Origin of the sequence: Streptomyces sp. HUAS TT7 (assembly GCF_051550175.1) — a bacterium.
Classification (GTDB): domain Bacteria; phylum Actinomycetota; class Actinomycetes; order Streptomycetales; family Streptomycetaceae; genus Streptomyces.
Genome location: NZ_CP196175.1, coordinates 6,576,709 through 6,631,701 on the forward strand (window position 1 = coordinate 6,576,709; position 54,993 = coordinate 6,631,701).

General features: G+C 72.1%; 54 protein-coding genes and 1 riboswitch (1 of these 55 only partly in view). Of the genes, 23 read left to right on the plus strand and 31 right to left on the minus strand.

All coding sequences use genetic code 11. The features are described 5' to 3' along the window. The 3 genes from ACSHXC_RS29570 to ACSHXC_RS29580 all read right to left on the minus strand — a co-directional run. On the minus strand, window positions 1-108 hold the start of the coding sequence (locus tag ACSHXC_RS29570) for a beta-ketoacyl-[acyl-carrier-protein] synthase family protein (protein WP_438294484.1). Its footprint begins 1,113 nt before the window's first position; only the first 108 of its 1,221 coding nucleotides appear in the window; its start codon is at window positions 106-108; its stop codon lies beyond the left edge, outside the window. A 195-nt stretch (window positions 109-303) separates the two neighbouring features. Beyond that, window positions 304-1,506, minus strand: a complete 1,203-nt coding sequence (locus tag ACSHXC_RS29575; RefSeq protein ID WP_438294485.1) for a TerD family protein — start codon at window positions 1,504-1,506, stop codon at window positions 304-306. A gap of 84 nt (window positions 1,507-1,590) precedes the next feature. After that, window positions 1,591-2,403 (minus strand): NAD-dependent epimerase/dehydratase family protein, encoded by an 813-nt coding sequence (locus ACSHXC_RS29580; RefSeq protein WP_438294486.1) that lies wholly within the window; start codon window positions 2,401-2,403, stop codon window positions 1,591-1,593. Between the two features lie 262 nt (window positions 2,404-2,665). On the opposite strand from ACSHXC_RS29580, the gene ACSHXC_RS29585 reads away from it, so the two are divergent. The 3 genes from ACSHXC_RS29585 (at window position 2,666) to ACSHXC_RS29595 (ending at window position 6,088) form a co-directional block, all read left to right on the plus strand. Next, window positions 2,666-3,634: a 5-dehydro-4-deoxyglucarate dehydratase gene (locus ACSHXC_RS29585; protein ID WP_438294487.1), complete on the plus strand. Its 969-nt coding sequence runs from the start codon at window positions 2,666-2,668 to the stop codon at window positions 3,632-3,634. Next, entirely contained in the window at window positions 3,631-4,770 is a 1,140-nt protein-coding gene (locus tag ACSHXC_RS29590) for a hypothetical protein (protein WP_438294488.1), read from the plus strand. The genes ACSHXC_RS29585 and ACSHXC_RS29590 overlap by 4 nt, the downstream gene beginning before the upstream one ends. 529 nt (window positions 4,771-5,299) lie before the next feature. Then, the gene (locus ACSHXC_RS29595; RefSeq protein ID WP_438294489.1) at window positions 5,300-6,088 is read left to right on the plus strand and encodes an HAD family acid phosphatase; all 789 of its coding nucleotides are present in this window, start codon (window positions 5,300-5,302) and stop codon (window positions 6,086-6,088) included. A gap of 70 nt (window positions 6,089-6,158) precedes the next feature. On the opposite strand, the gene ACSHXC_RS29600 is transcribed toward ACSHXC_RS29595, so the two are convergent. The 5 genes from ACSHXC_RS29600 to ACSHXC_RS29620 form a co-directional block, all read right to left on the minus strand. Beyond that, a complete protein-coding gene (locus ACSHXC_RS29600; protein ID WP_438294490.1) occupies window positions 6,159-7,619 on the minus strand; it encodes a peptidoglycan D,D-transpeptidase FtsI family protein in 1,461 nt (486 codons plus the stop codon). A 64-nt stretch (window positions 7,620-7,683) separates the two neighbouring features. Then, the gene (locus tag ACSHXC_RS29605) at window positions 7,684-8,337 is read right to left on the minus strand and encodes a response regulator (RefSeq protein WP_438294491.1); all 654 of its coding nucleotides are present in this window, start codon (window positions 8,335-8,337) and stop codon (window positions 7,684-7,686) included. Continuing rightward, complete coding sequence (locus ACSHXC_RS29610) at window positions 8,334-9,554, minus strand: sensor histidine kinase (protein ID WP_438294492.1); 1,221 nt, start codon at window positions 9,552-9,554, stop codon at window positions 8,334-8,336. The genes ACSHXC_RS29605 and ACSHXC_RS29610 overlap by 4 nt, the downstream gene beginning before the upstream one ends. Then, window positions 9,554-10,537, minus strand: a complete 984-nt coding sequence (locus ACSHXC_RS29615; protein ID WP_438294493.1) for a hypothetical protein — start codon at window positions 10,535-10,537, stop codon at window positions 9,554-9,556. The genes ACSHXC_RS29610 and ACSHXC_RS29615 overlap by 1 nt, the downstream gene beginning before the upstream one ends. 89 nt (window positions 10,538-10,626) lie before the next feature. Next, complete coding sequence (locus tag ACSHXC_RS29620) at window positions 10,627-11,397, minus strand: IclR family transcriptional regulator (protein WP_053729383.1); 771 nt, start codon at window positions 11,395-11,397, stop codon at window positions 10,627-10,629. A 152-nt stretch (window positions 11,398-11,549) separates the two neighbouring features. Between ACSHXC_RS29620 and ACSHXC_RS29625 the strand changes: the two genes are divergently transcribed. Then, window positions 11,550-13,079 carry an aldehyde dehydrogenase (NADP(+)) gene (locus tag ACSHXC_RS29625; RefSeq protein WP_438294494.1) on the plus strand — a complete coding sequence of 510 codons (1,530 nt, stop codon included), beginning with the start codon at window positions 11,550-11,552 and terminating at the stop codon, window positions 13,077-13,079. Between the two features lie 303 nt (window positions 13,080-13,382). Here the strand turns inward: ACSHXC_RS29625 and ACSHXC_RS29630 are convergent, their stop codons facing one another. After that, on the minus strand, window positions 13,383-14,768 hold the full coding sequence (locus ACSHXC_RS29630; RefSeq protein WP_438294495.1) for an MFS transporter: 1,386 nt from the start codon (window positions 14,766-14,768) through the stop codon (window positions 13,383-13,385). A gap of 70 nt (window positions 14,769-14,838) precedes the next feature. Here ACSHXC_RS29630 and ACSHXC_RS29635 point away from each other — a divergent pair, with 70 nt between their 5' ends. The 3 genes from ACSHXC_RS29635 (at window position 14,839) to ACSHXC_RS29645 (ending at window position 17,723) form a co-directional block, all read left to right on the plus strand. Continuing rightward, on the plus strand, window positions 14,839-15,798 hold the full coding sequence (locus ACSHXC_RS29635) for a GlxA family transcriptional regulator (protein WP_438294496.1): 960 nt from the start codon (window positions 14,839-14,841) through the stop codon (window positions 15,796-15,798). 85 nt (window positions 15,799-15,883) lie between these two features. Next, window positions 15,884-16,591 carry a DsbA family oxidoreductase gene (locus ACSHXC_RS29640; RefSeq protein ID WP_438294497.1) on the plus strand — a complete coding sequence of 236 codons (708 nt, stop codon included), beginning with the start codon at window positions 15,884-15,886 and terminating at the stop codon, window positions 16,589-16,591. A gap of 82 nt (window positions 16,592-16,673) precedes the next feature. After that, on the plus strand, window positions 16,674-17,723 hold the full coding sequence (locus ACSHXC_RS29645; RefSeq protein ID WP_438294498.1) for an aminotransferase class V-fold PLP-dependent enzyme: 1,050 nt from the start codon (window positions 16,674-16,676) through the stop codon (window positions 17,721-17,723). A gap of 40 nt (window positions 17,724-17,763) precedes the next feature. On the opposite strand, the gene ACSHXC_RS29650 is transcribed toward ACSHXC_RS29645, so the two are convergent. Beyond that, on the minus strand, window positions 17,764-18,264 hold the full coding sequence (locus tag ACSHXC_RS29650) for a MarR family winged helix-turn-helix transcriptional regulator (protein WP_438294499.1): 501 nt from the start codon (window positions 18,262-18,264) through the stop codon (window positions 17,764-17,766). Window positions 18,265-18,366: 102 nt separating this feature from the next. Between ACSHXC_RS29650 and ACSHXC_RS29655 the strand changes: the two genes are divergently transcribed. Then, the gene (locus ACSHXC_RS29655) at window positions 18,367-19,440 is read left to right on the plus strand and encodes an alkene reductase (protein ID WP_438294500.1); all 1,074 of its coding nucleotides are present in this window, start codon (window positions 18,367-18,369) and stop codon (window positions 19,438-19,440) included. A 49-nt stretch (window positions 19,441-19,489) separates the two neighbouring features. Then, window positions 19,490-20,191 carry a hypothetical protein gene (locus tag ACSHXC_RS29660; protein WP_438296894.1) on the plus strand — a complete coding sequence of 234 codons (702 nt, stop codon included), beginning with the start codon at window positions 19,490-19,492 and terminating at the stop codon, window positions 20,189-20,191. A gap of 26 nt (window positions 20,192-20,217) precedes the next feature. Here the strand turns inward: ACSHXC_RS29660 and ACSHXC_RS29665 are convergent, their stop codons facing one another. The 6 genes from ACSHXC_RS29665 to ACSHXC_RS29690 form a co-directional block, all read right to left on the minus strand. After that, entirely contained in the window at window positions 20,218-20,868 is a 651-nt protein-coding gene (locus ACSHXC_RS29665; protein ID WP_438294501.1) for a hypothetical protein, read from the minus strand. 132 nt (window positions 20,869-21,000) lie between these two features. Beyond that, window positions 21,001-21,861, minus strand: a complete 861-nt coding sequence (thpD, locus tag ACSHXC_RS29670; RefSeq protein WP_438294502.1) for an ectoine hydroxylase — start codon at window positions 21,859-21,861, stop codon at window positions 21,001-21,003. A 2-nt stretch (window positions 21,862-21,863) separates the two neighbouring features. Next, the gene (locus ACSHXC_RS29675) at window positions 21,864-22,268 is read right to left on the minus strand and encodes an ectoine synthase (RefSeq protein ID WP_438294503.1); all 405 of its coding nucleotides are present in this window, start codon (window positions 22,266-22,268) and stop codon (window positions 21,864-21,866) included. 52 nt (window positions 22,269-22,320) lie between these two features. After that, on the minus strand, window positions 22,321-23,589 hold the full coding sequence (ectB, locus tag ACSHXC_RS29680) for a diaminobutyrate--2-oxoglutarate transaminase (RefSeq protein WP_438294504.1): 1,269 nt from the start codon (window positions 23,587-23,589) through the stop codon (window positions 22,321-22,323). Continuing rightward, the gene (ectA, locus tag ACSHXC_RS29685; RefSeq protein WP_438294505.1) at window positions 23,586-24,107 is read right to left on the minus strand and encodes a diaminobutyrate acetyltransferase; all 522 of its coding nucleotides are present in this window, start codon (window positions 24,105-24,107) and stop codon (window positions 23,586-23,588) included. Before ectA ends, ectB begins: the two co-directional genes overlap by 4 nt. A gap of 313 nt (window positions 24,108-24,420) precedes the next feature. After that, the gene (locus ACSHXC_RS29690) at window positions 24,421-25,518 is read right to left on the minus strand and encodes a pyridoxal-phosphate-dependent aminotransferase family protein (protein WP_438294506.1); all 1,098 of its coding nucleotides are present in this window, start codon (window positions 25,516-25,518) and stop codon (window positions 24,421-24,423) included. A 78-nt stretch (window positions 25,519-25,596) separates the two neighbouring features. Here ACSHXC_RS29690 and ACSHXC_RS29695 point away from each other — a divergent pair, with 78 nt between their 5' ends. Continuing rightward, complete coding sequence (locus ACSHXC_RS29695) at window positions 25,597-26,682, plus strand: amidohydrolase family protein (protein ID WP_438294507.1); 1,086 nt, start codon at window positions 25,597-25,599, stop codon at window positions 26,680-26,682. Here the strand turns inward: ACSHXC_RS29695 and ACSHXC_RS29700 are convergent. Beyond that, the gene (locus ACSHXC_RS29700) at window positions 26,660-27,856 is read right to left on the minus strand and encodes an MFS transporter (protein WP_438294508.1); all 1,197 of its coding nucleotides are present in this window, start codon (window positions 27,854-27,856) and stop codon (window positions 26,660-26,662) included. The two genes, ACSHXC_RS29695 and ACSHXC_RS29700, sit on opposite strands and share 23 nt — an antisense overlap. 104 nt (window positions 27,857-27,960) lie before the next feature. After that, window positions 27,961-28,557, minus strand: a complete 597-nt coding sequence (locus ACSHXC_RS29705; RefSeq protein WP_438294509.1) for a TetR/AcrR family transcriptional regulator — start codon at window positions 28,555-28,557, stop codon at window positions 27,961-27,963. A gap of 401 nt (window positions 28,558-28,958) precedes the next feature. Here ACSHXC_RS29705 and ACSHXC_RS29710 point away from each other — a divergent pair, with 401 nt between their 5' ends. Then, complete coding sequence (locus ACSHXC_RS29710; protein ID WP_438296895.1) at window positions 28,959-29,882, plus strand: SCO1860 family LAETG-anchored protein; 924 nt, start codon at window positions 28,959-28,961, stop codon at window positions 29,880-29,882. Between the two features lie 199 nt (window positions 29,883-30,081). Here the strand turns inward: ACSHXC_RS29710 and cobC are convergent, their stop codons facing one another. Further along, a complete protein-coding gene (gene cobC / locus ACSHXC_RS29715) occupies window positions 30,082-31,620 on the minus strand; it encodes an Rv2231c family pyridoxal phosphate-dependent protein CobC (protein ID WP_438294510.1) in 1,539 nt (512 codons plus the stop codon). Between the two features lie 87 nt (window positions 31,621-31,707). On the opposite strand from cobC, the gene ACSHXC_RS29720 reads away from it, so the two are divergent. Beyond that, the gene (locus ACSHXC_RS29720) at window positions 31,708-32,430 is read left to right on the plus strand and encodes a ZIP family metal transporter (protein WP_438294511.1); all 723 of its coding nucleotides are present in this window, start codon (window positions 31,708-31,710) and stop codon (window positions 32,428-32,430) included. Between the two features lie 5 nt (window positions 32,431-32,435). Here the strand turns inward: ACSHXC_RS29720 and ACSHXC_RS29725 are convergent, their stop codons facing one another. From ACSHXC_RS29725 to ACSHXC_RS29760, 8 genes are all read right to left on the minus strand, one after another. Further along, complete coding sequence (locus ACSHXC_RS29725) at window positions 32,436-33,968, minus strand: cobyrinate a,c-diamide synthase (protein ID WP_438294512.1); 1,533 nt, start codon at window positions 33,966-33,968, stop codon at window positions 32,436-32,438. Next, window positions 33,962-34,570, minus strand: a complete 609-nt coding sequence (gene cobO / locus ACSHXC_RS29730) for a cob(I)yrinic acid a,c-diamide adenosyltransferase (protein ID WP_438294513.1) — start codon at window positions 34,568-34,570, stop codon at window positions 33,962-33,964. Before cobO ends, ACSHXC_RS29725 begins: the two co-directional genes overlap by 7 nt. After that, window positions 34,570-36,597 (minus strand): putative cobaltochelatase, encoded by a 2,028-nt coding sequence (locus ACSHXC_RS29735; protein WP_438294514.1) that lies wholly within the window; start codon window positions 36,595-36,597, stop codon window positions 34,570-34,572. The genes cobO and ACSHXC_RS29735 overlap by 1 nt, the downstream gene beginning before the upstream one ends. Window positions 36,598-36,649: 52 nt before the next feature. Next, window positions 36,650-38,218 (minus strand): cobyric acid synthase, encoded by a 1,569-nt coding sequence (locus ACSHXC_RS29740; RefSeq protein ID WP_438294515.1) that lies wholly within the window; start codon window positions 38,216-38,218, stop codon window positions 36,650-36,652. Beyond that, window positions 38,200-39,156 carry a cobalamin biosynthesis protein gene (locus ACSHXC_RS29745; RefSeq protein WP_438294516.1) on the minus strand — a complete coding sequence of 319 codons (957 nt, stop codon included), beginning with the start codon at window positions 39,154-39,156 and terminating at the stop codon, window positions 38,200-38,202. Before ACSHXC_RS29745 ends, ACSHXC_RS29740 begins: the two co-directional genes overlap by 19 nt. A 98-nt stretch (window positions 39,157-39,254) precedes the next feature. Beyond that, window positions 39,255-39,393, minus strand: a riboswitch (cobalamin riboswitch). A 101-nt stretch (window positions 39,394-39,494) separates the two neighbouring features. Further along, window positions 39,495-39,716, minus strand: a complete 222-nt coding sequence (locus ACSHXC_RS29750; protein WP_189961316.1) for a hypothetical protein — start codon at window positions 39,714-39,716, stop codon at window positions 39,495-39,497. A 32-nt stretch (window positions 39,717-39,748) separates the two neighbouring features. Further along, window positions 39,749-41,017 carry an anion permease gene (locus ACSHXC_RS29755; RefSeq protein WP_438294517.1) on the minus strand — a complete coding sequence of 423 codons (1,269 nt, stop codon included), beginning with the start codon at window positions 41,015-41,017 and terminating at the stop codon, window positions 39,749-39,751. 130 nt (window positions 41,018-41,147) lie between these two features. Beyond that, entirely contained in the window at window positions 41,148-41,927 is a 780-nt protein-coding gene (locus ACSHXC_RS29760; protein ID WP_438294518.1) for a lysozyme, read from the minus strand. Between the two features lie 111 nt (window positions 41,928-42,038). On the opposite strand from ACSHXC_RS29760, the gene ACSHXC_RS29765 reads away from it, so the two are divergent. The 3 genes from ACSHXC_RS29765 to ACSHXC_RS29775 all read left to right on the plus strand — a co-directional run bounded on the left by ACSHXC_RS29765 (window position 42,039) and on the right by ACSHXC_RS29775 (window position 45,653). Continuing rightward, on the plus strand, window positions 42,039-42,698 hold the full coding sequence (locus tag ACSHXC_RS29765) for a class II aldolase/adducin family protein (protein ID WP_438294519.1): 660 nt from the start codon (window positions 42,039-42,041) through the stop codon (window positions 42,696-42,698). A 63-nt stretch (window positions 42,699-42,761) separates the two neighbouring features. After that, entirely contained in the window at window positions 42,762-43,889 is a 1,128-nt protein-coding gene (locus ACSHXC_RS29770) for an alpha/beta hydrolase (protein ID WP_438294520.1), read from the plus strand. Window positions 43,890-44,345: 456 nt separating this feature from the next. Further along, window positions 44,346-45,653, plus strand: coding sequence for a hypothetical protein (locus ACSHXC_RS29775; RefSeq protein WP_438294521.1), 1,308 nt, complete (start codon window positions 44,346-44,348; stop codon window positions 45,651-45,653). A gap of 161 nt (window positions 45,654-45,814) precedes the next feature. Here the strand turns inward: ACSHXC_RS29775 and ACSHXC_RS29780 are convergent, their stop codons facing one another. Then, the gene (locus ACSHXC_RS29780) at window positions 45,815-46,204 is read right to left on the minus strand and encodes a VOC family protein (protein WP_438294522.1); all 390 of its coding nucleotides are present in this window, start codon (window positions 46,202-46,204) and stop codon (window positions 45,815-45,817) included. A gap of 90 nt (window positions 46,205-46,294) precedes the next feature. Then, entirely contained in the window at window positions 46,295-47,188 is an 894-nt protein-coding gene (gene ypfJ, locus ACSHXC_RS29785) for a KPN_02809 family neutral zinc metallopeptidase (protein ID WP_438294523.1), read from the minus strand. Window positions 47,189-47,557: 369 nt separating this feature from the next. On the opposite strand from ypfJ, the gene ACSHXC_RS29790 reads away from it, so the two are divergent. The 3 genes from ACSHXC_RS29790 to ACSHXC_RS29800 all read left to right on the plus strand — a co-directional run bounded on the left by ACSHXC_RS29790 (window position 47,558) and on the right by ACSHXC_RS29800 (window position 50,706). Continuing rightward, entirely contained in the window at window positions 47,558-49,156 is a 1,599-nt protein-coding gene (locus ACSHXC_RS29790) for an ABC-F family ATP-binding cassette domain-containing protein (RefSeq protein ID WP_438294524.1), read from the plus strand. 377 nt (window positions 49,157-49,533) lie between these two features. Beyond that, on the plus strand, window positions 49,534-49,755 hold the full coding sequence (locus ACSHXC_RS29795; protein WP_006123601.1) for a helix-turn-helix domain-containing protein: 222 nt from the start codon (window positions 49,534-49,536) through the stop codon (window positions 49,753-49,755). A gap of 150 nt (window positions 49,756-49,905) precedes the next feature. Next, the gene (locus ACSHXC_RS29800) at window positions 49,906-50,706 is read left to right on the plus strand and encodes an enoyl-CoA hydratase/isomerase family protein (RefSeq protein WP_438294525.1); all 801 of its coding nucleotides are present in this window, start codon (window positions 49,906-49,908) and stop codon (window positions 50,704-50,706) included. A gap of 41 nt (window positions 50,707-50,747) precedes the next feature. On the opposite strand, the gene ACSHXC_RS29805 is transcribed toward ACSHXC_RS29800, so the two are convergent. After that, entirely contained in the window at window positions 50,748-51,410 is a 663-nt protein-coding gene (locus tag ACSHXC_RS29805; protein ID WP_438294526.1) for a hypothetical protein, read from the minus strand. 88 nt (window positions 51,411-51,498) lie between these two features. Here ACSHXC_RS29805 and ACSHXC_RS29810 point away from each other — a divergent pair, with 88 nt between their 5' ends. Genes ACSHXC_RS29810 through amaP form a run of 5 tightly spaced genes read left to right on the plus strand, consistent with a single transcriptional unit; the run spans window position 51,499 to window position 53,879 of the window. After that, a complete protein-coding gene (locus ACSHXC_RS29810; protein ID WP_438294527.1) occupies window positions 51,499-51,996 on the plus strand; it encodes an Asp23/Gls24 family envelope stress response protein in 498 nt (165 codons plus the stop codon). Window positions 51,997-52,053: 57 nt separating this feature from the next. Then, window positions 52,054-52,245, plus strand: a complete 192-nt coding sequence (locus ACSHXC_RS29815) for a hypothetical protein (protein WP_399485040.1) — start codon at window positions 52,054-52,056, stop codon at window positions 52,243-52,245. A 3-nt stretch (window positions 52,246-52,248) separates the two neighbouring features. After that, entirely contained in the window at window positions 52,249-52,599 is a 351-nt protein-coding gene (locus ACSHXC_RS29820; RefSeq protein WP_386007516.1) for an iron-sulfur cluster assembly protein, read from the plus strand. Next, a complete protein-coding gene (locus ACSHXC_RS29825) occupies window positions 52,596-53,297 on the plus strand; it encodes a DUF6286 domain-containing protein (RefSeq protein ID WP_438294528.1) in 702 nt (233 codons plus the stop codon). Before ACSHXC_RS29820 ends, ACSHXC_RS29825 begins: the two co-directional genes overlap by 4 nt. A 3-nt stretch (window positions 53,298-53,300) precedes the next feature. Beyond that, window positions 53,301-53,879, plus strand: coding sequence for an alkaline shock response membrane anchor protein AmaP (gene amaP, locus ACSHXC_RS29830; protein WP_438294529.1), 579 nt, complete (start codon window positions 53,301-53,303; stop codon window positions 53,877-53,879). A 358-nt stretch (window positions 53,880-54,237) separates the two neighbouring features. Here amaP and ACSHXC_RS29835 read toward each other — a convergent pair whose 3' ends face one another. Beyond that, entirely contained in the window at window positions 54,238-54,993 is a 756-nt protein-coding gene (locus tag ACSHXC_RS29835; RefSeq protein ID WP_438294530.1) for an SDR family oxidoreductase, read from the minus strand.

Genomic DNA, 54,993 nt, shown 5'->3' on the forward strand with positions numbered 1-54,993 from the left:
CGCGCCGGACGTACCGGCCAGCATCCCGGCCCAGGTGGTCGCGGTGTCGGCGCCGAGCGGAGTGATCGCGCCGAGCCCGGTGACGAGTACTTCTCCAAGATCGCTCATGCTCCGACTCTGCCAGGGGAGGTGGCTTCGCGCGAATGGTAGGGAGGCAGCGATTTGTCCCAGGAGTGTTGTGGGGTTCCAACAGGGGCGGTCGCAGGAGCGGGCGGGGGTGGCCCGGGTGGGCCAGGGGTGGTCGCATGCGTGAGGGCGGCGAGGCCCGTGGCCCCGCCGCCCTCACCTGGCGATCGTGGCGCGCTACAGCACCTCGGCCCCGGGCTTCACCATGCCGCGGGCGGTACGGGACTTCACGAACGAGCCGAGCGCGGTCATCTCCCACTCCCCGGAGAACTGCTTGATCAATTTGGCCATCATGACGCCGGTCTGCGGCTCCGCGCCGGTCAGGTCGAAGCGCACCAGCTCCTCGCCGCTCGCCGCGTCGATCAGGCGGCAGTACGCCTTGGCGACCTCGGTGAACTTCTGGCCGGAGAAGGAGTTGACGGTGAAGACCAGGCCGGTGGCCTCGGCGGGGATGCGGCCGAGGTCGACCACGATCACCTCGTCGTCGCCCGCGCCCTCGCCCGTCAGGTTGTCGCCGGAGTGCTTGATCGCGCCGTTCAGGATGGAGAGCTTGCCGAAGTAGCAACTGTCCAGATGGTTGCGCTGCGGGCCGTACGCGATCACCGACGCGTCCAGGTCGATGTCCTTGCCGCGGAACGCGGGCTCCCAGCCGAGGCCCATCTTGACCTGGGAGAGCAGCGGGCGGCCGCCCTTGACCAGGGAGACCGTCTGGTTCTTCTGGAGGCTGACCCGGCCCTTGTCCAGGTTGATCTTCCCGCTGCTCGCGGGCGCGGCGGCGGGCACGGCCGGTGCCGCGGGGGCCGCCGGGGCCGGGGCGGCGAGACGCGGATCGACCGGCGGGGCGGACGGCATCGGGGGTGCGGCGGGCGGTGCCGCGGGCTCCTCGACCGAGACGCCGAAGTCCGTGGCGATCCCGGCCAGGCCGTTGGCGTACCCCTGGCCCACCGCGCGGGCCTTCCAGGCGCCGCCGCGCAGGTAGATCTCCATGACCACCAGGGCTGTCTCGGTGCCGAGCCGGGGCGGGGTGAAGGTGGCGATCACGCCGCCGTCGTCCCCGTTGCGCAACGTGGCCGTAGGCTCGATGCCCTGGAAGGTCTGGCCCGCCGCGTCCGGACTCGCGGTCACCACGATCTTCTCGATGCCGGGCGGCACGGCAGCGGTGTCCACGACGATCGCGTCGGGCGCGGTGCCGCCGCCGGAGCGGTGGGTGACACCGGGGCCCTGCGGCTGGTTGTAGAAGACGAAGTCGTCGTCCGAGCGCACCTTGCCGTCGGCGGTGAGCAGCAGGCCCGAGACGTCGAGCCGCACGGGGGCGGCGACGTCCACCGTCACGCGGGTGGTCGGGAGCGGAAGGTTCGAGCCGGGGGTCATTGCGGTCATGTCCCGGAAACGAGCGGCGCCGCTTTACGGTTCCTTGAACCTCGCCCGAATGTCGGCGCCGCGTTCTCCCCGCTCCAGGGGGTGTCAGTGCGGCCAGATCGGCGGGTCGGTGGTGAAGTGGCCGCCGAGGCAGGCGTGCTCGGGCAGAACCGGGTCGAGCTCGCCCTCCTCGGCGACGAGCTTCTCCGCGTACTGCTCGGAGTCGTCCCGCGGCTCGTAACCGAGCGCCCGCGCCGACGAAAGGTCCCACCACAGGCGGGTGTTGGCGGACGATCCGTACACCACGCTGTGCCCGACCCGCTCGGCCGTGAGCGCGGCGTGGAAGAGCCGGGCCCCGTCGCCGGGGCTCATCCAGATCGACAGCATCCGTACGGAGGTGGGCTCCGGGAAGCAGGAGCCGATGCGGACCGAGACGGTCTCCAGGCCGTGCTTGTCCCAGTAGAACTGCGCGAGGTCCTCGCCGAAGGCCTTGGAAAGCCCGTAGAAGGTGTCGGGCCGGTGCGCGGTGGCGACCGGAATCAGCGGGTCGCCCGAGCCCTGCGGGCGGGGCGTGAAGCCGACCGCGTGGTTGGAGGAGGCGAATACGATCCGCCGTACGCCCTCCTGGCGCGCGGCCTCGTAGAGGTTGTACGTGCCCTCGATGTTGGCCTTGAGGATCTTGTCGAAGGAGGCTTCGAGGGAGATCCCCGCGAGGTGCAGGACCGCGTCGGCCCCGCGCACCGCCTCGCGCAGCGCGTCCCCGTCGGCGAGGTCGGCGGTGATCGCGTCCGGCGCGCCGGGGACCGGCAGTATGTCCAGGAGCCGCAGCTCGTACCCGTACGCCGGGAGCAGCCCGCGCATCAGGGTGCCGAGCCCGCCGGCGGCGCCGGTGAGCAGGACGGTGCGGGGACGGGGCATGGGCTCTCCTCGGGGTGCGGGGCCGTTCATGGGGGCTGCGGATGGACGGGTTTGCTGCATCCATGGACATGATTCACATGCGTGGACACGCTAGGGAGCGCGGTCGAAGGTCGTCAAGTAGACCGCGAAGGTGTCGAATCCGCCCGCGCGTCAAGGTCGTTCACCTTGACCGCCGCCTGGGGGCGGGCTTAGCGTGGCTGCGTTCAGAAATATAGACGTCAGTCAGAATTGTGCACGACGGTCCTTGTTCAGGGAGCAGCCCGTGACCTCAGCCCCGCTCGCCGCCCGCCTCACTCACGTCAGCGGACCGCTGTTCTTCCCCGTGACCGCGTACGGGCCCGACGGCGGCCTCGACCTCGACATCTTCCGCGTGCACGTGCGCAACGGGATCGAGGCGGGTGCCGCCGCCGTCTTCGCCTGCTGCGGCACGGGGGAGTTCCACGCCCTGACCCCGCGGGAGTTCCGGGCCTGCGTCGCCGCGGCCGTCGAGGAGAGCGCGGGCCGCGTCCCGGTGGTCGCGGGCACCGGATACGGCACGGCCCTCGCCGTCGAGTACGCCCGCCTCGCCGAGGAGGCCGGCGCCGACGGGCTGCTCGCGATGCCGCCCTACCTCGTCGTCGCCGACCAGGCGGGCCTGCTGCGCCACTACACCGAACTGGCCGCGGCGACCTCCCTGGACGTCATCGTCTACCAGCGCGACAACGCGGTCCTCACCCCCGAAACGGCCGTGGCGCTGGCCCGCGTCGACGGCATCATCGGCTTCAAGGACGGCCTGGGCGACCTCGACCTGATGCAGCGGATCGTGAGCGCCGTACGCTCGGCGGGCCTGGACCCGCTGTACTTCAACGGCCTGCCCACCGCCGAACTGACCTGCCTCGCCTACCGCGGCATCGGCATCACCCTGTACTCCTCCGCCGTGTTCTGCTTCGCCCCCGACATCGCGCTGGCCTTCTGCCGGGCCCTCGAATCCGGCGACGACGCCCTGGCCAACCGCCTCCTGGACGGCTTCTTCGTGCCGCTCGTCGAACTGCGCAACCAGGGGCGCGGGTACGCCGTGTCGCTGGTCAAGGCTGGGGTGCGGCTGAGCGGCCTGGAGGTGGGCGAGGTCCGGCCCCCGCTGAGCGAGCCGGACGCGGACCACGTCAAGCAGCTGGCCGCGCTGATCGAGCGGGGACGGGGGCTGCTGGCTCCGGGGGAGGGCGGGGCCGGTGCGTCCGGGGCGTCCGCGTGAAGGCGTCCGCGTTCCTCTATCCGTGGGACGTCCTCGGTGACCCGGACGCCCCCGCCCGTATCGCGGACCTCGGCCTACGCCAGGTGACGCTGGCCTCCGCCTACCACTCGACCCGCGCCCTGACCCCGCGCCACCCGCGGCATCGCATCGTCACGGCCGAGCATGCGGCGGTGCTGTACCCGCCGGACGAACTGTACTGGCGGGGGCGGGAGTTGATGCCGTACGCGGCCGGCTCCTGGGCGCCGGGCGACGCGTACGGCGAAGCCGCCGCGTCGTTGGCGGCGGCCGGTCTCGACGTCCACTCCTGGGTGGTGCTCGCGCACAACTCCCGGCTGGGCGCGGAGCACCCCGAGACGTCGGTGGTCAACGCGTACGGCGACCGCTACCCCTGGGCTCCCTGCATCGCCCAGCCCGGAGTCCGCGCCTATCTCGTCGCCCTGGCGGCGGAGGCGGCGGCGCGCCCCGGGGCCGGCGGCACAGAGCTCGAATCCTGCGGCTGGTACGGCCTCCCGCATCTGCACGCTCACGACAAGATCGCGGGCGTGGCGCTGGACGACATCGCGGAGTATCTGATGTCGCTCTGCTTCTGCGCGTCGTGCGAGCGGGGGTACGGCGAAGTCGGCCTGGATGCCGGTGAGTTGAGGGTCCGGGCACGGGAGGCGCTGGAGCCGGTGTGGCGGGGCGGGCCGGTGGGGGCATCCGGCGCCGAACTACTCGCGGGCACGCTGGAGTTCCGTACGCGCGTTGCACGGGAGCTGCAGGAGGCGGCCGTCGCGGCGGTACGGGAGCGGGGCGGGCCGGGGTTCCAGGTGCTGCTGCACGCGGATCCGCGGCCGGAGCGGTGCGGGGCCAACGCGGGGGTCGACCCCGGGCACGTTCTCGGCGTGGCCGACGGGGTGGTGGTGCCCTGCGCGGGCGGGCCGGACCTTCTCGCGCCGTTTGCCGCGCAGGGCTCTTCGGGGGTGCTCGCGGCGAACCTCACGGTGGTGTCGGGGATGGGGGGCCGCCCAGAGGCGCTGGCGGAGGACGCGGCTCGGGCGGCGGCGCTCGGCGCGACCGAACTCCGCCTCTACCATGCGGGGTTGGCGTCGGGGGCGGACCTTGAGGCGGTGCGGAAGGCGGGGGTGCTGGGGTAGGCGCCTGCGGCGAGATCCCCCCACCCCGCCCCTTCCCGAGACCCTCCGGGGGTTGGAAGGGTGAAGCCGGTTTCCTGGGGCTCCGCCCCAGACCCCGTTCGCGCCTAAAGGGCGCTCGTCCTCAAACGCCGGACAGGCTGAAGATGCCGGTGCGGGCCAGGGTCAACCCAGCTAGGGGCGCGGGGAACTGCGCGACCAGCCACACACAACCCGCACCCGAACCACCGACATACCTCCGGAGGGTCTCGGGAAGGGGCGGGGCGGGGCCTCCCGGGGTCTGGGGCGGAGCCCCAGGAGCCGACCACCGGGCCGCAGCCCGACGGACACCCCCGGAGGCCACGCCGCGGAGCCGCAGAGTGTCACAGCGGGAACGGGCGGGGTGCGGCCCACCGGGGTCTGGGGCGGGGCCCCGGCGCATTCAGTCGGGGCGGCACCCGCCCCGCGGCCCTACCCCCGGTAGGACACAGTGCGGCAAAGATTTCCGCATTTCCCCTGGCGGGACGCCATGTGATGCGCGTAGACAATCCCCATGCGCACTCTCACCAAAGCCGCAGCCACCGCCGCCGCGTTCGCCGTCACCGGCGTCGCCTTCTACGGCGTCGGCGCGGCCTCCGCCGACAACGCCGCGCCGAAGTCGGATCGCGAGATCCCGAACATCACCAAGGTCGAAGACAAGATCAACGCGTACTACGGCGGTACCGCCGACGCCTCCGGGAAGTTCCAGGCGTCGCCCAAGAGCAACTACGCCAAGCAGGTTGCCGACATCGAGGCCCGTGCCAAGCGGCAGATCAAGCACGCCGCCGAGCACCCCGGGCGGGACGGCCGCAAGCCCGCCATCGTGCTCGATGTCGACGACACGACGCTGCTGACGTACGACTACGAGAAGAAGAACGGCTTCGCCTACAGCGCCGCCGCCTTCGACGCCTATGTGCAGAGCGCGCAGTCGATCGCCGTGTTCGGCATGCCGGACCTGGTCAACTACGCGGCCAAGAGCGGCGTCACCGTCTTCTTCCTCACCGGGCGCGACGCCTCCCAGCGCAACGCCAGTGCCGCCAACCTCACCAAGGCCGGCTACAACGTGCCGGTCGACGCCGCGCACTTCTTCCTCAAGGACAAGGCCAACCCGCCGGCCTACCTGAGCTGCGGAAAGCCCACCTGGACCTGCTCGACCGTCGACTACAAGGCCGGCACCCGCAAGCACATCGAGTCGCTCGGCTACAACATCGTGGCCAACCTCGGCGACCAGTACACCGACCTCTCGGGCGGCTACGCCGACAACACGTACAAGATCCCGAACCCGATGTACTTCCTGCCGTAGCCGGTAATCCGGAACGCGTAACACTCCGGTCCGGGGCGCTCGTCCGTCCGCGTGCGCCCCGGACCGGGCCTCACTGCGAGGCCAGTGCGGCCTTCATCATCGCCTGGGCCACCGGGCCCGCCAGGCCGTTGCCGCTGACCTCCGAGCGCTCGGCGTCCGAGTCCTGGATGACCACGGCCACCGCGACCTCCTTGCCGGTCTTCGCGTCCTTGGCGAACGACGTGAACCAGGCGTACGGCTTCTTGGAGTTGTCCACTCCGTGCTGGGCGGTGCCCGTCTTGGCGCCGACCTCCATACCGTCGATCTTCGCGTTGGACCCGGTGCCGTCGGTGACCACCGACACCATCGCGCTGTACATCTGCTGGGCCGTCTTCGACGACATGATGCGCTTGCCGTCCGAGTCCGGGTACGACTGGAGGGTGCTTCCCTTGGAGTCCGTCACCTTGGACACCATGTGCGGCGACGACATCACACCGTCGTTGGCTATGGCGGCCGACACCATCGCCATCTGCATCGGCGTCGCCGTCACATCGAACTGGCCGATGCCGGACAACGCCGTCGACGACGCGTTCATGTTCTTCGGGTACACACTCGCCTCGGCGCGTACGGGCACGTCCAGCTTCGTGTCGTTGAAGCCGAACTTCTCGGCCATCGCCCGCACCTTGTCCTGGCCCAGGTCCACGGCCATCTTGCCGAAGACGTTGTTGCAGGAGTATTCGAGCGCGGTACGGATCGAGGCGTTCTCGCAGGGCGCGGACGCCGACTCGTTGCGCAGATCCGTCGTCGTGCCCGGCATCCGGTACGGGTTGGGGCTCGTCGTCTTCTCGTCGATCGAGGAGTAGAGGCCGTTCTCCAGCGCCGCCGACGCCACCACCAGCTTGAACGTGGAGCCCGGCGCCAGCGGCTGGCGCAGCGCCCGGTTGAGCATCGGCTGGCTCTTGTCCTCGGACAGCTGCTTCCACACGTCGCCGTCGGCGGAGGAGGACCCCGCGATCTTCGACGGGTCGTACGACGGGGTGGAGACCATGCCGAGGATGCGGCCGGTCTTCGGGTCCATCGCGACGGCCGCGCCCTCCTTGTTGCCCAGCGCCTGGAACCCGGCCTTCTGCACCGCCGGGTCGATGGTCGTCAGGACGTCGCCGCCGGGCGCGCGCTGCCGGGTGAGCGCGTCGAAGGGGTTCTGCATGCGCGGGTCGCTGCCGTCGAGGACCTTGGAGTAGATCCCCTCCAGCTGGGTCGATCCGTACACCTGCGAGGCGAAGCCCGTGACCGGCACGTACATCGGCCCGTCCTTGTAGCTGCGCCGGTAGGCGAGGTCGCCGCTCTTGGTCCTTTCCGAGCCGGTGACCGGCGAGCCGGCCACGATGATGTCCCCGAGCGGCTGCGAGTACTCCGCGATGGTGTTCCGCCGGTTCAGCTTGTCGTCCGCGAGGGCCTGGCCTTCGTAGAACTGCACATAGGTGGCTCGTCCGAGGAGGGCGAGCACCATCAGCAGACAGAAGACCGAGGCGCGCCTGATTGTCTTGTTCATCCCGTACGCAAGACGGACGGGCCGGAGCGCGGAGTTCCTGTTGTCCCGGTTTCTCAGGAAACCTTCATCGGGGCCGTACGAAGCCCGACTCGTACGCGGCGATCACCGCCTGGGTGCGGTCGCGGGTGCCCGTCTTGGCCAGGACCGAGGCGACATGGGTCTTCACGGTGGCAGGTCCCACGCCCATCCGCCCGGCGATCTCCGCATTGGTGAGGCCCGTCGTCATCAGGCGGAGCACCTCCGCCTCGCGCTCGGTCAGCCGGGCCGTCCAGGGGGCCGCGGGGCGGGCGGACGAGTGCCGGGCGGCCAGCTCGCGGACCTTCGCGGGGAACAGGAGCGAGTCGCTGCGCGCGACGAGGCGGACCGCCTGGATCAGCTCCTCGGCAGCGGCCCGCTTCAGGAGGAACCCGGAGGCGCCGGCGCGCAGCGCGTCGTACACGTAACTGTCGTTCTCGAAGGTCGTGACCACCACGATCCTCGGCGGCGCGGCCAGCGTGGCCAGGATCTGTTCGGTGGCGCGGATGCCGTCGACCTCGGGCATCCGGACGTCCATCAGGACGACGTCGGGAAGCCTGTCGCGGACGACCGAGACGGCCTCGGCGCCCGTGGTGGCCTCGCCGACGACCTCCAGGCCGGGCTCGGCGTCGAGGATCACCCGCAGCGCCGTGCGCACCATCCGCTCGTCGTCGGCGACCACCACCCGGATCGCGCCGCTCATCGCGCACCGCCGAGCGGCAGGCGGGCGCTGAGCCGCCAGACGTCACCGTCCGGGCCCGCCGAGGCGTGCCCGCCGAGCAGCACGGCCCGCTCGGCGATGCCGCGCAGACCGCGTCCGCCGCCCGGCCGCACCACCGGCGCGGCCCCGGACAGGGGGTTCTCCATCACAAGGTCCAACTCTCCGCCCTCCAGGGCGACTTGAAGGGTAACGGGTGAACTCCCGCCATGGCGAAGGGCGTTGCTCAGGCCCTCCTGGACGATCCGGTACGCCTCCCGGGAGACCAGCTCGGGCACCGAGGCCGGATCGCCCTTCAGGGAGTAGGCCACCTTCAGGCCCGTGCGGGACAGCAGGCCCTCCAGCGCGGCGAGGTCCGGCGTCGCGAGGTCGCCGTCGTCCTGGCGCAACAGGCCGAGGACGGAGTCGAGTTCGTCGACCGTGCGCCGGGTGGTCTCCTCGATCGCGGCGAGCGCCTCGCGGACGAACTCGGGGTCCGAGTCCAGGACGCGGCGAGCCGCGCTCGCCTGGAGCGTCACCGCGCTCAGGGCGTGGCCCACCGAGTCGTGCAGCTCGCGCGCGAGCCGGTTGCGTACGGCCAGCTCCGCCGCGCGCTGCTCGGCGGCGGCCAGGCGGTCGGCGGGCGACGGGCCGAGCAGGACCGGCGCGAGCCGGGCGAGCAGCGCCCCGGCCGCCGCCGAACAGGCCGCAAGGGCAAGCAGCATCGCGATCCCGGCGACCGGGGCGCATGCGATGCCCCAGCCGCTGGCGAGCGGGCCGGAGGTGCTGTACACGGTGTGGCGCAGGCCGGGGAAGACGGGCAGCGCGATCAGGAACACCGTGAACGGAGGCAGCGCCAGGCTCATCCCGCTCAGGATCCCGCCGAGCGCGACATACAGCGTGTACCAGGCGGAGGTGCGCAGGCGGGCGTCCCGGGAGCGTGCGGGGCCGTCGGCGAGCGCCGCCGGATCCACCCCGGACAGCGCCCGCGTGCCGAACACGAGCAGCGGCCGGGCGATCGGCACCAGGCCGGTGACGGCCGCGAACGGCAGCGCGACGGCGAAGGTGACGAGCGCCCGCGGGAACGAGTCGAAGGAGCTGACCCCGGGCGCGGATGAGCCGACGATGACCGAGCCCACCAGGAAGTACGGCATCAACAGGGCTCCGCCGATGACCAGATGGACCCAGCGGTGGCGGGCCCGTATCCCGAACAGCGCGCGCATTACGGTGTACGGCCGAGGCGGCTGGAGCGTCCAGCGAAGAAGTGGGCGCCGATGGTGGCGGCAAGTATCCCGGCGATCATCTGCACAGCGTAGGTCAGGTGCATCGTCGCGGTGGGGCTGTCCGCCGTGCCGTCCGTGACCGTGAGCGCGGAGAGCCAGAGCCAGCCGCCCCAGCAGGCGGTGGCGCCCGAGCCCAGCCATGCCAGGGCCAGCGGCACCCGGAGCGGAAGCGACCGGCCGAGCCCGAAGGCGGCCATCAGCACCCCCGCCGCGCCCAGCAGGGCGAACGCCCCGAACACCGCCTCCACGACGTACTGGTCGGAGGTTCGCCCCTCGGCCAGGGACGAGCTGAGGCCCGCCGCCGCACCTGTCGACCACAGCAGGTGCATACCGGCCGGCAGCAGCGAAAGGACCGCCACGGCGACGGCGGCCGTCCGAGTCACGGGCCGTACGGCGTCCCGCGGAAGCCCGCCGAGACGGCCACGCCACAGGTGGCCCCAGCGGTCGCGGGCGTACAGCGCGAACAGGGTGCCGAGGGTGAGGCCCTGGATGATGAAACCGGTGTAGACGACGCCGAAGACCCAGTCGTCGAGGAACGGGGTGCTGCCGGTGTCGGCGGGCTTGTCCACGGTGCCGCCGAGCGCGCGCACCAGGAGCTGGAGGGGGAATCCGGCCATGATCGGCGCGAGCAGGCCGGTGGCGATCCACATCGGCAGCGCGAGCAGCCAGGCCTTCACCCGCAGCCCCCACGGCTGGGTCAGGAGCAGCGCGAGCACGATCACGCAGGCGTCCATGAGCACGGTGCCGCTGTTGGCCAGTGCCATGAAGGCGCGGTGCTCAAGGAGGATGCTGTGCTCGGGGATGCCGAGACGGCTGCCCGAGATCCAGGCGATCTTGAGGGCGAGGTAGGGCAGGCAGGCGGCGATGGCCACGGCCCGCAGGGCGGGGCGGAGCGCGGGGCGGGTCAGGGCGACGGTGGTCATGTCCTCACGCTCCCGCGCGGCCCCGCCCCGCCGCGTCCTGCGCCCCGATGATCCGCCTCCGCCGCGCGGGGGAGGCGAGGGGGGACCCGTCAGAGGCGGCGGGTCGCCAGCGTCAGGCGGTCCCGGGCGTCGAACAGGGCGTCCTTCACCATCTGTTCGTGGGCCGGGGTGAGCCGGGCCACCGGCACCGAGCAGCTGATCGCGTCGCGGGCCGGGGTGCGGTAGGGGATCGCGACGCCGAAGCAGCGCAGGCCAAGGGTGTTCTCCTCGCGGTCCACGGCGTAGCCCTGCTCGCGGATGAGGTGCAGCTCCTCGATGAGCTTCTCGCGGTCGGTGATGGTGTGCTCGGTGAGCTGCTGGAGGGTCTCCGGCAGCAGCTTGCGCACCTGCTCGTCGCTGTGGGTGGCGAGCAGCGCCTTGCCGAGCGAGGTCGAGTGGGCCGGCAGGCGGCGGCCGACCCGGGTGAACGGGCGCAGATAGTGCTGGGACTGGCGGGTGGCGAGATAGACCACGTTCGTGCCGTCGAGGCGGGCGAGGTGGATCGTCTCGGTGGTGTCGTCCGAGAGCCGGTCCAGGGTGGGGCGGGCCGCGGCCACCACCTCGTCGCCGTCGATGTACGAGGTGCCGACCAGCAGGGCCCGCACGCCGATGCCGTACCGGGTGCCCGTCGCGTCGGTCTCCACCCAGCCGAGCTCGACCAGCGTGCGCAGAAGCATGTACAAACTGGACTTCGGGTAGCCCACGGCCTCCTGGACCGCGGCGAGGGAGTGCATTCCGGGCCGCCCTGCGAAATACTCGAGCAACTCGACGGTCCGCACCGCGGACTTGACCTGTGCTCCACCTGAATCGGCAGCCGACATCCAGCACCCCGCTCCTTCTCGCCCAGGCTTCTTGCCAAGGCGGAACGCCCGTTAATAGAGTCCCAGCATATTCAGCATCGGGAACTCTGTTCAGAATACCGAACAAGTCCTGGTGGGTGGCAGGAGTGGACCGGCAGTGGAAGGACAACGCGGTGAGCGCAGCAGCACCAGTCTGGAGTGTCGACCCCCGAACGGGGAAGCCGCGTGAAGAGGTGGCGGTCGAAGCCACGCCCCAAGAGGTCGACCAGGCCGTCCGGGCCGCCCACGCCGCCCGCGGGGCCCTGGCCGGCCTGAGCGTCCGCGCCGTGTTCCTGCGGACCGCGGCCGACCTCCTGGACGCCTCGGCCGAGCACGTGGTCGAGGCCGCCGACGCCGAGACGGCGCTCGGACCGGTCCGACTCAAGGGTGAACTGGCCCGGACCACCGCCCAGTTGAGGGCGTTCGCCGAGGCCGTCGAGGACGGCTCCTTCCTCGACATACGCATCGACCACGCCGACCCGTCCCGCACCCCGCCGTGGCCGGACCTCAGGCGCGTCAAGATCCCGCTCGGTGTCGTCGCCGTCTACTCGGCCTCCAACTTCCCGCTCGCCTTCTCCGTGCCCGGCGGCGACACCGCGAGTGCCCTCGCGGCCGGCTGCCCGGTCGTGGTCAAGGCGCACCCCGACCACCCGGCGACCTCGGAGCTCTGCGTCTCGCTCCTGCGCCGCGCGGCCGTCCAGGCGGGCCTCCCCGAGGACGTCGTGGCCCTGGTGCACGGCTTCACCGCGGGCGTCGAGCTCGTACGTCATTCGCTGGTGTCGGCCGCCGGGTTCACCGGGTCGGTGCGCGGCGGGCGGGCGCTGTTCGACGCGGCGGCCGCGCGGCCCGTGCCGATCCCCTTCCACGGCGAGCTCGGCTCGCTCAACCCCGTCGTGGTGACGGCCGCCGCCGCCGAGGAGCGCGGCGCGCAGATCGGAGCCGGGCTCGGCGCCTCGATGACCATGGGGGTCGGCCAGTTCTGCACCAAGCCGGGCTTCGTGCTCGCCCCCGAGGGAGAGGCGGGGGACGCCCTGCTCAAGGCCCTCACGGCGGCGGTCAGCGACACCGACGCCGGGGTCATGCTCGACCACCGGATGCGGGACGCGTTCGTCGCCGGGGTCGCCGAGCGGGCCGCGCTGCCCGGCGTCGAGGCCCCGGTCACGCCCGGCGCGGGCGGCGAGCACACGGTGAGCGGGGGCTTCCTGACCGTACCGGCGGCCCTGCTGGCCACGGAGGGCGAGCACGACCTGCTCCTGGAGGAGTGCTTCGGCCCGGTCACCGTCGTCGCCCGGTACGCGGACGAGTCCGAGATCGGCGCGGTGCTCTCGCGCCTGCCGGGCAACCTGACCGCGACGCTCCAACTGTCCTCCGCGGAGGCGGCGGGCGAAGGATCTGGATCTCAACTCCTCGCGGAACTGACCGAATTGGCGGGCCGTGTCCTTGTGGACGGCTGGCCCACCGGGGTCGCGGTCGCCCCCGCCCAGCACCACGGCGGCCCCTACCCGGCGACCACCTCCACCTCCACCTCGGTCGGCGCCACCGCCGTGGAACGCTGGCTGCGCCCGGTCACGTACCAGAGCACCCCCCAGGCCCTGCTGCCGCCGGAGCTGCGCGACGACAACCCGCTGGGGCTGCCCCGCCGCGTGAACGGCACCTTCGGATGACGCTGCGCCTGCCCGAACTGCCCTTCCCGCTGGAGCCGTTCGGGCCCGAGGCGCCCTGGGCGTACGACGACGGCGTCCTCTGCGGGTTGTGCGTGGCTGGTCGCTCCCCCAAGTTCTCGGCTTCTCCCCCAAGGCCTTAAGGGCCAGGGGACCCCCTGGCCCTTAAGGCCTTGGGGGATTTGAGGACGAGCGCCCTTAAGGCGCGAACGGGGTCTGGGGCCGAGCCCCAGGGGCCTTCACCCCCGGAGGCCACGCGGCGGAGCCGCAGAGTGTCACAGCGGGAAGGGGCGGGGTGGGGGAAAGCTACCCCGCCGACGGCCGCAGCCTCAGCGTCGCCAGCGCCGACACCGCGAACAATCCCGCCGCGACCAGCAGACTCGTACGCAGCCCCGGCGCAAACCCGCCCCCACCCGCCACCAGCGTTCCGAACACCGCGATGCTCAGCGCCCCCGCGACCTGTCGGCCCGCGTTGAGGACGCCCGCCGCAAGCCCTGCCCGCTCCTGCGGCAGCGCCTCCATCATCGCGGCGGTCAGCGCGGGCACCGAGATGCCGCAGCCCAGCGCGAGCGGGACCATCAGGAACGCGGCGAGCAGCGTGGGGGTGTGCTCGTCGGCCGACAACAGGATCAACAGGCCTGCCAGGGCCAGGAGTTGGCCGATCAGCATCGGGACGCGCGGACCGAAACGGGTCGACAGTTTGCCCGACAGCACGTTCACCACCGGGATCAGCGCCGTCATCGGCAGGAACATCAGTCCGGCCGTCAGGGCGGATTCCCCCCGCACCCGCTGGAAGTACAGGCTGAAGACGAAGATCACCCCGTAGAACGCGACGCTGGCCGCCGCGCCCGCGCCGATGGCGACGACCACCGTCCGGCTGCGGAACAGGCCGAGCGGCACCACCGGGTGTGCGACGTGGCGCTCGATCAGCCAGAACGTCACCCCGGCGGCCAGCGCGAGGGCGCCCGCCACGATCCGTACCGTGCCCTGCTCGATCACCGCGAAGGCGAGTGCGGCCAGCGCGATCGCCGCCGCCAGCTGGCCGGGCAGGTCGAGCGGCGCGGGGCGGCGCTCGGTGCGCGGTGCGCGGGCGGTCAGAGCGAGGGCGGCGAGGCCGAGGGGCAGGTTGATGAAGAAGATGCCGCGCCAGTCCCACACCGTGGTCAGCGCGCCGCCCGCGACCGGGCCGAGCGCGACGGCGACCGAACCCCCGGCCGCCCAGAGCGCCACGGCCTTGGCCCGCCGGGCCGGGTCCGGGTATGCCTGGCGTACGAGGGCGAGGGAGGCGGGGAGGACCACTGCCGCTGCCACGCCCTGTACGACGCGGGCGCCGATCAGCACGTCCAGGTTCGGGGCCAGGCCGCAGGCCGCCGAGGCCAGGGTGAAGACGACCGTGCCCAGCGCGTACGCCTTGGCCGAGCCGATCCGGTCGGCGAAGGCCCCGGTCGAGAGCATCAGCGCGGCGAACGCGAGCGTGTAGGCGTCCACCACCCACTGGAGGCCCGACATGCCGCCGCCGAGGTCGCTTCCGATCGCGGGCAGCGCCACGTTCACCACGGACGCGTCCAGGGTGATCAGCGCGAAGCCCAGCAGGGAGGCGGCGAGGGTCAGGGCGGGGGAGGCTCCGCGCGGCGGCTTCGGGGTCAACCGGTGGTCGGCGGGCGGGGATTGGAGTGCGGTGTTCGTTGGCATGCCCCCAGCTTGGCGAGCGTCGGCCGCGTACAGTAGTGGCCTGAATGCCATATGTCCGGAGGTTCTGGCCATGCCGCTGCACCGGGTCGCCGTCATCGCGCCCTCGCCCGTCTCGATGTTCAACCTCGCCATCCCCGAGCTGCTCTTCAGCAAGGTCGAGGTGGCGGGGGAGCCCGGGTACGAGCTGGTCGTCTGCACGCCCGAGCCGGGGCCGATCGCCACCACCGGCGGGCTCGATCTGTCTGTGGGCCGGGGGCTGGACGCGGTCGAGGGCGCCGACACGGTGCTCGTCGCCGGGACCGGGCAGCGCTACGAGCCCGACCCGCGCACCGTGGCCGCGGTCGCGAAGGCGGCCGCCGAGGGCGTGCGCATCGCGTCCATCTGCAGCGGCGCCTTCGTGCTCGCCGAGGCCGGACTGCTCGACGGCCGCAGTGCCACCACGTACTGGGAACTCGCCGAGGAACTGCGCAGGCGCTACCCGGCGCTCGACCTGAAGGGCGACGTCCTGTACGTCCAGGACGGCAATGTCATGACCTCGTCCGGGTATGCGGCCGGGATCGACCTGTGCCTGCACATCATCCGCACCGACTACGGTGCCGCCGTCGCCAACAAGGTGGCCCGACAGGCGCTGGTCGCGCCGGTGCGGCCGGGCGGGCAGACCCAGTTCACCCAGACCCCGCTGCCCGCCGAGCGTGGGACGGTCTGCGCGGACACCCGGGGCTGGGCGATGCGCAACCTCGACAAGCCGCTCACCCTGACGGACCTGGCCCGGCACGCGGGCGTCAGCGTGCGCACCCTGACCCGGCGCTTCCATGCCGAGAGCGGGGTGAGCCCGCTCCAGTGGCTCCTTCACCAGCGCATCGAGCGTGCCAAGGAGCTCCTGGAGACGACCGCGCTCGCCATGGACCAGGTCGCCGAGTCCAGCGGCCTGGGCAGCGCGGACTCCCTGCGCGGCCACCTCGTACGGCGCACCGGCCTCACCCCGAGTGCCTACCGGGCCACCTTCAGCAGGCTGGCCCCAGCGGCCTGACCTGGGCGGAAGCGCTCGGGAATGGGCTGGGCACCCCGCGCGTTGGCGTAAAACGTACGACCTTCAACAAACTGAGAGAAGTGACATGCGCGTCGAGATCTGGAGCGACATCGCCTGCCCGTGGTGCTACATCGGCAAGGCCCGCTTCGAGAAGGGCCTGGCGGAGTTCGCCCACCGCGACGACATCGAGGTGGTCCACCGCTCCTTCGAGCTCGACCCGGGCCGCGCCAAGGGCGACATCGGCCCGGTGATCCCGATGCTGGCCAAGAAGTACGGCCGCACCATCGAGGAGGCCCGCGAGATGGAGGCGCACGTCGCGTCCAACGCGCATGCCGAGGGCCTGGGCTACCTGGCCGACGGCCGAGACCACGGCAACACCTTCGACATCCACCGCGTCCTGCACCTGGCCAAGGCGCGCGGCCGCCAGAGCGAGCTGCTCGACCTCGCCTACCGGGCCAACTTCGCCGAGGAGCGCTCCGTCTTCGACGCGGACGTCCTGGTCGAGATCGCGGTCGCGGCCGGTCTGGACGCCGACGAGGTCCGTACCGTGCTCGCCGACGAGAACGCCTACGCCGACGAGGTGCGCGCGGACGAGCGCGAGGCGGCCGAGCTCGGCGCCAACGCCGTCCCGTTCTTCGTGCTCGACCGCAAGTACGGGATCTCCGGCGGCCAGCCCGTCGAGGTCTTCACCCAGGCTCTGGAGCAGGCCTGGGAGGCGCGCACCCCGGCCCTGAAGATCGTCGAGGGCGACGCCGAGGCCTGCGGCCCCGAGGGGTGCGAGGTTCCCCGCTGACACCCTTTCATAAGCGCTACTTATGGGTATAAGCCAATTTTGCCCAATTGACTTGGGGTTGGCGGGGATTCAGGGTGGAGTCATGGAACTGGACTCCCTCGCGCGCAGCGAGTTCGCACCGCAGACCACCTACCTCAACACCGCAAGTGTCGGGCTGCTGCCCGCCCGGACCGTGGCGGCCATGGGCGAAGCCGTGGCCGCCTCGGCCGCCGGGGCGCCGACCGACATGTTCGGCGACGTGGAGGCGGCCCGCGCCGGCTACGCCCGGCTCGCAGGCGTGCCCGGGCGGCGCGTCGCGGCCGGTGCGTCGGTCGCCGTCTACACCGGGCTCGTCGCCGCCTCCCTGCCCGAAGGATCCGAAGTCCTCGTCCCGGAGGCCGAGTTCAGCTCGGTGGTGAACCCGTTCCACATGCGCCGCGGCCTGAAGGTGCGCACCGCCCCGCTGGAGCGCCTCGCCGAGGCGGTGCGGCCGGGCACCGCGCTGGTCGCGGTCAGTGCGGTCCAGTCCGCCGACGGCCGCATCGCCGACCTCGCCGCGATCCGCGAGGCCGCCCGCGCCCACGGCACCCGGACCCTGGTCGACGTGTCCCAGGGCGCGGGCTGGTACCCCGTCGACGCCGACGCGTACGACTTCACGGTGACCGTCGGCTTCAAGTGGCTGACCACCCCGCGCGGGGTCGCCTTCCTCACCGTCCCCGACGACCTCGGCGGCCTCGATGCGATCTTCGCGGGCTGGGTGGCCGGCGAGCACCCGTGGGACAGCTGCTACGGGCCGGTCGAGGAACTCGCCCACTCCGCGCGGCGGTTCGACGAGAGCCCCGCGCTCTTCTCGTACACCGGGGCCCGCCATTCCCTCGCGCTCATCGAGGAGCTGGGCACCGAACGCATCCGCGCGCACAACACCGCGCTCGCCGACCGCTTCCGCGCGGGGCTCGCGCCGCTCGGGTACGAGCCGGTGGCCGCGCCCGGCTCGGCGATCGTCGCGGTGCCCGGACTCGGCCACCGCCAGGAGGAGCTGAGCCGCGCGGGCATCGAGCTCTCCAACCGCGCGGGCAACCTGCGTGCGGCCTTCCACCTCTACACCTCGGCCGAGGACGTGGACCGGCTGCTCGACCTGCTGCCCGCCCGCTGAACCCGGGGCGCGCCCGAGGAGCCGAGGCTCCCCGGGCGTCTCACTTCCCGCAGTCGGCCTCGTCGCCTGCCGTTCGGCACAGATTGGCCTCGACCTTCCCCAACAGCCGTGCCAGCTCGGCCTGTTCGGCCGGGTCGAGGCCGGTCAGGGTCTGCTTCTCCAGGTCGCTCCAGGCCGCCTTCACCCGCTCGTGGAGTACGAAGCCGTCCTCGGTCGACTCGACCAGTGAGGCCCGCCGGTCCTTCGGGTCCGGGCTGCGCCGCACATAGCCCGCCTGCTCCAGGCGCTGGAGCATCTTGGTGACCGTCGACGGGTCGAGTTCGAGCAGCTTGATCAGCTCGGACTGCCGGGTCGCCCCTGCGTCCCACAGGTGCATCATCAGGAACTCCTGCCCCGGGTAGAGCCCGATGGTGCGCAGTAGGCGGCCCGCGGCGATGCGGTGCAGCCGGGCCACCCGGGAGACCGCATGGCTGAACGGCCCGCAGGCGGCGGCGCTCGGCAGGCGGGAGTGCTGAGTACAGGCGGGGTCTTCGGAGGTCATGCGCCAAGATTACCTTGGTCGGCCAATCAATGCGTTACAGTGACTCTCGTCGCCATTACTTGGTCGACCATATATTTTCTGCACGTCTCCTTGGAGGCTGTTGTGACCACTGCTTTCGACCCGATCGACCTGGCCGGCACCCGGCTCGCCAACCGCATCGCCCTGGCGCCGATGACCCGCAGCCGCGCCCACGGCCCGGGGAACTCGCCGACCTCCTCGACGGCCGAGTACTACGCCCAGCGCGCCTCCGCCGGCCTCGTCATCACCGAGGGCGTCCAGCCCTCCGTGGTCGGCCAGGGTTACCCCGACACCCCCGGACTGCACAGCGCCGAGCAGATCGCGGCCTGGCGCAAGGTCACCGACGCCGTGCACGCCAAGGGCGGCCGGATCTTCGCCCAGCTGATGCACACGGGCCGGATCGGCCACCCCGATCTGCTCCCCGACGGGCTGATCAACGTGGCCCCGTCCGCAGTGGCCGCCGCGGGGCAGGTCTACACCCACGAGGGCCCGAAGCCGTTCGTCACCCCGCAGGCGCTGAGCGAGGACCAGATCCGGGTCACCATCGGCGAGTTCGTCCTTGCCGCCCGCAACGCCGTCGAGGCGGGCTTCGACGGGGTCGAGCTGCACGGCGCCAACGGCTACCTCATCCACCAGTTCCTCGCGCCCAACTCCAATGTGCGCACCGACGGCTGGGGCGGCTCGGTCGAAGGCCGCATCCGCTTCGCCGTCGAGGTCACCAAGGCCGTCGTCGCCGAGATCGGCCCCGAGCGCACCGCCATCCGCCTCTCGCCCGGCAACCCGTACAACGACATCGCCGAGCCCGAGCCGCAGCCGACCTACACCGCGCTCGTCGCCGCCCTCGAACCACTGGGCCTCGCCTATCTGCACCTCCTCGAAGGCAGCCCGGAGCAGCGGGAGTTCACCCTTCAGCTGCGCAAGTCGTTCTCGGGTACGTTCATCCTGAACGCGGCGACCGAAGGACCGACCGGGCCCGACGCGCTCGCCCTCGTCGAGGACGGCACCGCCGACCTCATCTCCTACGGCGCCCTCTTCCTCGCCAACCCGGACCTGCCGGCCCGGCTCAGGGCGGGCGGCCCCTACAACACTCCCGACCGCTCCACGTTCTTCGGCGGCGACGACCGCGGCTACACCGACTACCCGGCGCTCGACGCGTGAAATCCGCTGGTCACGGCCCGGGCGTGCGATGCAGTATCGGGCCGTGACCATGGACACGAGCAGCACCGGGCGGGTGCGCGAAGCCGTCCGCAACAACGCCGAGTGGTGTGCCGCGCTCTGCCGCGCGCACGGCATCGCGGGGGAGCCGGGACCGTACGCCTGGACCAGCCCGCGCAGAACGCCGCTCTACTACCCGGACGCGGTGACGCTCACCCCCGAGGCCTCGCCCCGCGACATCGTCGGCCGTATCGACCTCGCGGTGCCGGGCGCCTCGGTGAAGGACAGCTTCGCCTCGCTCGACCTGACCGGCGCCGGCTTCGAGGTGCTCTTCGACGCGCAGTGGATCCAGCGCCCGGCTCCGCGAGCCACCGGTGAGGGGTGGCAACTCGTGCGTGCCGAGGGCGAGTTGACCGAGTGGGAGCGGGCCTGGTCCGACGGGGACAGCGAAGGGCTCTTCCCGCCGGCACTGCTCGCCGAATCCGCCCACGCCTTCCTCGCGGAGCGGGACGGGGAAGGAAAGGTGGTGGCGGGAGCGGTCGCCAGCAGGAGCGGACAGGTCGTGGGCATTTCCAACCTGTACGCGGTCGACGGAGACCGGGACACGGCCTGGTCCGGCTGCCTCGACACCGTCGCCCGCGCCTGGCCGGGCCTCGCCGTCGTCGGCTACGAGAGCGGCGACGACCTGGCCGCGGCGCTGCGCGCGGGCTTCACGGCGGCCGGACCGCTCAGGGTGTGGCTGCACCAGGGCTGAGCGGCTCGCCGTGCGTGTGCCGGGTGTCAGCCGATCGGCTCGCCGTACCAGCGCCACTTCTCCGGGCGGGCCCGCCCCGGCAGATCCGCCCGGCCGCTGACCCAGAGCAGCACCCGCCAGCGGTCCGGGTCGTCCGGCACGTCCCGGAAGAGGCGGGCGAGCACCCGGTCGCACAGACCGGCCGGCGGGGCCCAGGCCAGCCCGAGCCCCTCGGCCACGTCATGCGTGTGCAGCAGGGTCTCCACGACGCCCATCGCCCCGAAGCCCTCCGGGTCCGAGATGCCGTAGCCGTGGTACGCCCGCACCTCCGGTGAGGTGGTGCGGACCATCGCGGTGAGCAGGGCGCCGCTCGCCTCCAGGGTCTGCAGGAGCCCGGCCGGCCCCGCCGCGCGGTCCGCGTGCACCGCGTTGCGGGGGCCGCCGGGACGTTTCGCCTCCCACAGGTACGGTACCTCGCCGTCCAGCGGCGGCTGGGCGGGACCGAGCTGCACCGCGTAGGCGAAGAGATCGTCCGAGAGGTGCTCGACGGTCTCCCAGCAGTCCCACTCCAGCGTTCCGGCCTTCACGCCCCAGTCCGCCGCGAGCCCGGCCCGCAGCGTGGTCACTGCAAGGCGCACGGCGTGCTCGACGTCGGCGGCGGTGACGGGAGTTCGTGAAGATTCATCGACCAAGGACATGGGGGGACCGTACCAACGATCTCTGTGGGCACGGCCCCCGGGAGCCGACGTTCACCGCACCGGCGTGAAGTCCCTCGCCCCGATGCTGTGTCTCCCGGGGGCAACCCCCGGACCCCCGGCCGGGAAGGCGCTTCACCGCACCGGCGTGAAGTCCCTCGCCCCGATGAACTCCGGTCGGCGGATCGGGGCCGCGAAGGGTTCCTGCGCCGCGTTCTCCACGCTGTTGAAGACGATGAAGACGTTGCTGCGCGGGTACGGGGTGATGTTGTCCCCGGAGCCGTGCATCGCGTTGCAGTCGAACCAGGTCGCCGAGCCCGCCCGGCCGGTGAACAGGCGGATGCCGTGCCGGTCGGCCATCTTGGTGAGCGCCTCTTCGGACGGCGTCCCCGCGTCCTGCATCTGGAGGGACTTCTTGTAGTTGTCCTTCGGGGTGGCGCCCTCGCAGCCGAGGAAGTCCCGGTGCGAGCCGGGCATGATCATCAGGCCGCCGTTGGTGTCGTGGTTCTCGGTCAGCGCGATCGAGACCGAGACGGCCCGCATCCGCGGCAGGCCGTCCTCGGCGTGCCAGGTCTCGAAGTCCGAGTGCCAGTAGAAGCCCGAGGCGCCGAAGCCCGGCTTCACGTTGATCCGCGACTGGTGGACGTACACGTCCGAGCCGAGGATCCGGCGGGCCGTGCCCACCACCCGCTCGTCGTGTACGAGCCGCCCGAAGAGTTCGCTGATCCGGTGCACCTCGAAGACCGAACGCACGGACTGCGACTGCGGTTCGATGATCGACCGCTCATCGGCACGTACGGAAGGGTCGGCGATCAATCGCTCAAGTTCCGAGCGATAGAGCGATACTTCGTCGTCCGTGAGCAGATCTTCGATCGCGAGGAAGCCGTCCTGCTCGAACGATTCGAGCCCGGCGGACGGCCCCCAGACGACCGGGTCCTGGCGGGGTGTGATCACCTCGGCGGCGCCACGGGTGGGGTAGAGATCCTGGGCGGTCATGGTCAGCCCTCCTCGGGTTCGGTCAGCAGGGGGTAGACGCCGTTCTCGTCGTGGTCCTCCCGTCCGGTGACGGGCGGGTTGAAGACGCAGACGCAGCGGAAGTCGGTCTTGGGACGCAGGGTGTGGCGCTCGTGGCCGTCGAGGAGATACATCGTGCCCGGCGCGATCCAGTGGGTCTCGCCGGTCTCCTCGTTGGTGAGCTCGGCCTCGCCCTCGGTGCACAGCACGGCCTCGATGTGGTTGGCGTACCACATGGAGGTCTCGGTGCCCGCGTACAGGACGGTCTCGTGCAGGGAGAAGCCGACCTTCTCCTTCGCGAGCACGATCCGCTTGCTCTCCCAGGTGCCGGAAGCGGCCCTGACGTGGCGGTCGGTGTTCTCGATGTCCTTGAACGAGCGGACTAGCACGGTGAGTCGATGCCCTTCTCTGTTTGCTGTACGTCGGTGGGGTGCGGGCGGATCAGACGGTCGCGGCGACGGCGCGGGCCAGCGTCCGCAGGCCCTCGTCGAGCTCCTCGGGCGTGATGGTCAGCGGCGGAAGCAGCTTGACCACCTCGCTCTGCGGTCCCGAGGTCTCCAGGAGCAGCCCCAGCTCGAAGGCGCGGGCGCAGACCTCGGAGGCGCGGGCCGGGTCGGCGAACTCCAGGCCCCAGACCAGGCCGCGGCCCCGGTAGCTCGCGCCGAGCCGGCCGTGCTCGGCGCACAGCGCGAGCAGCGCCTGCTCGACCTGCTCGCCGCGCGCCAGGGTGTGCTTCTCCATCTGGCCGTCGGCCCAGTACGCGTCCAGCGCGGCGGTCGCGGTGACGAACGCCGGGTTGTTGCCGCGGAAGGTGCCGTTGTGCTCGCCGGGCTCCCACACGTCGAGCTCGCCCTTGAACAGGCAGAGCGACAGGGGGAGTCCGTAGCCGCTGATCGACTTGGAGACGGTGACGATGTCCGGCACGATGCCCGCCTCCTCGAAGGAGAAGAACGCGCCGGTGCGGCCGCAGCCCATCTGGATGTCGTCGACGATGAGCAGCATGTCGCGGCGCCGGCACAGGTCGGCGAGGGCGCGCAGCCACTCGGCGCGGGCCACGTTGATGCCGCCCTCGCCCTGCACGGTCTCCACGATCACGGCGGCCGGCTTGTTGAGGCCGGAGCCCTGGTCCTCCAGGAGCCGCTCGAACCAGAGGAAGTCGGGCACCCGGCCGTCGAGGTAGTTGTCGAACGGCATCGGCGTGCCGTGCACCAGCGGGATGCCGGCTCCGGCCCGCTTGAAGGCGTTGCCGGTCACCGCGAGCGAGCCGAGCGACATGCCGTGGAAGGCGTTGGTGAACGAGACGATCGACTCGCGGCCCTTGACCTTGCGGGCCAGCTTCAGCGCTGCCTCGACCGCGTTGGTGCCGGTCGGGCCGGGGAACATGACCTTGTACGGCAGGTCGCGCGGGCGCAGGATCACGTTCTGGAACGTCTCCAGAAACGCCCGTTTCGCGGTCGTCGCCATGTCCAGGCCGTGCGTGATGCCGTCCCGCTCGATGTAGTCGATCAACGCCCGTTTCAGTACGGGGTTGTTGTGGCCGTAGTTGAGTGATCCGGCCCCGGCGAAGAAGTCGAGGTAGCTGTGGCCGTCCTCGTCGGTGAGGCGGGCACCCTGCGCGCGGTCGAACACGGCGGGCCAGCCGCGGCAGTAGCTGCGCACCTCCGATTCGAGCGACTCGAAGACACTGAGGGCGGGCGGGGTGATGGTCACAGCGATTCTCCCTGGGGGTGGAGGGGGCCGATGCGGTAGAGGACTTCGGGCTGGTGCCCGTCGTCGGGGAACAGGCCCGCATCGAAGAGGAGTTCACGGTCGAGGGCCGCGCCGCGCCGCCTCGCGTACGAGGTGAAGAGCCGGTCGGAGGGGATGTTGTCCGGCGACACCGTCGTCTCGACGCCGGTGATCCCGTGCGAGGCGCACACCTTCGCGGTCAGCGCTTCGAGCAGCAGCCCGGCGAGCCCGTGGCCCCGGTGGGCGCGGTCGACGGCGACCTGCCAGACGACCAGGATGCTGGGGCGCTCGGGCCGTACGTAGCCGGTGATGAACGCGATCGGCTCGCCGGCGTCGTCCCGGGCGACGGCGGAGGTCCCCGCGAAGTCACGGCACCAGAGCAGATAGCTGTACGAGGAGTTGAGGTCGAGTACCTCGGAGTCACGGGCGATGCGCCAGATCGCGGCTCCGTCCTCCACTCGTGGGCTTTCGATACGGACTGCTGTTTGCGCGGCGGTCATGCCGAGCGAATTTACCGACCGGAAATTGAAATTGCATTCCCGTCAGGGGGTGTGCAAGGAGGGCGTTCGTGTTATCACGCGAGCATGTGCGCGAGGCGATTTGTCCAGGAATTACCGGACAAAAAGGAACGGATGTGGAGTCGATCACACCCATGTGACCGCCCCGGAACCTTGTTGAAACCTTTGCGTTTGAGGTCGGAAAGTCGGGGCAGAAGAAAACGGGAAGCTGCGGTTGATAAGCAGCTTCCCGTTTTGTGGAACGTTTTGCAGAATTCAGTTGTGCTTTACGTGCCGGAGGATCGCGGAAAAAGTGTCACCAGGTTTCGGAAACGGCCTTGCGGGCAGCTTCCAGGTCCACTGCGATCCCGTACTCGCCGAGCGCCGCACCCAGCGCCGCGAGCGAGGACTGGACGACACCGCGCGTGGCGTCCACGCCGTAGTGGTTGACCCGGATCATCGTCGCGGCCAGCGCGCCGCCGCCGGCGATCAGCGGCAGCGAGGGGTCGGAGGCGAGCGCCTTGGCGACCAGCTCCGAGGCCTCAACTCCCTCCGGCGCACGCAGCGTTGTAGCCACCGGGGCGGCGTCCGCGGCCTCGTGGACGTACGGGGCGAGCCCGCCGCCGAGCGCGACGGCGCCCGCCCGGGTCGCGGCGGCGGCCGAGGCGTGCCGGGCCATCAGCGCGTCCAGGCCCTCGGACTCGATGCGCTCCACGCACGCCTCCAGGGCGAGCATCTCCAGCTGGGCGGGCGCGTGCAGCAGGGCCCTGCGGCCGCCGTCGATCCAGCGCTGCTTCCAGTCCAGGAGAGAGAGGTAGGAGCGGCGCGGCGCGTTCGGGTTGGCGGCGATGCGCTCCCAGGCACGGGCGCTGACCGAGACCGCCGAGACGCCGGCCGGGCCGCCCATCGCCTTCTGCGCGCCGATCACACACAGGTCCACGCCCCAGGCGTCGGGGAGCAGCGGCTCGGCGGCCACCGAGGCCACCGCGTCCAGCATGAACAGGGCGCCGTGCCGGCGCACGACCTCGCCGATCTCCGCGACCGGGTTCGTATTGCCGGTCGCCGCCTCGGCGTGAACGAGCGAAACGAAATCGATCTCCGGGTGTTCGGTGAGCGATCGATCGATCTGTTCCGCGGTGACCGCCGCGTGGAACGGCACCTCCAGATCGATCACCTCGGCCCCGCAGTCGCGCAGCCAGTTGCCGAAGGTCTGCCCGTACGGACCGGTCACCACGTTCAGCGCGGTGGAGCCGGGGTGCGCGGCACCGCGGATACAGCCCTCCAGGGGGAGCAGCGCCTCGCCCTGCATGATCACCACGTCCTGATCGGTGTCGAGCAGGGCGGCCACGCGGCGCTCGATCGCCGCGAAGTGGTCGGCGGTCAGCGGGGCCAGGTCCAGGAGCGGGTGTGTCACGGCGGTGCCTTCTTCGGTCAAGTCGGGGTGTTCGAGCCTCTGGAGGGAGACTACCCAGCGCCTCGTACAGTGCTGACCATGAGCGATCGCACGGTGCTGCATGTGAAGGGGCGGGTCCTCGCCGGGCCGGAGGACGTACGGGACGAGCTGTGGGCGGTCGACGGGCGGATCACCTACGAGCGGCCGCCGGGCGAGGCCCTCACCGTGACCGGCTGGGCGCTGCCGGGCCTGGTCGACGCGCACTGCCACGTCGGGCTCGACCGGCACGGCCCGGTGCCGGACGAGGTGAGCGAGAAGCAGGCCCTCACCGACCGTGACGCCGGAACCCTGCTGATCCGCGACGCGGGCTCACCCTCCGACACCCGCTGGGTCGACGACCGAGAGGATCTGCCGAAGATCATCAGGGCGGGCCGGCACATCGCCCGCACCCGCCGCTACATCCGCAACTACGGCCACGAGATCGAGCCCGGCGACCTCGTCGCCTACGTCGCCCAGGAGGCACGGCGCGGCGACGGCTGGGTCAAGCTGGTCGGCGACTGGATCGACCGCGACGAGGGCGACCTGGCCGCGTGCTGGCCGCGCGGCGAGGTCGAGGCCGCGATCGCGGAGGCCCACCGGCTCGGCGCCCGGGTCACCGCGCACTGCTTCGCCGAGGACTCGCTCCGGGACCTGGTCGAGGCGGGCATCGACTGCATCGAGCACGCCACGGGCCTGACCGAGGACACCATCCCGCTGTTCGCCGAGCGGGGCGTGGCGATCGTGCCGACGCTGGTCAACATCGCCACGTTCCCGCACATGGCCGACGGCGGCGAGGCCAAGTTCCCGGGCTGGGCCGCCCACATGCGGCGGTTGTACGAGCGCCGCTACGACACGGTGCGCTCCGCCTACGACGCCGGGATTCCCGTGTTCGTCGGCACGGACGCGGGCGGCTCGCTCGCCCACGGCCTGGTCGCCGCCGAGGTCGCCGAGCTCGTGAAGGCGGGCATCCCGCCGGTCGACGCGCTCTCCGCGACGGCCTGGGGGGCCAGGAGGTGGCTCGGCCGCCCGGTCCTCGAAGAGGGCGCCCCGGCGGACCTGGTGGTCTACGGCCAGGACCCGCGCGCGGACGTCCGGGCCCTGGCCGCGCCGAGCCGGATCGTGCTCAACGGACGCGTTGTGGGCTGACCAACTCGCGCTCAGGAACGGGCAGTTCGCTGGTGCGCCGCCGACGGGCTGCCAGCTCGGGCAGCAGGCTGAGGATGCCGAGCGCGGCGAGCCCCGCGCCGAGCCACAGCGGCGCCCGCAGTCCGAAGTGGTTCACGCCGACCCCGCCGAGCGAGGAGCCGATGCCGACGCCGAGCGTGATGAACGAGGAGTGCACCGAGTTCACCAGTGGCCGGGCGTTGGCGATGCGCTGCACCCGCGTGACCATCGCCGGGTTCATGGTGACCCCGACCAGGCCGATGCCCAGCATGAACACCACGGCGGGCAGGGCGAGTCGGGCGAGCAGCGCGAACCCGGTGAGGAAGAGCAGGTTCAGTGCGAGCCCGGCCGCGAGCACGTTGAGCGCGTACCGGTCGGCGAGCCGGCCGACCACGTAGTTGCCGATCACGGTCGCGGCCCCGTGCGCGATGAGCAGCACCGGAACGGCTCCGCTGCCGAACCCCGTGACCTCGGTCAGGATCGGGCTGAAGTAGCTGAACGCGGAGAACGTCGCGCCGATGACGAACATGCTGGTGACGAGCGCCAGCCACAGCCTGGGCCGCCGGAGGACGGCCATCTCCTGCCGCAAGCCCCCGCCGTCCTCGGCCCGGCCGAGCCGGGGCACTCCGGCCAGGGTGCACAGCGCGGCGGCCACGGTCAGCACGGTGATGGCCCAGAACGCGGCCCGCCAGCCCAGGTGTTCACCTATCAGGGTGGAGAGCGGCAGCCCGAGGAGGGTGCCGAGCATCAGCCCGTTGAGCGCGACGGACGTGGCCCGGCCGCGTTCCTCGGGCCGGGTCAGCTGGGCACAGATCGACAGAGAGACACCGAAGAACGCCTGCGAGGCGGTGCCGGTGACGACCCGCGCGAGCAGCATGACCGCGTACGTGGTGGCGGTCGCGGCCAGCACATTGCCGATCAGGAAGACGCCGAACAGCACCATCAGCGCCCGTTTCTGCGGCAGCCGCATCACGGCCACGGTCAGGAACGGGCCGCCGAACGCCATGGCCAGAGCGAACGCGGTGATGAGATAGCCGATCCGAGGGACGGTGACATCGAGGCCCGCCGCCATCTGCGGCATCAGTCCGGCGACGACGAACTCGCTGGTGACCATGGCGAAGATCCCCAGGGCCAGTACGTAAACGGCGCGAGGCATGACAGAGGTGCTCCTGTTCGGGGCCGGCTACTTGTTATGGATTGTTCAGTACGAAACTGACCCATGCGTCAACCCGGCCTGGCGGGCCGGGAGGTGACGGGAAATCAGCTGGTGAGTGTGTCCAGGGCGGCGTCGACGATGCCCTCCAGGTCGGCACGGTCGGCGCCGCCCTGGCCGGCCACCCGCAGCCCGGCGATCACCGAGTTGAGGTAGCGGGCGAGGGTGAGCGGATCGCGCCGGGAGGTGATCTCGCCGGCGCTCCGGCCGGTGGTGATGACCGTACGCAGCGCGTCGAGGCGGCGGGCCAGGTCGCGCTCCAGGAGGGCGGCGGCCCTGGCGTCGCGGCGGGCGAGCTCGACCGTGGCGTTGACCGAGAGGCAGCCGATGCTGCGCCCGTCGCGGCGCTCCTTCATCTCGCCGTCGACGACCAGGGCGAACAGGGCCCGGATGCGCTCCAGTGGGCCGAGTCGTTCGTCCTCGAGGAGTTCGAGCTGGGTCGCCGTCATCATGTCGATATAGCGGCCGAGTGCCCGCTCGAAGAGGTCGTGCTTGCTGATGAACGTGTTGTAGATGCTGCTGCGGCCCAGTCCGGTGGCCTCGCACAGGTCCTGGGTCGAGGTGGCTTCGTAGCCGTTCGCCCAGAACGCGCGCATCGCCGCGTCCAGGGCCCGCTCCTCGTCGAACTGTCTCGGTCGGGCCATGGTCGTACCGTAGCACTGTTTTGAATCGAGCTGTCCAATACATTGCCTGATTGACCAGACGGTACGCGAGGTGTGGCCGGGTCGTTGAACCCCTTCATGCGTACGCCGGTGTGGTGGGGCGGCGTACGGGGTGCGGGTCGGTGCCGGGGGTGACGGGAGGGGGAGATAGTGCCGGAACAATCGAATATCAGAATGGAAGTCACCCTTTGTGGTGAACTCGCGTCAGGTGACCGCCAGTTCACTCTCGGTGCGTAAAGATTCGGTGTCCCAAGTTGCCGACGCGCCCCTCGATTCGCAGGAGTCCCACGAGTCCCCGTGGCGGGCGCCCGGACTGCCATGTCTCCTGTGGGGGTTCCACCGTTTTGAACAGCAACAACTCCGGCCTGCCCTTCTGCCTGCCTGTGAACGGTCCGGCCACGCGCCGTCCGGTCGGCCGCCGCCCCGCCGCGATCGCGGCCTGCGTGGCGCTCGCCGCCGGGCCGCTGCTGCTCGCCGCGCCCGCGCGGGCGACCGGCGTCGAGGGCGACGGCGGCGGCCGGGCCGACGCCGTCGTGCTGCGCACCGGGCTCGACGTCTCCCTGCTCAACAAGGCCGTCGACGTACCGCTGAAGGCCACGCTCAACGAGGTGCGGGCGCCGGCGGGTGCCGAGAAGACCGCGCTGACCGTGAAGCTCGACGGGGTCGGCGGCGGGCAGCCCGTCAATGTCCTGAAGGCGGACGTGGCCACGGCGAAGGCGAGCGTCGACGCGAAGAAGTCGGAGGGGGCATCGCGGCTGGTCAACGCCCGGCTGCACGTGCCCGGGCTTCCGCTGCTCTCCCTTGTCGAGGTGGGGGAGGTGACCTCCAGCGCGGTCTGCGAGGCGGGCCGTACACCGGTCGCCAAGTCGAATGTGCTGGGTGCGGTGACCGTGCTCGGCAGGAAGGTCACGCTGTCGGCGGGCGGGACGACGCGGGTGCAGGTGCCGGGGGTCGGGGAGGTCGGCCTCGACCTGTCGAAGGCCACGACCACCTCGCGGACCGCGGCGGCCGTCGCTCTTCAGCTGAAGATCTCGGTCAACCCGCTCCATCTGAACGTTGCTGTAGTCAAGGGCGAGGTCACGCTTGCGGAGGCGACCTGCGAGTCCCCGAAGGCGCCGCCCGCGAAGCCGGCCCCGGACGAGGGTCCCGTCTCCACGGCGGTGACGCAGAGCGTCGCGTCGGAGACCAAGTTGGCGGATACCGGGGGGAGTTCTGCCACGCCGTACCTGGTGGGCGGGGCGGCGGTGCTGCTCGTGGGCGGGGCGGGGGTGCTTGTGCGTTCGCGGGTGCGGGGTGGGCGGGGTTGACCCCGGGGGGTGGGGTGCCGCCCGCCCGCGGGGCTGCGCCCCGGGCCCCCTTCGGCCTGCGGACCGTGGGTGGCTGGTCGCGCAGTTCCCCGCGCCCCTAACAGCACCAACCCTGGCCCGCACCGGCATCTTCACCGGAAGGGGTGGTGCGGGGGGCGTCCCGGGGTCTGGGGCGGAGTCCCAGGGTGGGGCCCCGGGCTCAGCGGGCCGTCAGGGTCAGGGCCTGGTCCAGGGCCTGGAGGAAGCGGTTGGTGGTGGGGCGGTCGCGTACCGCCAAGCGGAGCCACTCAGGGCCGAGGCCCGGGAACGTGTCGCCCCGCCGGGCCGCGAAGCCGAGCCCCCGCAGCCGCGCCCTGACCTCCGCCGCACCCTCGATCCGTACGAGCACGAAAGGCCCCTCCGCCGGCTCCACCACCGCCACTTCCTCGAACTCCGCCAGCCCGGCGAGCAGATGCGCCCGGTCGGAGGTGCCCCGCACGGCCGCCGCCTCGGCCTCCGCCAGCGCCCGGGGTTCCATGCAGGCGCTTGCCGCGACCAGCGCCGGGGTCGACACCGGCCACAGCGGCTGGGCTCGCTGGAGAGCGGAAATCGTCTCCGGGGCAGCCAGCACGTAACCGATCCGCAGCCCCGCCAGGCCCCACGTCTTGGTCAGGCTGCGCAGCACGACCAGGCCGGGCAGGTCGGTGCGGCCCGCCAGGGCCTCGCGCTCGCCCGGCACCGCGTCCAGGAACGCCTCGTCCACCACCAACGTCCGCCCGGGCCGGGCGAGTTGGGCCAAGGTGCGGGCCGGGTGCAGTACGGACGTGGGGTTGGTCGGATTGCCGACCACCACCAGGTCCGCCTCCTCGGGGACGGCCGAGGGGTCGAGCCGGAAGCCGTCCTCGGCCCGCAGCAGCACCCGCCGCACGTCGTGTCCCGCGTCGCGAAGGGCCGCCTCCGGCTCCGTGAACTGCGGGTGCACCACGACTGGGTGACGGAACGTCAGCGCTCGGGCGATGAGGACGAACGCCTCTGCGGCGCCCGCCGCAAGGAGCACCCGCTCCACCGGGAGGCCGTGCCGCGCCGCCACCGCCGCGTGCGCGGAGCGCCCGTCCGGATAGGCGGCGAGCCCGGTCAGGGAGCCGGCGATGCGCTCCCGCAGCCAGGCCGGGGGAGTGCCGGTGCGGACATTGACGGCGAGATCGGTCAGCTCGCCGCCGTCGTCGCGGACCTCGGCGTCACCGTGGTGACGCAGATCGTGCTGGGCCTCGGTGGCAGGCAGGGACATGGCTTCGCTCCTGGTGGGGGGTCCGTCGCGTCGGTCGGCGAACGTCCGGAGGTGGGGTCGACGTACGATCGCACACGTCGCCATGGCGGCGCGGCCGGTGGGGTTCGACTTCCGCTTGGGGACGAGCAGTTCACCGCCTCCGGCCAGGGCGGCGGCCTCCGCCACGGAACGGGTCCCGACGGCGGCGCGTACGTCGTCCGAGCCGTGCGGCACCGGGACGGCCGCGAGCTCGTCGGCGGCGTACGCGACGAGCGGCACCCCGAGTTTCCGCGCCGCCCCCACGACGCCCGGCTCCCTCGACTTGGCGTCCACGGTGGCCAGTTCGGCGACGGCGAGCGGATCGAGGCCCGCGTCCGACAGGGCGGCTTCGATCAGGGTGAGCACCTCGTCGACGGACACGCCCTTCGAGGCGCCGACGCCCACGACGAGCGGCGGCCCGGTGCGCTGGGGGATGCGGGCGTCGTCGGCCATGGCGGGATCCTCTCAGGCCGCTCTGGAGCGGCGGCGGAGCCGGACGCGGACGTGCGGAGTACGGGCACCGTCGGTTAGCAAGGGCGCATGGCGGTATTCGTCGCGCTCGGCGCGTTCCTGATGACCCTGGTCGGCGGCTGGACCGCCCAGCGGGTCACTGACCGGCGCCACCTGGTGCTCGGGCTCGCGGGCGGACTCATGCTGGGCGTGGTCGGGCTCGACCTGCTGCCCGAAGCCCTGGACGCGGCAGGCGAGGACCTCTTCGGGGTGCCCCGCGCGCTGCTCCTGTTCGTCGGCGGCTTCCTCTTCGCGCACGTCGTCGAGCGGGTCCTGGCCGTGCGCCAGGCCGCCCACGGGGCGGGCGAACACCGGGCCCCGCAGGTCGGCGTCACCGTCGCCTCCGCGATGGTCGGGCACAGCCTGATGGACGGCATCGCGATCGGCGCGGCCTTCCAGGTGGGCGCCGGCATGGGCGTCGCCGTGGCGCTCGCCGTCATCACCCACGACTTCGCCGACGGCTTCAACACGTACACGATCACCAGCCTGTACGGGAACGAGAAGCGCAAGGCGCTGGCGATGCTGTTCGCCGACGCGCTCGCCCCGATGGCGGGGGCCGCCTCGACCCTGCTGTTCACTCTTCCGGAGCAGCTGCTCGGCAGCTATCTGGGCTTCTTCGGCGGCGTGCTCCTGTATCTGGCCGCCGCCGAGATCCTCCCCGAGGCCCACCACGAGCACCCCGCCCTGTCGACGCTGCTGTGCACCGTCGCGGGTGTGGGGTTCATCTGGCTGGTGGTGGGCACCGCCGGCTGAGCACGTCATCTCGCGCAGCCCTCGGCGAACCGGCGGGCGACCTCCGGCCGGGCCGCCCAGTGCGTGTGCAGATAGCTGGCGTGCACGCCCTGCTGCACGAAGCCCTCGACGCGGCGCTCCGGGTGCACGATGCCCCACGCGGGGTCGGTGCCCGCGCCCGGCTCGATCACGGTGCGGTGGAACTCGTGGCCGCGCAGCCTCGTCCCGGCGACGGCCAGGCTGTTGTCCCGCACCGCGACGGCCTCCCGGTACCCGAGGGTGAGCCGCCCCGACATCCGTGCGTCGGCGTCGAGCACCCCGCACATGGGCTGCCCGTCCAGCGACCGCGCGAGGTAGAGCAGCCCCGCGCACTCGGCGGCCACGGGCGCCCCCGACCGCGCGAGCTCGGCGACGGCCTTGCGGAGCGGTTCGTTGGCCGACAGCTCGGCGGCGTACATCTCCGGAAACCCGCCGCCTATCACCAACCCGCTTGTGCCGAGCGGGAGTTGCTCGTCCTTGAGTGGGTCGAAGGTGACGACCTCCGCGCCGGCGGCGGTGAGGAGCTCGGTGTGCTCGGCGTACGAGAACGTGAAGGCGGAGCCACCGGCGACGGCGACGAGGGGCCGCTGCGCGGAGCCTCTTCCCCACCCCGCCCCTTCCCGCTGCGACACTGTGCGGCTCCGCCGCGTGGGGGGCTCTGCCCCCGGACCCCCGCTCCTCAAACGCCGGAGGGGCTGGATATTGCCCTGTCGGGGGTTTGGGGGCGTCAGCCCCCGAACAACTTCGTCCCCACCCACCGCCGGAGGCTTTCGGGAAGGGGCGGGGTGGGGGAATTCAAGGCCCGGCTCCCACGCCTCCACCCCCAGCGGCGGAGCCGACCGCGCCAGAGCCAGGAGCCCGGGCAGATCGCAGCCCTGCCGCACCTGCTCCCCCATGGCCGCCACCGCGTCCAACGCATCGGCCCGCCGCTCGGCGACCGGCACCAGGCCCAGGTGCCGGGACGGGGTGTCGACCTGGGGGGCACGGCGCAGGGCGCCGAGGACCGGCACCCCCACGTCCTCCATCGCCTCGCGCAGCAGCGCCTCGTGCCGGTCCGAGCCGACCTTGTTGAGGATCACCCCGCCGATCCGCACCTCGGGGTCCCACGACGCGAAGCCGTGGACGAGCGCGGCCACCGACCGGGACTGCGAGGACGCGTCCACGACGAGCACCACCGGGGCGCGCAGCAGCTTGGACACCTGGGCGGTGGAGGCGAGTTCACCGAGCCCGCTCGCCCCGTCGTACAGGCCCATCACGCCCTCGACCACGGCGAGGTCGCAGCCGCGCGCCCCGTGCGCGAACAGCGGGGCCATCAGCTCGGGCCCGCACATGTACGCGTCGAGGTTGCGGCCGGGCCGCCCGGTCGCGAGCGAGTGGTACCCGGGGTCTATGTAGTCGGGCCCCACCTTGTGCGGGGACACGGCGAGCCCGGACCGTGTGAACGCGGCCATCAGGCCGGTCGCGACGGTGGTCTTCCCGCTGCCCGACGACGGGGCGGCGACGACGAGACGTGCTACCACTCGATGCCCCGCTGGCCCTTCTGTCCCGCGTCCATCGGGTGCTTCACCTTGGACATGTCCGTGACGAGATCCGCGTAGTCGAGCAGTGCCTGCGGCGCGTTGCGGCCGGTGATGACCACGTGCTGGGTGCCGGGGCGGTCGCGCAGCACCGAGACGACCTCGTCGACGTCGACCCAGCCCCAGTGCAGCAGGTAGGCGAACTCGTCGAGGACGTAGAACTTGTACGTCTCGGCGGCCAGGTCGCGCTTGACCTGCTCCCAGCCCTCGCGGGCCTTCTCCTCGTGGGTCGGCTCGCCCTCGGCGGTCTCGCGCTGGATCCAGGACCAGCCCTCGCCCATCTTGTGCCAGTCGACGAGGCCGCCCTCGCCGGACGCCCCGAGCACCTTCAGCGCGTTCTCCTCGCCGACCTTCCACTTCGCCGACTTCACGAACTGGAACACCCCGATCGGCCAGCCCTGGTTCCAGGCGCGCAGCGCCATCCCGAACGCGGCCGTCGACTTCCCCTTGCCGATGCCCGTGTGCACCATGACCAGCGGCCGGTTGCGGCGCTGACGGGTCGTCAGACCGTCCTCGGGTACGACACTGACCTGTCCCTGCGGCATTAAGCGGCCCTCCTCGAAGTTCCAGTTGCGTCCTTGACGAGACCGGCGATGGAGTCGGCGCGCAGCTCGTCCAAGGTGACGGCGGTGCCGCCGAGTTCGCGCGCCAGCTCCCCGGCGAGCCCGAGCCGTACCATCCCCGACTCGCAGTCCACGACCACCGACGCGGTGCCCTCGGCGGCGTGCAGCCGGGCCGCCCGCCCGGCGAGCGCCACCGGCTCGGGGCCGCCCGTGGCCCGGCCGTCGGTGACGACCACGAGCAGCGGCCGGCGCGACGGGTCGCGCAGCCGCTCCACGCGCAGCACGTCATGGGCCTTGAGCAGCCCCGCCGCGAGCGGCGTACGCCCGCCGGTCGGCAGCGTTTCGAGCCGGGCGGCGGCCGCGTCCACCGACGAGGTGGGCGGAAGCGCAAGGTCGGCCTCCTTGCCGCGGAACGTGATCAGGCCGACCTTGTCGCGGCGCTGGTAGGCGTCGAGGAGCAGCGAGAGCACCGCGCCCTTGACCGCGCTCATCCGCTGCCGGGCCGCCATCGACCCGGACGCGTCCACCACGAACAGGACGAGGTTGCCCTCGCGGCCCTCGCGGGTGGCCTGGCGCAGATCGTCCCGGCGCACCACGAGGCCGCGGCCCGATCGCCCGCGCGCCCGCTGATGCGGGGCCGCCGCCTGTACGGTCGCCGTCAAGTGCAGCTTGGTGAGCGCCCCTTGGGGCCGGCGCGAACCGGTGGTGCGGCCGTGGTCGGTACGGGCCCGCGAGCGCCGGCCCGCCGCGCCCTCGCCGAGCCCGGGCACGCTCAGCATCTTCGTACGGAACGGCTCGGCGGCCTTCACCGCGGCCCGCTCGCCGGGGCCGCTCGGCGCGGGGGCGGCGGGCGGCTCCACGTCGTCGGAGGAGTCCGGCGACTCGGGGGATTCCGCGGGGCTCTCGGGGGAGTCGCCCTGCGGCGGCACCCCGCCGCCTCCGCCGCCACCGCCCGGGCCGTCGGGGCCCGGGTCCGGATCGTCGTCGCCCTCGTTCTCGTCCTGGAACTGCTCCAGCGTCTCGTCGAGCTTGTCCTGGTCGAGGCCCGGCGCGTCGAACGGGTTGCGCCGGCGCCGGTGCGGAAGGGCGAGCAGCGCGGCCTGCCGGACGTCCTCGGACGCCACCTCGGTGCGCCCCGCCCACGCGGCGAGCGCGGTCGCGGTGCGCGCCATCACGATGTCGGCGCGCATGCCGTCCACCTCGAACGCGGCGCAGGTGGCGGCGATCTGGAGCAGCACCGCGTCGCCGAGCACGACCGAGGGCAGCAACTCCCGTGCCGCAACGATGCGTTGGCGCAGCGCGCCCTCCTCGTCCGCCCAGCGGGCGGCGAACGCGGCCGGGTCGTCGTCGTACGCGAGACGGCGCCGCACGACCTCGACCCGCTGCTCGGGCTCGCGCGAGGCCGCGACCTCGACGGTCAGGCCGAACCGGTCGAGCAACTGCGGCCGCAGCTCGCCCTCTTCGGGGTTCATCGTGCCGACGAGCAGGAACCGTGCGGCGTGCCGCACCGAGACGCCCTCGCGCTCGACATAGGACGAGCCCATGGCGGCGGCGTCGAGGAGCAGGTCGATGAGGTGGTCGTGCAGGAGGTTGACCTCGTCGACGTACAGGATGCCGCGGTGCGCGTCCGCGAGCAGCCCCGGCTCGAAGGCCTTCACGCCCTCGCCGAGCGCCCGCTCGATGTCGAGCGCGCCCACCAGACGGTCCTCGGACGCGCCCACCGGGAGCTCGACCATGCGCGCCGCGCGGGCGGTGCCGGGACTGCTCTCGTGCGGCCCGTCCGGGCACTGCGCGTCGGGCGCGGCCGGATCGCAGCTGAAGCGGCAGCCCGCCACGACCCCTACCTCGGGCAGCAGATCGGCAAGGGCACGTACGGCGGTGCTCTTCGCCGTGCCCTTCTCGCCGCGCACGAGCACGCCGCCCACGGCCGGGCTCACCGCGTTCAGGAGCAGCGCGAGGCGCAGGTCGTCCATGCCGACGACGGCGGTGAACGGATACCGGGTGCTCATGTGCCGATCTCTCCTTCGAGTAGTGCTGTACGCCGCGGGCTCGCGGGGGTGCTCATGGCGCCCCCGGCGGGATGAAGGGCAGCCCGGCGGGCGGGCCCTGCTCGATCAGCCGCAACAGGGCGTCGGTGTCCGCGTGTTCTTCGATCAGGTCGCCGAGCCGGTCGAGCTGTTCCTCGCGCAGCGCGCCGAACGAGGTGTCGGGCGCGGGCACGAACCGGCGGCCCGCGGCCCGGGCGACGTGTTCGAGGAACCGGCGCCGGAACCCGTCGCTCTCCAGGGAGCCGTGCCAGTGCGTACCCCAGACGGCACCCACGTGGCATCCGTCCAAGCTGTGTCCATTGTCATCAGAGATGAACGTGTCCCCGCCCAGGACCTCGGCCACCCCGTGGTGGATCTCGTACCCCTCGACGGGCTCCCCGAGGGCCTCGCCGACGGGCCGGGCCAGGGTCTTCTCGGCGGCGAACCGCACCCGTACCGGAAGCAGCCCGAGACCGGCGACCGAGCCCGCCCTCGACTCGACCTCGTCCTCGATGTGCTCGCCGAGCAGCTGGAACCCGCCGCAGATGCCGAGTACGGGGCGGCCCCCGGCGGCCCTGCGCGCCAGTTCCGCCGCGAGGCCGCGCTCGCGCAGCCACTCCAGGGCGCGGACCGTGCCGCGGGTGCCGGGTACCACCACGAGGTCGGCGTCGGTGAGCTCCTCGGGCCGGTCGACGAACCGCACGACCACGCCGGGCTCGGCCGCGAGCGCGTCCACGTCGGTGAAATTGGACATCAGCGGAACGGCACAGACGGCGACCCGCAGCACGTCCTCGCCGACCGGCGGCGCCACCACGGACTCCCGTACGGCCCCGCGCAGGGAGACCCTGAGGCCGTCCTCCTCGTCGATGCCGAGGCCGTGGGCGTACGGCAGGATCCCGTAGGTGTGCCGCCCCGTGAGGCCGCGCAGCATCTCGATGCCGGGCTCCAGGAGCGTCACATCGCCCCGGAACTTGTTGACGACGTAGCCGGCGACCAGCGCCTGGTCCTCGGGGCTGAGCAGCGCCGTCGTCCCGAAGAACGAGGCGAACACGCCGCCCCGGTCGATGTCGCCGACCACGACGACGGGCAGCCGCGCGGCCCGCGCGATGCCCATGTTGACGATGTCGGTACGCCGCAGATTGATCTCGGCCGGGCTGCCCGCCCCCTCGCAGATCACGGCGTCATAAGTGCCCCGAAGCTCCTCCAGGCACTCCAGGACGGTGCCGAGCAGCGTCTGCTGCCGTCCCCCGTGCAGCGCCTTCCCCAGGGACGACCCCCCGGCCGCCCCGAAGAACCCGCGGGCGCTCATTTCACCCACCGGCCTGCCCATGAGCACGACCTGGCTGGAGCGGTCGCTCCCCGGCTTGAGCAGCACGGGGTTCATGAGCGCGCTCGGCTCCACGCGCGCCGCCTGCGCCTGCATCGCCTGCGCACGGCCGATCTCCGCGCCCTCGCGCGTGACGAACGAGTTCAGCGACATGTTCTGGCCCTTGAAGGGCGCGACCTTGACGCCCTGGCGCACCAGCCAGCGGCAGATCCCGGCCGTGACGACGCTCTTGCCCGCGTCCGAGGTCGTGCCCGCGATCAGCAGCCCGCCACCCATGTACGTCCCTTCCTCACAGCGGCCCTGGTCGCGACGGAGGCGGCCAGCGTCAGCCAGCCCACCCTGCGCGAGAGCCGTACCGCCCGTTCGATGTCCGCGACCTCGACGGCCCGCCCCGGGCCGTTGAGGACCGGCCGGTGCTCGACGCGTCCGGCATAGGAGAGCGTGCCGCCGAGCCGTACGCCCAGCGCCCCCGCGAACGCGGCCTCGACCGGGCCCGCGTTGGGGCTCGGGTGCTGGGCGGCATCGGCGCGCCAGGCCCGTACCGCGCCCTTGGCGTCCGGGCCCGCCAGCGCCGCGAGGACGGCGGTGAGGCGGGCGCCCGGCCAGCCCGCCACGTCGTCCAGGCGCGCCGAGGCCCAGCCGTACCTGCGGTATCTGGCCGACTTGTGCCCGACCATCGCGTCCAGCGTGTTGACCGCCCGGAAGCCCACCAGACCCGGCACGCCCGCGAGCGCGCCCCACACCAGGGCGCCGACGACCGCGTCCGAGGTGTTCTCGGCGACCGACTCGACGACGGCCCGCGCGATGCCGTCCGCGTCCAGCGACTGCGGGTCGCGCCCGCACAGGTGCGGCAGGCGCTCCCGGGCCACCTCCACGTCGCCCGCGGCCAGCGCGCCGCCGATCGCCCGCGCCTCGCGGCCGAGCGAGGTGCCGCCCACCACCGTCCAGGTGGCGGCGGCGGTCAGCGCGACGGATGCGGCGGGCCGGCCTCGTACGGCGCGGGAAAGAAGGACGGCAGCGCCCGCGGCGCCGCCCGCGCACACCAGAGTGTGCAGTGCGCCCCGGCCGCGGTGGTCGCGCCACAGGACGCGTTCGACGGCGCCGGCCGCGCGTCCGAACGCGGCGACCGGATGCCCGCGGCGGGGGTCGCCGAGCAGGAGGTCGCCGATGAGTCCGGCCGTGGCGCCGTAGGCGAAGGTGCGATCGGCCCGCATGCGCTCAGCCCGTCAGGGCGTCGCGGGAGGGGCCGGAATGTCTCGACGGGCAGGCGCGCATGGCGGTATGTCCTCACTCAGGGTGTCCGCGCCCTGGTTCGACGTGACCGGCGGTGAGAGTTCCTGGCTCGCGGGGATCATTCCCCGGTGACAGTGGCGGGACCGCGCCGGATTCGCACCGGCTTCCTCTTCTGCCGCCGTAGCTGGCCGGTGCAGTCCACCACGCTGCGAGAACACCCGTCAACTTGCCGTTGACCTGCGGTGCGAGAGAGTGCGCGGCGCCACACAGAACCGCCCTCCGGAACGGACCGGAGGGCGGTTCTGGTGATGTCCGTGGGTCAGGCGACGATCAGATAGATCCCGTACGCGACGGCCGCCGCGCAGGCCGCGAAGCAGACGTACGCACCGGTGCGGGCCAGCGCCACATTGCCGGTGCCGGAGGCCGCGGCCTCGTGCTTGGTGAGGCCGACGATGCCGAGGGTGAACAGGCCCACCAGGCCGACGGTCACCACGAGGCTGACGCCGAAGACGGAGCCGAGAGCTGCCCAGTCGATGTGCATGAGGATTCCTTAGCTGTGCCGGAGAACCGGGGTCAGACCGTCGCCGGGGTGGGCGGGTCGGCAGGGGCCGCCGGGGCCGGGGCCTGGATCGTGGCCTTGAGGTCGATGGTCGCGGCGGCCGCCGCGGTCGGCGGCGGGGTGACCGCGGCGATCGCGGTGGTGACGACACCGGCGGGCTCGGCCGCGGGGGCCTCGCCGATCTCGTCGGCGGTGACGTTGTGGTGGTCGACCGGCTGGCGGCGCGACAGCTTCCAGATGGTGCCCGAACCGGCGATCAGGAGGATCGCGACGGCGACGATGCCCCAGGTGCCCTGCTTGGTGAGGAACTCCGCGCCCGCGCCGACGAGTCCGGCGGCCGGCAGCGTCAGAACCCAGGCGACGGCCATCCGGGAGGCGGTGGACCAGCGGACCACGCCGCCCTTGCGGCCGATGCCCGCGCCCATGACGGAGCCCGAGCAGACCTGGGTGGTGGAGAGCGAGAAGCCGATGTGCGAGGAGGCCAGGATGACGGTGGCGGCACCGGTCTGGGCGGCGAAGCCCTGCGGCGGGCGCAGCTCGGTCAGGCCCTTGCCCATGGTGCGGATGATGCGCCAGCCGCCGAGGTAGGTGCCCATCGCGATGGCCAGACCGGCCGAGACGATGACCCACAGCGGGGGGTTCGCGCCCGGGTGCAGCACACCGCCGGTGACCAGGGCGAGGGTGATGATGCCCATCGTCTTCTGGGCGTCGTTGGTGCCGTGGGCGAGCGAGACGAGGCCGGCCGAGGCGATCTGGCCCGCGCGGTAGCCCTTGGCGGTGGCCTTCTCGTCGGTGTTCCGGTTGAGCCGGTACGTCAGCCGGGTGGCCAGCATCGCGGCGATGCCCGCGACGATCGGCGCGGCGACGGCGGGGAGCAGCACCTTGGTGACCACGGTCGAGCCGTTGACCGAGGACCATCCGGCCGACATGACCGCGGCGCCGATGAGGCCGCCGAACAGGGCGTGCGAGGAGCTGGAGGGCAGACCGAGCAGCCAGGTCAGCAGGTTCCAGAGGATGGCACCGACCAGGGCCGCGAAGATGACCTCGGTTCTGATGCCTTTTTCGTCGATGATCCCGCCGGAGATCGTCTTGGCGACCTCCACCGACAGGAACGCGCCGACCAGATTGAGCGCGGCGGACATGGCGACCGCCGTCTTGGGCTTCAGGGCGCCGGTCGAGATGGTGGTGGCCATCGCGTTGGCGGTGTCATGGAAACCGTTCGTGAAATCGAACACGAGAGCTGTCACGACCACAATCGCGAGCAGCAGCGTGATGTGTTCCATTTACCCAGGCAATCGTTCGACGTCAGTGGCTGGACGAACGTAAGTAACCTGAGTGAACGGAAGGTGAACTGGGGCGGGCGTGTCGGTGCCTGTGGCCACTTCTCGCTTCCGGTTGGCCGGCTGGAGCCGTTCAGCGGCCCGCCGCGAACCGCTTCAACTGCCCGAAGGACCCATTGAAGAGATTCTGGTCACCCGGCAGGCTTCCGCTCCCGTTCTGGAACTGCCAGAACGTCCAGTACGACCAGCCCGCCGGCAGCGGGCCCGGCGTGTCGGCGTACCGGGCCAGCCACAGGGCGTGGTGCGCGGCGAAGGCCCGGTTGTGGCCGGTGCAGTCGTTCCACCAGCCCGCGGTCGTGTAGATCACCGGGCGGCGGCCGGTGAGCAGCTGCACCTCGTCGCTGAACTCCGCGATCCAGGAGGTCATCGCGGCCGGACTCAGCCCGTAGCACTTGCCGCCGCTGCCGTCCTTGGCGTCCTTGCCGTACGGGTTGTGCTCCAGGTCGACCGCGGGCGGCAGCGTCCAGCCGTCGTCCGACCAGTCGCCGCCGTGGCGCACGAAGAAGTCGGCCTGCGCCCGGCCGGACGCCTGGTCGGGCACCGCGAAGTGATAGGCCCCGCGCACCAGACCCGCCTGCCGGGCGCCGTCGTACTGCTGCCCGAAGTAGGGATTGCGGTACGACGTCGCCTCGGTCGCCTTCACATAGACGAACGAGGCGCCCAGGTCCTTCGCCGAGCCCCAGTCGACGTTCTTCTGGTGCGAGGAGACGTCGTGGCCGAGCGGCTTGTCCGCGGCGGAGGCGCCGGGCAGCGCCGCGAGCGCCACACAGCCCAGCGCCAGCGCGGCCAGGAACCCCGTGAGCGCGCCGCGCACCCGGGCCCGGCGCGGGAGAGGGTTGTGGTCGCGAGCCATGATGTCCCCCCAGAATTCCGATGATGTACGGAACAAAGCACCCAGAGGCTAGTTGAAGATCACCACCGAACTCCCGTATCCCGGCCGCTCGGCCCTGGCAGGATCGGCCGCATGAGCGACGACGAGGCGGCGACCGCCGCGGCATGGGCCGAACTGATCGACACGGCGTGCAGGACCGCCGCACAAGGGCTGGTCGTCGGCACCTCGGGCAATGTGTCGGTACGCGTGGGCGAGCTGGTCCTGGTCACCCCGACCGGCGTTCCCTACGACCGGCTCGGCCCCGCCGACACCGTCGCCGTCGACCTCGAAGGCCGCCAGGTCATGGGCACGCTCCGGCCCACCAGCGAGATCCCGATGCACCTCGCGGTGTACCGGAACACCGAGGCGCGGGCCGTCGTCCACACCCACGCCGTGCACGCCACGGCCGTGTCCACCCTGGTCACCGAACTGCCCCTGGTCCACTACATGGCGGCCGCGCTCGGCGGCCCGGTCCGGGTCGCCCCGTACGCCCTGTACGGCAGCGAGGAGTTGGCCGAGAACATGCTGCGCGCCCTGGAGGGCCGCACCGGATGTCTCCTGCAGAACCACGGAGCCGTCACTTACGGAACCGGCCTCGCCCAGGCCTACGACCGCACCGCCCAGCTGGAGTGGATGTGCCGGCTCTGGCTCACCGCCTCGGCCCTGCCCGGCCGCACCCCGTCCCTGCTCAGCCCCGCCCAGCTCGACGAGGTCGCCGAACGGCTGCGCGGCTACGGGCAGCCCCGGCCGTAGGCCCGCCGCCCCGATGGGCTCCGCCCACTGGCACCCCGGCGGGCCCGAGCCGAGACTGGAGGGGTGCGCCCCGCTACGAAGACGGCCGCGGCCGTCACCACACTCCTCGGCGTCGGCGCGGCAGCGGTCGTCGCCGGACGCCATGCCAGCGACGCCGCCCTCAAGGCGCCGCCGGGCCGCCCGCTGCCCACCGACCCCCGGCTGACCGTGCACGCCACGGCCCCGGGCCGGATCACCCTGACCCGCTCGCTCGTGTCCCTGCGCCCGGGCACGTACGGCCTGGAGGGGAAGGGCGCCCACGCCGTCGTCGGCGAGGTCCTCGACAGCGCCCCGCACACCGCCGACACGGTGGTACGCCGTCTGGAGCGGGTCACCCACGGCAGCCTCGCGGCGGGGGACCGGGTGCGGCTCACCCCCCAGGTGCACCGCGGCACCCCGAGCGCCGCCCTCGGGCTCGACTACCAGGACGTCGAGATCGCGGCCGAGCTCGGGCCGCTGCCCGCCTGGCTGGTGCCCGGCCCCCGCACCACCTGGGTGATCGCCGTGCACGGGCTCGGCACCACCCGCGAACACCCCCTGAACATCGTGGAGTTCCTGCACCGCCAGCAGCTCCCGGTGCTTCTCCTCGCCTACCGCGGCGACGACGGCGCGCCCCGCTCGCCGGACGGGCTCGGCCACCTCGGCGACTCCGAGTGGCGCGACCTCGACGCCGCGATCCGCTACGCCCTGCGCTCCGGGGCCCGGCGGGTCGTCCTGCACGGCTGGTCCACCGGCGCCACGATGGCCCTGCACGCCGCCACCCGGTCCGCACTGCGCGAACGCATCAGCGGCATCGTGCTCGACTCGCCCGTACTGGACTGGGAGTTCACCCTCAAGGCTCTCGCCACCGCCCACGGCACCCCGGGCGCGCTGCTCCCGCTCGCCGTCCGGGCCGCCCAGGGCCGCACCGGCCTCCACGGCGACCGCCTCCAGGAAGCCGTCGACCCCAAGGCCCTGCGTGTCCCGACGCTGCTCTTCCACGGCCCCGACGACACGCTCGCCCCCTGGGGCCCGTCCCGTGAACTGGCCGACCGCCGCCCGGAACTGATCGCCCTGCACACGGTCCCGCACGCTCCCCACGCCTCCATGTGGAACGCCGCCCCCCAGACCTACGAAGAAACCCTGCGCCGCTTCCTCACCCCGCTCATGTGACACCTCATGTGACACCCGGTGGTCTCTGGTCCGGCCCTGGTCCGGCAGATGTGAACAGCCTCTGTGGCCCCCCGGCGTGGCGATCGCGGCCGATTCCGTTTGGGCTTTCGGGCAGTGACGGGACTGCGTCTGCCCGGGGGACGGCCCCCGGACCTCCGGACCCCCGGCAGTCCCGGTGGCCTCCGGCGTGGCGGGAGTGCCGATTCCGGTTCGGGCTTTCCCGCGGTGACGGGCTGTCTTCTTCCGGCAGGCGGCCCCCGGACCCCCAGCGGTCCCCGCAGCCCCCGGCGTGGCGATCGTGGCCGATTCCGTTTGGGCTTTCGGGCAGTGACGGGGAAGACTGCCTGCGTGACGTCCCGGAAGCCTGAAGAGAAGTTGCCGCGCGACTCCAGACTGCGGCTTGTCCGCGCTCCGCACCCGATGCAAGCCCGACCTCTTGCCACCGCCCGCAGGGCCATGACCGACCGGCGTACCCGGCCGGCGCCCCGGCCGCCCGCGGGCACCCCGGCCGCCGCCGAACTGGCCCGCCAGGCCAGGGCGGTGCTCGCCGACGCCGTACGCGTCGCCCGCTGGACCGACGCCGAGCGCGCCCGCGGCGGCGCCCCCGGGCCCGGGCGGCCGGGCCCGCTGCCCGCGCCGGTGACCGAGCGGGCCGCCGCCGCACTGGGTTTGACGCCCGGTCAGGTGCGGGCCGGCTGGGACCGGGCCCGGCTCGCCGGTCTCGTCGAGCTGCACGGCGCCACAGTGCGGCCCGGCTGGCGGCTGCGCGCCTGGGACCGCGACGACGCGGCCGTCCTGCGCGGCTGGGTCGCCCTGTTCGACGCCTGGTCCCTCGTCCATCCCGCCCCGGAGGACATCGCCCCCACCGCGGTCGCGGAGGTCGTCGAGGCCGTCCCCCAAGTACTCTCCCTCCTCCAGCTCTCCAACGGGCCGGTCCTCGTACCGGCGCTGCTCGACCTGCTCGGCCAGCGGGTCGCCGAACTCCGTGAGGAACGCTGCGAGGTCCCCTACGGCCCCCAGCCCGACCCCGTGTCCCTGCCTCCGCTCCTGCCGCACCTCCTCGGCTGGGCCCTGGCCGGGCTCGCCGCCGTCGGTGCGCTCGTCCTCGGCGAGGGCCAGGCCACCCTGACCCCGCTCGGCAACTGGGCGGTCTGGGTCAAGCTGGAGCAGATCTGCGTCGCCGCGCAGAGTCCCGCCGGGAACATCGAGCAGTCCGCCGAGGACATGCTGCGCGGCTGCGCCGGCCTTACTCCGGGCCCGGCCCGTGCCGAGTACCGGGCCTGGACCGCCGCCCGCACCGTCGGCAGCGCCGTCACCGAGCTCCTCGACGTCGCCCGGGGCGACGACGCCCTGCTGCGCGGGCTCGCCTTCGAGGCGCTGCGGGTCGTGGGAGCGCCCGCCGAGGCCGGGGTGCGCGCCGCCGCGACCGAAACCTGCCTGCGCCCCTACGCCCTGCTCTGGCTCGCCGAGTACGAGGGCGGCGACCCCGAGGACGTCCTCGGCGTCCTCACCCGCGAGGAGTCCACCTGGCTGTGGGTCGACACGGCCGCCGCCGTGGCCGACCACGGCGAGAGCGAACTGCTCGTACGCCACCTCGACTCGGCGGTGCAGGGCACGGTCCCGGCACTGCTCGACGAGGTGCGGGCCGTCGGGCATCCGCGCACCGTGCAGGTCCTGGTCGCCCTGGCCGCGGCCCACCCCGACCCGGCCCTGGCCAAGGCGGTCCGACGGGCCGCCTTCCAGGTCCACAACGGCTCCGTATAGCGCGACGCGCGTAGCGAGACAGCCGCCCGCCCCCAGGGGCGGCACGTCCGCCAGCGTCAACTCCCATTCCGTGCAAGCCGGTTGAGAACGACCGGGCCGCCCGGCCCAGGGCCTTCGCGGCAGAGCTCCAGGCGCCGGGGGAGCAGGGGGTGCCTACCCCCTCACTCCGCGGCGCCCGGCGCATACGTGCCGAAGCTCCACACGTTGCCCTCCGCGTCCCTCGCCATGTAGTCCCGCGAGCCGTAGTCCTGGTCCGTCGGCTCCATGAGGATCTCCACGCCCTGCTCGACGGCGCGCTTGTAGTGCGCGTCCACATCGCTCACCACCACGTACACGCCGGCCGGGCCCGCGTTCGCCATCGTCTTGGCGAAGAGGCCCTCGCGGCCCTTGGAGCCGAGCATCACCAGGCCCGTCCCGTAGGACAGCTCGGCGTGCATCACACTGCCGTCCTCACCCTCGTACGCACACACCTCGGTGAAGCCGAAAGCGTCCTTGAGCTGGCGGATCGCCGCTTTCGCATCGCCGTAGAGAATCGTCGGGTACATGCTCATGCCGATCACTCCTTCCGGGGCCACGCCGCTGACTGTGACCTGGATCTCAGTGTTGCACCCGGCACTGACAACGCCCTCCGGCGCCCGGATTCACCGCGCGAAGGTGTTGCAGCGGCCCATGTCGCCCGTCTGGTATCCGGTGTAGAACCACTGCTGGCGCTGCTGCGCCGAGCCGTGCGTCCAGGTCTCGGGGGTGACCCGGCCCTGGAACTTCTCCTGGATCCGGTCGTCGCCGACCGCGGCCGCCGCGTCCAGGCCGTCCTTGATGTCCTGGTCGGTGAGCTTGGAGATGAGCGGGCGGCCCGTCGACTTGTCGGGGGTCGTCGTCGCGTGGTGCGCCCAGACCCCGGCGTAGCAGTCGGCCTGCAGCTCCACCTTCACGGCGTTGCTGTTGGCGCCCTGCTGCCCGTTCTGCGCCTTCTGCAGGGTGCCCATCAGGTTCTGGATGTGGTGCCCGTACTCGTGGGCCACCACATACGCCTGCGCGAACGGGCCGCCGCTGGAACCGAACTTGGTGCGCAGTTCGTTGAAGAAGCCGAGGTCGAGATAGACCTGCCGGTCACCCGGGCAGTAGAAGGGCCCGACGGTCGAACTCGCCGCGCCGCAGGCCGTGTTGACCCGGTTGGTGAAGAAGACCGTCTTGGCGGGGGAGTACTTGCCGCCGCGCCGCGGGAACTCCTGGCCCCAGTAGTCCTGCACGCTGTTGACCACCGCGACGATCCGGCAGTCCTCCTTGGTGTTGGCGTCCGAACCGGTGCGGCAGCTCTGGTTCACCTGGGCCTGCGACGACGAACTCGCTCCCGGCGTGGTGTCACCCGACGAGAGTCCGAGTTCCTCGGGCCCCACGCCGAAGAACAGGCCGAGCAGCAGCGCGATGACGCCGACGATTCCGCCGCCGACCGTGGCGCGGCCGCCCGGGATCCGGCTGCCGCGCACATCGTTGACCTCGGACGTGTCCAGCTCGGCGTCGTCGTCGAACTGCATGGGCGCACCACTCTCTGTTCACCCGGGCGGCATGAGGGGCAGCCTGCTCAAGGTCACCCCGAGTATCAGGAAAGTTACCCCGAGTATCAATCGGTTCAATGTGCTACGCCCGTTTTGTTACATCGGCCGATGCGCTCGCGTGCGGGCAGCGGCCGACGCGGGCCGCCGCCGACGGGCTCGGCAAGATCACCCCTGGCCGTACCCAGCTGGGCAACGAACGCCCAGGTGGGCGGCCCACGGACCGCGGCGGAAATCGGGTTGCGCGGCCCAGTTAGAATTGGCCCATGGCAATTCTCCTTGTGCATTAGGCGGCGTCGACCTCCGCGACCCCCGTCCCGTCCGCCGTCCATACCGCCCTGGAGTCTTTCCGTGATCACCGCCACCGGCATCGAGCTGCGCGCCGGCGCCCGAGTCCTCATCGAGTCCGCAAACTTCCGCGTCGCCAAGGGCGACCGCATCGGTCTGGTCGGCCGCAACGGAGCCGGCAAGACCACCCTCACCAAGTGCCTGGCCGGCGAAGGCATCCCGGCCGCCGGCACCATCACGCGCTCCGGCGAGGTCGGCTATCTGCCGCAGGACCCGCGCACCGGCGACCTCGACGTCCTCGCCCGCGACCGCATCCTCTCCGCCCGCGGCCTCGACGAAGTCCTGCGCAAGATGCGCGAGAACGAGGACCGCATGGCGAACGGCAAGGGCGCCACGCGCGAGAAGGCGATGAAGAAGTACGAGCGCCTGGAGACCGAGTTCCTCACCAAGGGCGGGTACGCCGCCGAGGCCGAGGCCGCCACCATCGCCGCCGCCCTCGGCCTGCCCGACCGGGTGCTCGGCCAGCCGCTGCATACGCTCTCCGGCGGTCAGCGCCGCCGCATCGAGCTCGCCCGCATCCTCTTCTCGGACGCCGACACCCTGCTCCTCGACGAGCCGACCAACCACCTCGACGCCGACTCCATCGTCTGGCTGCGCGACTACCTCAAGACGTACCGCGGCGGCTTCATCGTGATCTCCCACGACGTCGACCTCGTCGAGACGGTCGTCAACAAGGTCTTCTACCTGGATGCCAACCGCGCCCAGATCGACGTCTACAACATGGGCTGGAAGCTCTACCAGCAGCAGCGCGAGGCCGACGAGAAGCGCCGCAAGCGCGAGCGCCAGAACGCCGAGAAGAAGGCCGCGGCCCTCAACTCGCAGGCCGACAAGATGCGCGCCAAGGCCACCAAGACCGTCGCCGCGCAGAACATGGCCAAGCGCGCCGAGCGCCTGCTCTCCGGCCTTGAGGCGGTCCGCGTCTCCGACAAGGTCGCCAAGCTGCGCTTCCCGGAGCCCGCGCCCTGCGGCAAGACCCCGCTGACGGCGGAGGGTCTCTCGAAGTCGTACGGCTCGCTCGAAATCTTCACCGACGTCGACCTGGCCATCGACAAGGGCTCGCGCGTCGTCATCCTCGGCCTCAACGGCGCCGGCAAGACGACCCTGCTGCGGCTGCTCGCCGGGGCCGAGAAGCCGGACACCGGCGAGGTCACCCCGGGCCACGGCCTCAAGATGGGCTACTACGCCCAGGAGCACGAGACGCTCGACCCGGAGCGCACCGTCCTGGAGAACATGCGCTCCTCGGCGCCGGACCTGGACCTGGTGGAGGTCCGCAAGACGCTCGGCTCGTTCCTCTTCTCCGGCGACGACGTCGACAAGCCCGCCGGGGTCCTGTCCGGCGGCGAGAAGACCCGCCTGGCCCTTGCCACCCTCGTCGTCTCGTCCGCCAACGTGCTGCTCCTCGACGAGCCCACCAACAACCTCGACCCGGCAAGCCGCGAGGAGATCCTCGGAGCGCTGCGCACCTACAAGGGCGCCGTCGTCCTCGTCACGCACGACGAGGGCGCCGTCGAGGCGCTCCAGCCGGAGCGGATCATCCTGCTGCCGGACGGCGTCGAGGACCTGTGGGGTCCGGACTACGCGGACCTGGTCGCCCTCGCCTGACGGAAGCCTCCGGCGCGGGATTCCGTGCATGATCCATCCGCTGATCCACTCGGTATGGATCATTCGGCTTACGCGTGATCCTCAATCTGAGTGAGTGCGTCTCGTACCCCGGTGTGTCATGTGCGGGATCAAGGTCCGCCCCTTGTGGGGCGGGCCTTTTTCCGCATGTGACCCGGAACACAGCGCTGACCTGGCGCTTCGCCTCGACTTTCGGCCGGGGACATGCCAGCGCTCAGCCGGAATATCGAATTCCGCCCCGGTCGGCCGCCGGCCGGGCCCCGAAGCTTGTTGTACGGACCTTGCCGAATGGGTGGCCAGGAAGCCCGGGAGGGGTGATCATGAGAAGTCCAGAGCGCACTTCCCATGAGGAGGCACGGGTGGCCGAGACTCTGAAGAAGGGCAGCCGGGTTACCGGCGCCGCGCGCGACAAGCTCGCGGCAGACCTGAAGAAGAAGTACGACTCCGGTGCGAGTATCCGGGCGCTGGCCGAGGAAACCGGCCGGTCCTATGGATTCGTCCACCGGATGCTCAGCGAGTCCGGGGTCACTCTCCGTGGACGCGGCGGAGCGACACGGGGCAAGAAGGCCGCCTCGGCCTGACCGAGGCAGTTTCGGACAGCTCCCTGTGGCCCACCGGGTCCGGTGGTGGCCACCCGGTCGGCCTTGCGGTCGACCGGGTGGTTACTGTGCAGTCACTTAATGACCGCCGATGCGGTCATTCAATGACGGCCACTGACCCGGAGGCGCTCCATGGCTACGCCTGCATCCGCAGCTGAGGTATTCGACAAGGACGGCGTCCGGCTCTCCGTCGACGACGCGGTCGCCACGGTGACCCTGACCAATCCGGCCAAGCGCAACGCCCAGTCTCCCGCTCTGTGGCGGGCGTTGGCGGACGCCGGACGGTCGCTTCCGGGCAACGTCCGCGTCGTCGTGCTGCGCGGTGAGGGCAAGTCCTTCTCCGCGGGTCTCGACCGCCAGGCCTTCACCCCCGAAGGCTTCGACGGCGAGCCCTCGTTCATCGACCTCGCGCGCGGGTCCGACGAGGACCTCGACGCGGAAATCGCCGCGTACCAGGAGGCGTTCACCTGGTGGCGCCGCAACGACATCGTGTCGATCGCGGCCGTCCAGGGGCACGCGATCGGTGCCGGCTTCCAGCTCGCCCTCGCCTGCGACCTCCGGGTCGTCGCGCAGGACGTGCAGTTCGCCATGCGTGAGACCAGCCTCGGGCTCGTCCCCGACCTCACGGGTACGCATCCGCTGGTCGGGCTCGTGGGCTATGCCCGCGCGCTCGAAATCTGCGCGACGGGGCGGTTTGTCGGCGCCGAGGAGGCCGAGCGCGTCGGCCTGGCCAACCTCGCCGTCCCTGTCGAGGAACTCGACTCCGCTGTACGGGACTTGGCGGGGGCATTGCTGGCCGCTCCGCGGGATGCCGTGGTCGAGACCAAGGCGCTGCTTCGTGGTGCGGGTGGGCGGGGTTACGAGGAGCAGCGTGTTGCCGAGCGGGCTGCTCAGGCTCGGCGGCTTCGGGATCTGGCCGGGCTTTCCGACTGAGCCGGGTCGCATCCTGCGGGGCGATGGAGGGGAGGGGGGAGTCAGCCCGCCCACGTGATCAGTACGGCCACTGAATCCGCCTCCGGTGTCGCCCGGGCCACCGCTTCTCGTACGGCTCTCGCCACCTCCAGCGGGTGGTGGGTCGTGGCCAGTTCCACCCTCACGTGGGCCGCTGCCGTGTGCACCGGTGGGCCCAGTTCCGCCGTCAGGTGGGCCACGCCCGGGGTCGCGAGGGCTGCTGCCGCGGCTGCTGTTGCGGGGGGTTCGGCCGGGCCGGGTGGGAGGCCGCTGGGTGAGGGAGCCGGGAGGGCGTCCAACAGGGACGTCACGGTCAGATCGACGTCCGAGACGGGTAGGCCCAGACGGTCGTCCGCCGCTGTGAACAGGGCGTCTCGCAGTTCCGCCGTCAGCTCCGGCAGCGGGCGGCCGCCCTGGGCCGCCAGCTCGGCCGTGATCCGGAGCGGGCCGGCGGGCAGGGCGGTCGGCGGGGGCGGGACCGGCGGCTCGGGGCGGGATTCAGGGTCGGCCGGGGCGAGGCGCAGGGACGTCACCGCCAGACCCGGCAGCGTCGCGGCCGCGGCCCTCAGCACCGAGACCGCCGCCCGTTCGGTGATCCACGCGCCGTCCTGAACGTCCCCCAGGGCGAGCAGCCGGCCCAGGCCGAGCCGGCGGCGTACCGCGGAACTCCAACTGTCACCCGTCATTGCTCCAGCCTGCCGCATCGCAGGCGCGAGCCGGGGCAACCGCACTTAATGTGGGCAATGGAGTCCAAGGGCGAAGGGACACACGGTCATGAGCGACACCGCACAGCGCAATCGGCCCGGTACACCCGCGAATGACCCGGCGGGCGAAACGGCCGAGCAGATCAAGAAGACGTCCGTCACCAAGCGAGGCGGCGGCGATCCGGCGGGGCGCGGCCGCACCACGATCGCCGACGGCGTGGTCGAGAAGATCGCCGGGCTCGCCGCCCGCGACGTCGTGGGCGTGCACGCCATGGGCAGCGGCCTCTCCCGTACGTTCGGCGCGGTCAGGGACCGGGTGCCCGGCGGTAAATCGGCTGTCACGCGCGGGGTGAAGGCCGAGGTGGGAGAGGTGCAGACCGCGCTCGACCTCGAAATCGTCGTCGACTACGGAGTGTCCATCGCCCAGGTGGCCCGCGATGTGCGGGAGAACGTCATCTCCGCGGTCGAGCGGATGACCGGCCTCGAAGTCGTCGAGGTCAACATCGCGGTGAGTGATGTGAAGCTGCCCGACGAGGAGGACGAGGAGCCGGAGTCCCGGCTTCAGTAGACGCCATCTGTCGGAACGTACTGATCCATCCGAACGTACTGGACCGAGGAGCTCGGCATGAGCATGGCGGTGGTTGGCTTGATGGCCGGCATGGCACTCGGCTTCGCCGGATACTTCGGCGGCTTCGGGGCCTTCCTGCTGGTCGCGGCGCTCGGCGCGATCGGCTTCGTGGCGGGCCGGTTCCTGGAGGGCGACCTCGAACCCGGCGACTTCTTCCGCCCCCGTGACCGCGGCGACCGGCGGCGCTGACCCATGGCGGTGGCCGGACGGATCGAGCCCGCCGAGCGCGGCGCCACCCGGATCGCCGACCGGGTCGTCGCGAAGATCGCCGCACAGGCGGCCAGAGAGGCGCTCGACGAGATCCCCGAGGGCGGCGCCCCGCCGCGCGCCACCGTCGTCGTGCACCAGGAGTCCGCCCGGGTACGGGTCAGCGTCGAGCTCGGCTACCCCGGCGATCTCGGCGGCCAGTGCCGCGCGGTGCGTCGCCAAGTCGCCGAACGGGTAAGGGCGTTGGCGGGGATGGAGGTGCCCGAGGTGGCGGTGCAGATCGAGCGTCTGCACGCGGCGGACGCGGGCGCGGCGGACCGGGGGAGGATCCGATGAGCCAGCCGCACGAAGGCGACAACACCACGCAGCGTCTGCCCGTGATCGAGAAGGGCCCCGATCCGGCGGCCGCCGGATCGGCCCCGGGCCTCGACCAGTCGGTCTCGGCCGCCGACTACGACCCCGTGCCCGTTCTCGCGGAGGGGGAGGGCGGCAAGGCCGGGCGCTTCTGGTCGGTGCGTCGGATCCCTGCCGGACTGCTCGCCCTGGCGGTGCTTGCCGCGGCCGGGCTCCTCCTCTACGACATCGCCGCCGTACGCGCCCACCGTCCCGCGATGCGCTGGCGGGTCGGGCTCGCCGACTGGCTGGCGGACCACTCCGTCGACGACGTGGCGGTGCTCGCGGGCGCGGGGGCCGTCGCGCTGCTCGGCGCCTGGCTGATCGTGCTCGCCGTCACCCCGGGGCTGCGCAGCATTCTGCCGATGCGGCGCGAGTCGGCGGCCGTACGCGCCGGGCTCGACCGGGCCGCGGCGGCGCTCGTGCTGCGCGACCGGGCCATGGAGGTGGCCGGCATCCAGTCGGTCCGGGTCCGCATGGGGCGCACCCGGGTCGTGGTGCGCGCCCTGTCGCACTTCCGTGAACTCGACGACGTACGGGCCGACTTGGACGCGGCGCTGGGTGCGGGCATCCGGGAACTCGGCCTGGCCGGGCCGCCCGGGCTCGCGGTCCATGTGAGCCGCCCGGTGCGGAAGGGCTGAGGCATGCTGAGGACGGTCAACCGGGTGCTGCTCGGCCTTGCCGGGCTCGTGCTGCTCCTGGCGGGGGGCGCGGTGCTGGCCGCCGGGTTCGGGCTCGACGTGCCCTCCTGGTGGCCCTGGCACGGCAAGACCGGCGTACTCCTGAGCCGTTCGCGCCGCGACCACTGGAACGACCAGGGCTGGTGGTGGCCGGTCGTCATCGCCGTACTGGCGCTGATCGTGCTGCTCGCCCTGTGGTGGCTGCTCGCCCAGCTGCGCCGGGCCCGGCTCGCCGAGGTCCTGGTCGACTCCGGGGACGGGGAGGGGGCGTTGCTGCGGGGGCGGGCGCTGGAGGCGGTGCTCGCCGGTGAGGCGGAGGGGCTCGACGGGGTGTCCCGGGCGCAGGTCGTCCTGGTAGGCCGGCGCTCTGCCCCGTCGGCGCGGGTGGAGCTTCTTCTGGAGGCGCATGCGGAGCCGGCGGGGGCGCTTGCGCGGCTTGAGGGGGAGTCGCTTGCGCATGCGCGGGACTCGGCGGGGCTTGGGGAGCTGCCGGCGGAGGTTCGTCTGCGGGCGGTCAAGCACCGGGCACGGCGCGTGAGTTGAGGGCGGGGGGCTTTCCCCACCCCGCCCCTTCCCGAGACCCTCCGGGGGAGTTCGTTCGGCTGCAGGTCGTACTCCTGGGGCTCCGCCCCAGACCCCGTTCGCGCCTTAAGGGCGCTCGTCCTCAAACTCCCCCAAGGCCTTAAGGGCCAGGGGGACCCCCATGACAGGCTGGGGATGCCTGCGTGGGCACCCTGCCAGGCTCAACCCTGCCAGGGGCGCGGGGCTGTGACATTTGCGGCTCCGCCGCGATGGGGGTCCCCCCTGTTCGAGCGAAGCCGAGAACTTGGGGGAGCGACCAGCCACGCACGGTCCGCGGCCGAAAGGGGGTTGAGGGGTCAGGGGGGCACCCCCCTCACCCTCAGAAGCCGTGCCGCGCCCCGCCGTCCACCGGGAGCATCACGCCGGTCAGATACGACGCCGCCGGCGAGAGGAGGAACGCGGCCGTGCGGCCGAACTCCTCCGGGGTGCCGTAGCGGCGCAGCGGGATGCGGGACTCGTTGGCCGCTCGGGTCGCCTCCGCGTCGCCGGACAGCTCGTCGAGCTGGCGCACCCGGTCCGTGTCGATGCGGGAGGGGAGGAGTCCCACGACTCGGATTCCGCGCGGGCCCAGCTCGTCGGCCAGTGACTTGGCGAAGCCCGCCAGGCCCGGGCGGAGGCCGTTGGAGATGGTGAGGCCGGGGATCGGCTCGTGGACGGAGGCGGACAGGACGAAGCCGATCACGCCGCCCTCGTCGAGCTCGTCGGCTGCCGCGCGGGCGATGCGGACCGCCCCGAGGAACACCGCATCGAAGGCCGACTGCCATTGCTCGTCGGTGTTGTCCGCGACGAAGCCCGGCGCCGGTCCGCCCACGCTGATCAGCACGCCGTCGAAGCGCCCGAAGTGTTCGCGGGCGGTGGCGATCAGCCGGGCCGCCGCTGCCGGGTCGGCGTTGTCGGAGGTCACCGGCAGGGCGCCGGGGCCGAGTTCGGCAGCGGCCTCCTTCAGTGTCTTCTCGTCGCGGGCGGTGATCAGCACCTTCGCGCCGTCCTCGACGAGTGCGCGGGCGGATGCGAGACCGAGGCCCCGCGAAGCTCCGGTGACGACGTACACACGGTCCTTCAGTCCAAGATCCAT

Coding starts and splice junctions, on each gene's coding strand:
- ACSHXC_RS29575 (WP_438294485.1), bottom strand. CDS start 1,506: ATGACCGCAATGACCCCCGGCTCGAACCTTCCGCTCCCGACCACCCGC.
- ACSHXC_RS29580 (WP_438294486.1), bottom strand. CDS start 2,403: ATGCCCCGTCCCCGCACCGTCCTGCTCACCGGCGCCGCCGGCGGGCTC.
- ACSHXC_RS29595 (WP_438294489.1), top strand. CDS start 5,300: ATGCGCACTCTCACCAAAGCCGCAGCCACCGCCGCCGCGTTCGCCGTC.
- ACSHXC_RS29600 (WP_438294490.1), bottom strand. CDS start 7,619: ATGAACAAGACAATCAGGCGCGCCTCGGTCTTCTGTCTGCTGATGGTG.
- ACSHXC_RS29605 (WP_438294491.1), bottom strand. CDS start 8,337: ATGAGCGGCGCGATCCGGGTGGTGGTCGCCGACGACGAGCGGATGGTG.
- ACSHXC_RS29610 (WP_438294492.1), bottom strand. CDS start 9,554: ATGCGCGCGCTGTTCGGGATACGGGCCCGCCACCGCTGGGTCCATCTG.
- ACSHXC_RS29615 (WP_438294493.1), bottom strand. CDS start 10,537: ATGACCACCGTCGCCCTGACCCGCCCCGCGCTCCGCCCCGCCCTGCGG.
- ACSHXC_RS29620 (WP_053729383.1), bottom strand. CDS start 11,397: ATGTCGGCTGCCGATTCAGGTGGAGCACAGGTCAAGTCCGCGGTGCGG.
- ACSHXC_RS29630 (WP_438294495.1), bottom strand. CDS start 14,768: ATGCCAACGAACACCGCACTCCAATCCCCGCCCGCCGACCACCGGTTG.
- ACSHXC_RS29635 (WP_438294496.1), top strand. CDS start 14,839: ATGCCGCTGCACCGGGTCGCCGTCATCGCGCCCTCGCCCGTCTCGATG.
- ACSHXC_RS29640 (WP_438294497.1), top strand. CDS start 15,884: ATGCGCGTCGAGATCTGGAGCGACATCGCCTGCCCGTGGTGCTACATC.
- ACSHXC_RS29645 (WP_438294498.1), top strand. CDS start 16,674: ATGGAACTGGACTCCCTCGCGCGCAGCGAGTTCGCACCGCAGACCACC.
- ACSHXC_RS29650 (WP_438294499.1), bottom strand. CDS start 18,264: ATGACCTCCGAAGACCCCGCCTGTACTCAGCACTCCCGCCTGCCGAGC.
- ACSHXC_RS29660 (WP_438296894.1), top strand. CDS start 19,490: ATGGACACGAGCAGCACCGGGCGGGTGCGCGAAGCCGTCCGCAACAAC.
- ACSHXC_RS29665 (WP_438294501.1), bottom strand. CDS start 20,868: ATGTCCTTGGTCGATGAATCTTCACGAACTCCCGTCACCGCCGCCGAC.
- thpD (WP_438294502.1), bottom strand. CDS start 21,861: ATGACCGCCCAGGATCTCTACCCCACCCGTGGCGCCGCCGAGGTGATC.
- ectA (WP_438294505.1), bottom strand. CDS start 24,107: ATGACCGCCGCGCAAACAGCAGTCCGTATCGAAAGCCCACGAGTGGAG.
- ACSHXC_RS29695 (WP_438294507.1), top strand. CDS start 25,597: ATGAGCGATCGCACGGTGCTGCATGTGAAGGGGCGGGTCCTCGCCGGG.
- ACSHXC_RS29700 (WP_438294508.1), bottom strand. CDS start 27,856: ATGCCTCGCGCCGTTTACGTACTGGCCCTGGGGATCTTCGCCATGGTC.
- ACSHXC_RS29705 (WP_438294509.1), bottom strand. CDS start 28,557: ATGGCCCGACCGAGACAGTTCGACGAGGAGCGGGCCCTGGACGCGGCG.
- cobC (WP_438294510.1), bottom strand. CDS start 31,620: ATGGCCGACGACGCCCGCATCCCCCAGCGCACCGGGCCGCCGCTCGTC.
- ACSHXC_RS29720 (WP_438294511.1), top strand. CDS start 31,708: ATGGCGGTATTCGTCGCGCTCGGCGCGTTCCTGATGACCCTGGTCGGC.
- cobO (WP_438294513.1), bottom strand. CDS start 34,570: ATGCCGCAGGGACAGGTCAGTGTCGTACCCGAGGACGGTCTGACGACC.
- ACSHXC_RS29735 (WP_438294514.1), bottom strand. CDS start 36,597: ATGAGCACCCGGTATCCGTTCACCGCCGTCGTCGGCATGGACGACCTG.
- ACSHXC_RS29740 (WP_438294515.1), bottom strand. CDS start 38,218: ATGGGTGGCGGGCTGCTGATCGCGGGCACGACCTCGGACGCGGGCAAG.
- ACSHXC_RS29745 (WP_438294516.1), bottom strand. CDS start 39,156: ATGCGGGCCGATCGCACCTTCGCCTACGGCGCCACGGCCGGACTCATC.
- ACSHXC_RS29750 (WP_189961316.1), bottom strand. CDS start 39,716: ATGCACATCGACTGGGCAGCTCTCGGCTCCGTCTTCGGCGTCAGCCTC.
- ACSHXC_RS29755 (WP_438294517.1), bottom strand. CDS start 41,017: ATGGAACACATCACGCTGCTGCTCGCGATTGTGGTCGTGACAGCTCTC.
- ACSHXC_RS29760 (WP_438294518.1), bottom strand. CDS start 41,927: ATGGCTCGCGACCACAACCCTCTCCCGCGCCGGGCCCGGGTGCGCGGC.
- ACSHXC_RS29765 (WP_438294519.1), top strand. CDS start 42,039: ATGAGCGACGACGAGGCGGCGACCGCCGCGGCATGGGCCGAACTGATC.
- ACSHXC_RS29775 (WP_438294521.1), top strand. CDS start 44,346: ATGACCGACCGGCGTACCCGGCCGGCGCCCCGGCCGCCCGCGGGCACC.
- ACSHXC_RS29780 (WP_438294522.1), bottom strand. CDS start 46,204: ATGAGCATGTACCCGACGATTCTCTACGGCGATGCGAAAGCGGCGATC.
- ypfJ (WP_438294523.1), bottom strand. CDS start 47,188: ATGCAGTTCGACGACGACGCCGAGCTGGACACGTCCGAGGTCAACGAT.
- ACSHXC_RS29800 (WP_438294525.1), top strand. CDS start 49,906: ATGGCTACGCCTGCATCCGCAGCTGAGGTATTCGACAAGGACGGCGTC.
- ACSHXC_RS29805 (WP_438294526.1), bottom strand. CDS start 51,410: ATGACGGGTGACAGTTGGAGTTCCGCGGTACGCCGCCGGCTCGGCCTG.
- ACSHXC_RS29810 (WP_438294527.1), top strand. CDS start 51,499: ATGAGCGACACCGCACAGCGCAATCGGCCCGGTACACCCGCGAATGAC.
- ACSHXC_RS29815 (WP_399485040.1), top strand. CDS start 52,054: ATGAGCATGGCGGTGGTTGGCTTGATGGCCGGCATGGCACTCGGCTTC.
- ACSHXC_RS29820 (WP_386007516.1), top strand. CDS start 52,249: ATGGCGGTGGCCGGACGGATCGAGCCCGCCGAGCGCGGCGCCACCCGG.
- ACSHXC_RS29825 (WP_438294528.1), top strand. CDS start 52,596: ATGAGCCAGCCGCACGAAGGCGACAACACCACGCAGCGTCTGCCCGTG.
- amaP (WP_438294529.1), top strand. CDS start 53,301: ATGCTGAGGACGGTCAACCGGGTGCTGCTCGGCCTTGCCGGGCTCGTG.
- ACSHXC_RS29835 (WP_438294530.1), bottom strand. CDS start 54,993: ATGGATCTTGGACTGAAGGACCGTGTGTACGTCGTCACCGGAGCTTCG.